The 56999-nt window shown below is 65.6% G+C and carries 46 protein-coding genes, 4 tRNA genes and 3 pseudogenes (1 of these 53 running past the window's edge); 18 read left to right on the top strand and 35 right to left on the bottom strand.

Going from position 1 to position 56999, the window contains the following annotated elements; translation table 11 throughout:
- The 4 genes in view from IT41_RS13515 to IT41_RS13500 are tightly spaced (at most 41 nt apart) and all read left to right on the top strand, a layout consistent with a single transcriptional unit that may run on beyond the window.
- Positions 1-1590: the 3' portion of a feruloyl-CoA synthase gene (locus tag IT41_RS13515; protein ID WP_052081547.1), read on the top strand. 285 nt of this gene lie to the left of the window's left edge; only the last 1590 of its 1875 coding nucleotides appear in the window; the start codon falls outside the window, past its left edge; its stop codon occupies positions 1588-1590.
- 9 nt (positions 1591-1599) lie between these two features.
- Entirely contained in the window at positions 1600-2481 is an 882-nt protein-coding gene (locus IT41_RS13510) for an amidohydrolase family protein (protein ID WP_036742266.1), read from the top strand.
- A gap of 41 nt (positions 2482-2522) precedes the next feature.
- Positions 2523-3494, top strand: coding sequence for an MBL fold metallo-hydrolase (locus tag IT41_RS13505; RefSeq protein WP_036742320.1), 972 nt, complete (start codon positions 2523-2525; stop codon positions 3492-3494).
- Positions 3495-3501: 7 nt separating this feature from the next.
- Positions 3502-4995, top strand: a complete 1494-nt coding sequence (locus tag IT41_RS13500; protein WP_052081543.1) for an acyl-CoA dehydrogenase family protein — start codon at positions 3502-3504, stop codon at positions 4993-4995.
- A gap of 74 nt (positions 4996-5069) precedes the next feature.
- On the opposite strand, the pseudogene IT41_RS20040 reads toward IT41_RS13500, so the two are convergent.
- From IT41_RS20040 to IT41_RS13485, 3 genes and pseudogenes are all read right to left on the bottom strand, one after another.
- Positions 5070-5479, bottom strand: a pseudogene (locus IT41_RS20040) (transposase); the annotation flags it as partial.
- Positions 5416-5715 (bottom strand): FAD-linked oxidase C-terminal domain-containing protein, encoded by a 300-nt coding sequence (locus IT41_RS20775; protein ID WP_175496423.1) that lies wholly within the window; start codon positions 5713-5715, stop codon positions 5416-5418. The pseudogene IT41_RS20040 and the gene IT41_RS20775, both read right to left, overlap by 64 nt.
- A gap of 393 nt (positions 5716-6108) precedes the next feature.
- A complete protein-coding gene (locus tag IT41_RS13485) occupies positions 6109-6765 on the bottom strand; it encodes an SDR family NAD(P)-dependent oxidoreductase (protein ID WP_036742315.1) in 657 nt (218 codons plus the stop codon).
- A 136-nt stretch (positions 6766-6901) separates the two neighbouring features.
- On the opposite strand from IT41_RS13485, the gene IT41_RS13480 reads away from it, so the two are divergent.
- Entirely contained in the window at positions 6902-7459 is a 558-nt protein-coding gene (locus tag IT41_RS13480) for a biotin transporter BioY (protein WP_036742263.1), read from the top strand.
- Between the two features lie 63 nt (positions 7460-7522).
- On the opposite strand, the gene IT41_RS13475 is transcribed toward IT41_RS13480, so the two are convergent.
- The 3 genes from IT41_RS13475 to gltX all read right to left on the bottom strand — a co-directional run bounded on the left by IT41_RS13475 (position 7523) and on the right by gltX (position 10728).
- The gene (locus IT41_RS13475) at positions 7523-7903 is read right to left on the bottom strand and encodes a DUF1284 domain-containing protein (protein WP_036742262.1); all 381 of its coding nucleotides are present in this window, start codon (positions 7901-7903) and stop codon (positions 7523-7525) included.
- A gap of 71 nt (positions 7904-7974) precedes the next feature.
- Positions 7975-9267: a citrate synthase gene (gltA, locus tag IT41_RS13470; RefSeq protein ID WP_036742259.1), complete on the bottom strand. Its 1293-nt coding sequence runs from the start codon at positions 9265-9267 to the stop codon at positions 7975-7977.
- Positions 9268-9321: 54 nt separating this feature from the next.
- The gene (gene gltX, locus IT41_RS13465; protein WP_036742256.1) at positions 9322-10728 is read right to left on the bottom strand and encodes a glutamate--tRNA ligase; all 1407 of its coding nucleotides are present in this window, start codon (positions 10726-10728) and stop codon (positions 9322-9324) included.
- A 122-nt stretch (positions 10729-10850) separates the two neighbouring features.
- On the opposite strand from gltX, the gene IT41_RS13460 reads away from it, so the two are divergent.
- From IT41_RS13460 to IT41_RS13435, 5 genes and pseudogenes are all read left to right on the top strand, one after another.
- Positions 10851-13073 carry a ComEC/Rec2 family competence protein gene (locus tag IT41_RS13460; RefSeq protein ID WP_074948135.1) on the top strand — a complete coding sequence of 741 codons (2223 nt, stop codon included), beginning with the start codon at positions 10851-10853 and terminating at the stop codon, positions 13071-13073.
- A 1-nt stretch (position 13074) separates the two neighbouring features.
- Positions 13075-13653 carry a heme NO-binding domain-containing protein gene (locus IT41_RS13455; protein ID WP_036742255.1) on the top strand — a complete coding sequence of 193 codons (579 nt, stop codon included), beginning with the start codon at positions 13075-13077 and terminating at the stop codon, positions 13651-13653.
- A 107-nt stretch (positions 13654-13760) separates the two neighbouring features.
- Positions 13761-14630, top strand: a complete 870-nt coding sequence (locus IT41_RS13450) for a GGDEF domain-containing protein (protein ID WP_175496422.1) — start codon at positions 13761-13763, stop codon at positions 14628-14630.
- Between the two features lie 260 nt (positions 14631-14890).
- Complete coding sequence (locus IT41_RS13440) at positions 14891-15772, top strand: glycosyltransferase (protein ID WP_052081539.1); 882 nt, start codon at positions 14891-14893, stop codon at positions 15770-15772.
- Positions 15773-15822: 50 nt separating this feature from the next.
- Positions 15823-16537, top strand: a pseudogene (locus tag IT41_RS13435) (IS5 family transposase); the annotation flags it as partial.
- Between the two features lie 155 nt (positions 16538-16692).
- Here the strand turns inward: IT41_RS13435 and istB are convergent.
- The 13 genes and pseudogenes from istB to IT41_RS13370 form a co-directional block, all read right to left on the bottom strand.
- Positions 16693-17447 (bottom strand): annotated as a pseudogene (gene istB, locus IT41_RS13430) (IS21-like element helper ATPase IstB).
- A gap of 184 nt (positions 17448-17631) precedes the next feature.
- A tRNA-Phe gene (locus tag IT41_RS13425) sits at positions 17632-17707 on the bottom strand.
- A 76-nt stretch (positions 17708-17783) separates the two neighbouring features.
- Positions 17784-17933, bottom strand: a complete 150-nt coding sequence (locus IT41_RS13420; RefSeq protein WP_036742250.1) for a DNA gyrase inhibitor YacG — start codon at positions 17931-17933, stop codon at positions 17784-17786.
- Positions 17930-18991 (bottom strand): ribonuclease E/G, encoded by a 1062-nt coding sequence (locus tag IT41_RS13415; RefSeq protein WP_036742247.1) that lies wholly within the window; start codon positions 18989-18991, stop codon positions 17930-17932. The genes IT41_RS13420 and IT41_RS13415 overlap by 4 nt, the downstream gene beginning before the upstream one ends.
- Positions 18988-19500 (bottom strand): Maf family protein, encoded by a 513-nt coding sequence (locus IT41_RS13410; protein ID WP_414811553.1) that lies wholly within the window; start codon positions 19498-19500, stop codon positions 18988-18990. Before IT41_RS13410 ends, IT41_RS13415 begins: the two co-directional genes overlap by 4 nt.
- A 151-nt stretch (positions 19501-19651) precedes the next feature.
- Positions 19652-19870 carry a translation initiation factor IF-1 gene (infA, locus tag IT41_RS13405; protein WP_010397442.1) on the bottom strand — a complete coding sequence of 73 codons (219 nt, stop codon included), beginning with the start codon at positions 19868-19870 and terminating at the stop codon, positions 19652-19654.
- Between the two features lie 170 nt (positions 19871-20040).
- Positions 20041-21273 (bottom strand): FliM/FliN family flagellar motor switch protein, encoded by a 1233-nt coding sequence (locus IT41_RS19505; RefSeq protein WP_052081537.1) that lies wholly within the window; start codon positions 21271-21273, stop codon positions 20041-20043.
- 70 nt (positions 21274-21343) lie between these two features.
- A complete protein-coding gene (locus IT41_RS13395) occupies positions 21344-23992 on the bottom strand; it encodes a sensor histidine kinase (RefSeq protein ID WP_036742245.1) in 2649 nt (882 codons plus the stop codon).
- On the bottom strand, positions 23982-24236 hold the full coding sequence (locus IT41_RS13390; RefSeq protein WP_036742243.1) for a hypothetical protein: 255 nt from the start codon (positions 24234-24236) through the stop codon (positions 23982-23984). The genes IT41_RS13395 and IT41_RS13390 overlap by 11 nt, the downstream gene beginning before the upstream one ends.
- A complete protein-coding gene (locus IT41_RS13385; RefSeq protein ID WP_036742240.1) occupies positions 24233-24595 on the bottom strand; it encodes a response regulator transcription factor in 363 nt (120 codons plus the stop codon). The genes IT41_RS13390 and IT41_RS13385 overlap by 4 nt, the downstream gene beginning before the upstream one ends.
- A 59-nt stretch (positions 24596-24654) precedes the next feature.
- Complete coding sequence (locus tag IT41_RS13380; RefSeq protein WP_052081535.1) at positions 24655-25944, bottom strand: helix-turn-helix transcriptional regulator; 1290 nt, start codon at positions 25942-25944, stop codon at positions 24655-24657.
- Between the two features lie 216 nt (positions 25945-26160).
- A complete protein-coding gene (locus IT41_RS13375; protein ID WP_036742237.1) occupies positions 26161-29292 on the bottom strand; it encodes an efflux RND transporter permease subunit in 3132 nt (1043 codons plus the stop codon).
- A gap of 33 nt (positions 29293-29325) precedes the next feature.
- A complete protein-coding gene (locus tag IT41_RS13370) occupies positions 29326-30555 on the bottom strand; it encodes an efflux RND transporter periplasmic adaptor subunit (RefSeq protein ID WP_036742236.1) in 1230 nt (409 codons plus the stop codon).
- A 203-nt stretch (positions 30556-30758) separates the two neighbouring features.
- Between IT41_RS13370 and IT41_RS13365 the strand changes: the two genes are divergently transcribed.
- On the top strand, positions 30759-32390 hold the full coding sequence (locus tag IT41_RS13365; RefSeq protein WP_036742235.1) for an acyl-CoA synthetase: 1632 nt from the start codon (positions 30759-30761) through the stop codon (positions 32388-32390).
- A gap of 114 nt (positions 32391-32504) precedes the next feature.
- Positions 32505-32578, top strand: a tRNA-Gly gene (locus IT41_RS13360).
- 5 nt (positions 32579-32583) lie between these two features.
- On the opposite strand, the gene IT41_RS13355 is transcribed toward IT41_RS13360, so the two are convergent.
- The gene (locus IT41_RS13355) at positions 32584-34365 is read right to left on the bottom strand and encodes a glycosyl transferase family 90 (protein WP_036742234.1); all 1782 of its coding nucleotides are present in this window, start codon (positions 34363-34365) and stop codon (positions 32584-32586) included.
- A 29-nt stretch (positions 34366-34394) separates the two neighbouring features.
- The gene (locus IT41_RS13350; protein ID WP_036742233.1) at positions 34395-34817 is read right to left on the bottom strand and encodes a DUF1489 family protein; all 423 of its coding nucleotides are present in this window, start codon (positions 34815-34817) and stop codon (positions 34395-34397) included.
- Between the two features lie 115 nt (positions 34818-34932).
- Between IT41_RS13350 and IT41_RS13345 the strand changes: the two genes are divergently transcribed.
- The gene (locus tag IT41_RS13345) at positions 34933-36147 is read left to right on the top strand and encodes a multidrug effflux MFS transporter (protein ID WP_036742232.1); all 1215 of its coding nucleotides are present in this window, start codon (positions 34933-34935) and stop codon (positions 36145-36147) included.
- 19 nt (positions 36148-36166) lie between these two features.
- Here the strand turns inward: IT41_RS13345 and IT41_RS13340 are convergent, their stop codons facing one another.
- A complete protein-coding gene (locus tag IT41_RS13340) occupies positions 36167-37042 on the bottom strand; it encodes a hypothetical protein (protein WP_036742231.1) in 876 nt (291 codons plus the stop codon).
- A 314-nt stretch (positions 37043-37356) separates the two neighbouring features.
- On the opposite strand from IT41_RS13340, the gene IT41_RS13335 reads away from it, so the two are divergent.
- Positions 37357-38265, top strand: coding sequence for a helix-turn-helix transcriptional regulator (locus IT41_RS13335; protein WP_052081533.1), 909 nt, complete (start codon positions 37357-37359; stop codon positions 38263-38265).
- 105 nt (positions 38266-38370) lie between these two features.
- On the opposite strand, the gene tsf is transcribed toward IT41_RS13335, so the two are convergent.
- Both tsf and rpsB read right to left on the bottom strand, forming a co-directional pair.
- Positions 38371-39261, bottom strand: coding sequence for a translation elongation factor Ts (tsf, locus tag IT41_RS13330; RefSeq protein WP_036742229.1), 891 nt, complete (start codon positions 39259-39261; stop codon positions 38371-38373).
- A gap of 104 nt (positions 39262-39365) precedes the next feature.
- On the bottom strand, positions 39366-40154 hold the full coding sequence (gene rpsB / locus IT41_RS13325; protein WP_074948133.1) for a 30S ribosomal protein S2: 789 nt from the start codon (positions 40152-40154) through the stop codon (positions 39366-39368).
- Between the two features lie 277 nt (positions 40155-40431).
- Between rpsB and IT41_RS13320 the strand changes: the two genes are divergently transcribed.
- Positions 40432-40504, top strand: a tRNA-Thr gene (locus tag IT41_RS13320).
- A 10-nt stretch (positions 40505-40514) separates the two neighbouring features.
- Here the strand turns inward: IT41_RS13320 and IT41_RS13315 are convergent.
- The 4 genes from IT41_RS13315 to ssb form a co-directional block, all read right to left on the bottom strand.
- The gene (locus tag IT41_RS13315; RefSeq protein ID WP_036742294.1) at positions 40515-41882 is read right to left on the bottom strand and encodes a cytochrome P450; all 1368 of its coding nucleotides are present in this window, start codon (positions 41880-41882) and stop codon (positions 40515-40517) included.
- Positions 41879-43078: a hypothetical protein gene (locus IT41_RS13310; protein ID WP_036742228.1), complete on the bottom strand. Its 1200-nt coding sequence runs from the start codon at positions 43076-43078 to the stop codon at positions 41879-41881. Before IT41_RS13310 ends, IT41_RS13315 begins: the two co-directional genes overlap by 4 nt.
- A gap of 72 nt (positions 43079-43150) precedes the next feature.
- Complete coding sequence (locus IT41_RS13305) at positions 43151-43834, bottom strand: M48 family metallopeptidase (RefSeq protein ID WP_036742291.1); 684 nt, start codon at positions 43832-43834, stop codon at positions 43151-43153.
- A 123-nt stretch (positions 43835-43957) separates the two neighbouring features.
- Positions 43958-44440, bottom strand: a complete 483-nt coding sequence (gene ssb / locus IT41_RS13300; protein WP_036742227.1) for a single-stranded DNA-binding protein — start codon at positions 44438-44440, stop codon at positions 43958-43960.
- 203 nt (positions 44441-44643) lie between these two features.
- Between ssb and IT41_RS13295 the strand changes: the two genes are divergently transcribed.
- Positions 44644-45291, top strand: a complete 648-nt coding sequence (locus tag IT41_RS13295; RefSeq protein WP_036742226.1) for a lytic transglycosylase domain-containing protein — start codon at positions 44644-44646, stop codon at positions 45289-45291.
- Between the two features lie 70 nt (positions 45292-45361).
- Here IT41_RS13295 and IT41_RS13290 read toward each other — a convergent pair whose 3' ends face one another.
- Together IT41_RS13290 and hemB are read right to left on the bottom strand one after the other, a co-directional pair.
- Entirely contained in the window at positions 45362-45934 is a 573-nt protein-coding gene (locus IT41_RS13290; RefSeq protein ID WP_036742290.1) for a lipid-binding SYLF domain-containing protein, read from the bottom strand.
- A gap of 70 nt (positions 45935-46004) precedes the next feature.
- The gene (hemB, locus tag IT41_RS13285) at positions 46005-47003 is read right to left on the bottom strand and encodes a porphobilinogen synthase (protein ID WP_036742225.1); all 999 of its coding nucleotides are present in this window, start codon (positions 47001-47003) and stop codon (positions 46005-46007) included.
- 169 nt (positions 47004-47172) lie between these two features.
- Between hemB and IT41_RS13280 the strand changes: the two genes are divergently transcribed.
- Together IT41_RS13280 and mfd are read left to right on the top strand one after the other, a co-directional pair.
- Positions 47173-47736 carry a hypothetical protein gene (locus tag IT41_RS13280; RefSeq protein ID WP_036742224.1) on the top strand — a complete coding sequence of 188 codons (564 nt, stop codon included), beginning with the start codon at positions 47173-47175 and terminating at the stop codon, positions 47734-47736.
- A gap of 47 nt (positions 47737-47783) precedes the next feature.
- Positions 47784-51245: a transcription-repair coupling factor gene (mfd, locus tag IT41_RS13275; protein WP_036742223.1), complete on the top strand. Its 3462-nt coding sequence runs from the start codon at positions 47784-47786 to the stop codon at positions 51243-51245.
- A gap of 385 nt (positions 51246-51630) precedes the next feature.
- Here the strand turns inward: mfd and IT41_RS13270 are convergent.
- The 5 genes from IT41_RS13270 to IT41_RS20030 form a co-directional block, all read right to left on the bottom strand.
- Positions 51631-51705 (bottom strand) — tRNA-Val (locus IT41_RS13270).
- 70 nt (positions 51706-51775) lie between these two features.
- Positions 51776-52066 (bottom strand): HU family DNA-binding protein, encoded by a 291-nt coding sequence (locus tag IT41_RS13265; protein WP_036742222.1) that lies wholly within the window; start codon positions 52064-52066, stop codon positions 51776-51778.
- Between the two features lie 77 nt (positions 52067-52143).
- Positions 52144-54561 carry an endopeptidase La gene (gene lon / locus IT41_RS13260; RefSeq protein ID WP_036742221.1) on the bottom strand — a complete coding sequence of 806 codons (2418 nt, stop codon included), beginning with the start codon at positions 54559-54561 and terminating at the stop codon, positions 52144-52146.
- A gap of 391 nt (positions 54562-54952) precedes the next feature.
- A complete protein-coding gene (locus tag IT41_RS13255; protein WP_036742220.1) occupies positions 54953-55618 on the bottom strand; it encodes a flagellar hook capping FlgD N-terminal domain-containing protein in 666 nt (221 codons plus the stop codon).
- A gap of 11 nt (positions 55619-55629) precedes the next feature.
- Positions 55630-56775, bottom strand: coding sequence for a flagellar hook-length control protein FliK (locus IT41_RS20030; RefSeq protein WP_074948132.1), 1146 nt, complete (start codon positions 56773-56775; stop codon positions 55630-55632).
- Positions 56776-56999 lie beyond the last annotated feature (224 nt).

The raw sequence follows: 56999 nt of genomic DNA, 5'->3' as shown, positions 1-56999 counted from the left end.
GTGCGGCGGACGGCCTCGGCCCTGCTGGCGCGGGGGATGGGGGCGGACGATTGCATCGTGATCATGTCCGGCAACGGGGTCGATCATCTGATCCTGTCGCTGGCCGCGCAATATGTCGGCGTGCCCGTGGTGCCGCTGGCCGAGCAATATTCCCTGATCCCCGAGGCCCATGCCCGGCTGACCTATGTGCTGGACAAGGTGCGCCCGCGCATGGCCTTTGTCGATGACGCCGCGCGCTATGCCAAGGCGCTGGTCCTGCCGGAACTGCAAGGGGTCGAGATGGTCGCGGGCAGGGTGGCCAAGGTCGGCCGCGACCTGACGCCCATGGCCGATTTCCTGTCCCACGACCTGCATCCGGGGCTTGAGGCCGCGCATGCCGCCGTCGGGCCGGATACGCTGGCCAAGATCATGTTCACCTCGGGCTCAAGTTCGGATCCCAAGGGGGTTCTGACGACGCATCGCATGCTTTGCGTCAATCAGGCGCAGATGTCGGCGGTCATGCCCTATCTGTCGGATGCGCCGCCGCGCATCACCGACTGGCTGCCCTGGAACCATGTCTTTGGCGGCAGCCATAACGTCAACATGATGCTGGCCCATGGCGGCACGCTGCATGTGGACAGCGGCAAGCCGACCGGCCGCGGCTTTGCCGAGACGCTGGCCAATCGCGACGCCTATCCGGGCACGCTGGCCTTCAACGTGCCTGTCGGCTACGCGATGATCGCCGACAGGCTGCAACAGGATCGCGCGCTGCGTCACCGGCTGCTCAAGGATCTGGACCTGATCTTCTATGCCGGCGCATCGCTGCCGCAGGATGTCTGGGACCGGATCGAGCGGGCGATGATCGAGGTGCGGGGCGGCCTGCCGATGATGGCCTCAAGCTGGGGGCTGACGGAAACCGCGCCGGCCTGCGTCATGGTCTATGAGCCCATCGGCCGTTCCGGCGTGATCGGCGTGCCGCTGCCCGGGGTCGAGCTGAAGCTGATCCCGGACGACGACATGCGCTGCGAAATCCGCGTGCGCGGCCCCAATGTGATGCCCGGCTATTACCAGGACCCCGAACGCACGGCCAAGGCCTTTGACGAGGAAGGGTTCTTCATCACCGGCGATGCGGTGCGCTTCGTCGATCCGCTGGACATGAACCGGGGCCTGATCTTCGACGGCCGCGTGTCCGAGGATTTCAAGCTTGAGACCGGCACCTGGGTGCAGGCCGGCAACCTGCGCATGAACGTGCTGAAATCGCTGGCCGGGCTGGTTCAGGACGTGGTGATCTGCGGCCATGACCGGGGCGAGGTGGGGCTGTTCGTCTTTCCTCCGCCGGGCACCGCGACCGAGGATAACACCACCCGCGGCGCGGTCACCGATGACGGGCTGAAAGCCCGGATCGAGGAGCGGCTGCGCCAGCTGAATGCCGGCGTCACCGGATCGGCCAAGCGCATCACCCGCGCCATCATCCTGGCCGAGCCGCCCAGCGTCGAGGGGCATGAGATCACCGACAAGGGCTCGCTCAACATCAACAAGATCCTGACCCGCCGCGCCGATCTTCTGGAACGGCTTTACGACAACGAAGACCCGGCCCTGATCCGGGTCTGAGGAGGGAACATGAACAAGATCGATTTCGACAAGATCCGCGCCATCGACTTTCACACCCATGCCGAGGAATCCTGCGGCTGCCATGCCGATGACGGCTATGACGAGTTGCAATCGACCATGGCGAAATATTTCGGCGCACCGTGGAGCCACCCGCCCACCATCGATGAAACCGCCGCCCATTACCGCGAAAAGAATATTGCCGCGGTGATCTTTCCCGTCGATTCCGAACGCGAGACCGGCTATCGCCGCTATGACAATTACGAGGTGGCCGAGGCCTGTGCGCGGCATTCCGACATCCTGATCCCCTTTGCCTCGATCGATCCGGCCAAGGGCAGGCTGGGCGCGCGCGAGGCCCGCGACCTGGTGGAAAACCACGGCGTTCAGGGCTTCAAGTTCCATCCGACCATGCAGGGCTTTTATCCCAATGACCGGGCGGCCTATGTGCTTTACGAAGCCATTGCCGAAACCGGAAAACCGGCGCTGTTTCATACCGGCCAGACCGGTGTGGGTTCCGGCATGCGGGGCGGCAACGGCATGCGGCTGAAATATTCCAACCCGATGTATATGGACGATCTGGCGGTCGATTTCCCCGACATGCCGATCATTCTGGCCCATCCCTCGTTTCCCTGGCAGGAAGAGGCGCTCTCTGTCGCTCAGCACAAGCCCAATGTCTATATCGACCTGTCGGGCTGGTCGCCGAAGTATTTCCCGAAAATCCTGATCCAATACGCCAATACGATGCTGAAGAAAAAGATGCTGTTCGGCAGCGACTGGCCGATGATCGCGCCGGAAAAATGGCTGGACGCCTTTGACAAGGCCGATTTCCGCGACGAGGTGCGACCCCTGATCCTGAAAGAAAACGCCATGCGCCTTTTGGGCGTGAAAAGCTAGGCGCGTTCCGCGCGCACATCCTTTCGACGGAGGAAACCATGATGACCCCGACCCCCTTGCGGCGCCTCGCGGCGGCCGCAGCCATCGCCCTGATGCCTGCGGCCCCTCTGGCCGCGCAGGAAACCCAGCCCGCTGTCGCGGACGATCTGGTGGTGACGCTGCTGGGCACCGGCACGCCCACGCCCCGGACCCGCGCCTTCAGTTCCGCCAATCTGGTGCAGGCGGGCGGGCTGAACCTGCTCTTCGATGCCGGGCGCGGGGCCAGCATGCGGGTCGCCCAGGCCGGGCTGGTGACCGGTCAGATCGACGCGACCTTCCTGACCAATTTCCATTCGGATCATGTGAACGGCCTGGCCGACATGTTCCTGACCAGCTATATTACCGTGCCCTATGTCGGCGGCCGCAAGACCCCGTTTCAGCTTTATGGCCCCTTTGGCACGCAAAAGCTGGCTGACGGCATCCTGATGGCGCATCAATGGGATATCGACACCCGCATCGTCGACGAAAAGACCCCGGAAGAGGCGGTGAAGATCGAGGTTCATGAGGCTGAGGAGGGCGTCGTTTTCGATGAAAACGGCGTCAAGGTCACGGTCTTTCCGGTCCATCATGGCGAGAATATCACCAATGCCGTCGGCTATCGCATCGACTACAAGGGCAAGTCGGTGCTGATCAGCGGCGACACCACCTTCGACCGGAACGTGATGAAATTCGGCAAGGATACCGACCTGCTGATCCACGAGGTCGGCATGGCGACCGAGGAAATGGCACAGAACCCCGCCACGCCGCGCGTGCTGGCCCATCACACCAGCCCCGAGGATGTCGGCCGCGTCTTTACCGAGGCCGATCCCGATTTCGCCGTCTATTCCCACATGGTCCTGATGGGAAATCCGCCCATCGAGGAACTGATGGCCCGTACGCGGACGACCTATGACGGCCCTTTGGTGATCGGCCGCGACCTGATGCGCTTTGTCGTGTCGGACCGGGGCACTTCGATGCTGGTTCTGGACGAATGAGGTTGCCATGATCCCCTTTCAGGCCCCCGTTGACGATATCTTCCGCAGCCTGCAGCTGTTTGCCGGCGACCTGCCGGACTGGGACGCGGATCTTTCGCGTGAGGTCGTGCAGCATTTCGCCAGCTTTGCCGAGGGCGTGCTGGCGCCGCTGAACGGCCCGGGCGACCGGCAGGGCTGCCGGCTGGAAAACGGCCGGGTGCGCATGCCCGACGGTTTCGGCGATGCTTACGGGCAACTTGCGGGCGATGGCTGGCAGGGCCTGACCGCCCCCGAGGCATTCGGCGGGCAGGCCATGGATCATCTGACTGCGGCAGCCGTCTCGGAAATCTTTTCCGGCGCGAACCATGCCTTGCAGATGGTCACGAACCTTGTGCCCGGCGCGATTGCGACCCTGATGGCGCATGGCACGCCCGATCAGCAGGCAGAGTTCATCCCGCGCCTGACCTCGGGGCGGTGGCTTTCGACCATGTGCCTGACCGAGGCAGGCGCGGGGTCCGACCTGTCGCGCATCCGCACCCGCGCCAGCCGCGACGGCGATGGCTGGCGGATCGACGGGCAGAAGATCTTCATCTCGGGCGGCGATCAGGACATGTCCCAGGGCATCCTGCATCTGGTCCTTGCCCGCACCGGCACGCCCGAGGACGGCACCCGGGGCCTGTCGCTGTTCCTGTGCCCCTCGGAGCATGACGGCGCGCGCAACAGCGTGACCGTCACCCGGATCGAGGAAAAGCTGGGCCTGCATGCCTCGCCCACCTGCCAGATGGAGTTCGATGGCGCAAATGCCCAGCTGATCGGGGCCGAGGGCAGGGGGCTGGCGGCCATGTTCACCATGATGAACCATGCCCGGCTGGATGTGGCCCTGCAGGGCGTGGCCCATGCCAGCCGCGCCCATGACATTTCCCTGGCCTATGCGTCAGAGCGCCAGCAAGGCCACAAACCCGATCGCAGCCCGGCCTTGCTGACCGATCACCCGGGGGTTCGGCGGATGCTGGACGAACAGCGCGATCTGGTCATTGCGGCGCGGGGCATGTGCCATATCGCCCTGGCCGAGATCGAGCGCGGCGAACGACCGGCGCTGGTCGAGCTTCTGACCCCGCTTTGCAAGATCGCGGGCAGCGAAGCCGGCATCCGTGCCGCCGATCTGGGCATCCAGATCCTGGGTGGTTATGGCTATCTTGAGGAATACGGCCTGTCGCAGATCTGGCGGGACGCCCGGATCACCTCGATTTACGAGGGGGCGAACGGTATCCACGCTCTGGCGCTGGCCGGACGCTGCCTGAAGATCCAGGACGGTGCCGCGATCGGCGATTTCGCCACGCTCCTGCGGCAGCTTGCCCCTGAAGATGATGAATTCCGCGAGATGATTGAGGACTGGCGCGCGCGGGCCGACACGCTGCGGCTTGCAACAGATGTCCGGGCCGAGGCGGAGAGTTTCGCCAGACTGACCGCCCGGCTGCTGAGCCGTGCTGTCACCCAACGGTTTGCGGGCTCTGCAAGCTGATCCGGCGATGTTCGGTTCGAGGGGCGGTTTCGCAAATCACGTGCTGGCCAGAGTTCCTCTTGTCCTGGATACACTTATTCTGCGGGCACAGCAAACGGGATGCCGAGGGCGGTGAAGCGGTTCATGACTGCCGCCCGGATCTGAACCTGGGCCGCCTGTCGGTCGAATTCGCGTGACATCAGTCGCGGCCCAAGCCGCTTCATGCAGTTCATTTTCGTCTCGTCTTCGGCGACGATACCCGCTTCAGCGCCGCGAGATCGTTCGGCCGAGTCGAGGTCCGCAGGATCTCGTTGCGCGCCCGGGCTGCGGCTGTGTCCGGCTTCCACGGCCTGGCGTTTCGGCGGGGCGGAATGATCGCAGCCGCACCGCGGGCGGCGAGGGCGTCATGGCACGCACGGGTGTCGGAAGCGCCGTCGGCCGTCACCGTAGCGATTTCTTCGTCCGGCGCGATCCGTTCGAGCAGTTCCGGGAGCATCGAGGCGTCTGATCGTAGACCAGTTTCGCTATGTCGGCTGAGTTTTCGGCCTGAACGGACAGATGCAGATCGCCGTCGCCCAAATGCCCGATAACATGCTGGCGAACGTTCTCTAACTCGGAAAGACTGGCTTGGAGTTCCTCAACGAACTGGGAAACCTTACCGAGGGGAAGTGAGATGTCGAACTGTTGCCAGCGTCCCTCCTTGATCAGTGATTCGAGGACGTGCTCGCGCAATGACACCATGCTTTCTTCGACGCGCCCTGCCAGTCTCGGCGGCCCGTCCTCTCCGGCAGAGGCGTCATAGGGGGCGGGCTGGAAACCTCGAGCAGGATGCCGCATACGGGAATTTCGCTGAGCGGGCAGGTAAGATCGGGAGAATGCGTCATGACCATTTGGGTGGCATGGGCATAGTCAAGGCATTCGCACAGCGATTGCGCGAGGCTGGAAAACCGCACAAGGTCATCGTCACTGCTGCCGCACGCAGGCTCGTCACCATCGCTGACGCTCCAGGCAGAACCCGCAAAGTATGGGACCCTCAAGGCGCGTGACCGATACAGTTGCTGGCCTTGTCCCGGGAAAGCCCCGGGTTCCCCGCTCTGTCGCGTGGCCCCTCCTGCTGAGGGCGCGCGCCGCGCCTCAGTCCAGCAATTCGGCCAGAATCCGTTCGGCCTCGTCCCGGCACGGGGCCAGTTTCGCGCGATCCTCGCCGGGAAAGAAGCGGGCGCGGGTCGCGGTTGGCATAGGCGCGGGTTCGGCGATCACGACGCGCGGGCCGATCTGCGCGTTCTCGGCCTGCCAGCTGCGGGCCAGCGCGATCTGGCCCGCCTTGGTCGCGCCATAGCTGCCAAAGAACTTCTGCCCGGCGCGCGGGTCGTCAAGGAACAGCGCGGTGCCCTGGCGGGCGCGCAGCAGCGGCTCGAACAGGTTGATCAGCCCGCGCGTGGTGAGGATGTTCAGATCGACGGATTTCTGGAAATCCCCGGCGTCGATATGGCCGGCCGGCGACAGCGGCGCGGCATGGATGGCGCAATGCGCCCAGAGGTCGATGCCCCGCCAGCGCTCCATCACCGCCTGCGCCAGCTGGCCCATCGCCTCGGGCGTGCCGACATCCATCGGTGCCAGCGTGGCCGAGCCGCCGGCCCGGCGAATGCGGTCATCCAGTTCCTCAAGCGCGCCGGTGGTGCGGGCGACGGCGACGATATGCCAGCCGCGCGCGGCGAGGGCTTCGGCCAGGGCGGCGCCAAGGCCGCGCGAAGCGCCGGTCACCAGCGCGATTTTCTGATCTTCGGTCATGGTGCCGATTTGGCACCGGCCGGCGTTCTGCGCAAGCCCCAAGCGCGCGGCCGGCCGCGGCTGCGTCACATTGACTTTTCGGGTGGAAGGCGCATGATGCCGCCCTGATGATTTCGCGAAGAAAAGGGGCCCCCTGATGACCTTGACCCAAGCCGCATTTCCTGGCCGTTCCGCGCTGAGGAATATCGCGCTGATCCTGGCCGGTTCGGCGCTGCTGGCGCTGTCGGCGCAGGCCAGCGTGCCGATGTTCCCGGTGCCGATGACGCTGCAGACGCTGGCCGTGTCGCTGATCGGTCTGGCCTATGGCTCGCGTCTGGCGGCGGTGACCGTGCTGGCCTATCTGGCCGAGGGCGCGATGGGCCTGCCGGTATTCTCGAACGCCTCGGGCGGGATCGCGCCGCTGATCGGTCCGACCGCGGGCTTCCTGTGGGGCTTTGTCGGCATGGCCTGGCTGACCGGCTGGCTGGTCGAGCGCGGCTTGGATCGCGGCGTCGGCCGGCTGTTCGTCGCGGCGCTGCTGCCGGGGCTGCTGCTGTTCGTGCCGGGCGCGGGCGCGCTGGCGCTGGTGCTGGGCAAGACCGCGGCCGAGGCCGTGGCGCTGGCGGTGACGCCGTTCCTGCTGGGCGCGGTGGTCAAGGCGGTCATCGCGGCCATGGCGATCGCCGGCGGCTGGAACCTGCTGGGCCGGCGCTGAGCCCGCCACCTGCGCAGGCCTTGCTGCCCGGATGAACGCGCCGCCCTTTCGGGGCGGCGTTTTTCATTGCCCGCCCTGTAGCTTTGCCAGCGCGGCTTGGCACATGCCAAGCGCCAGCCACTGGCAGCCCCGGCAGATCCGTTCCAGATCCTGGGGCCGCAGGCGTTCGGTCGCGCGGGCCTGCGCCTCGGCCCAGCTCATGCGCTGGCCGGGGCCGATGCCAAGCGCGCTGGCGTGACGCCGGTCCAGCGCCGCGATCCGCGTCGCCGAGACGCAGCCTGTGCCGCGCCGCGACGGGCAGGGGCCGCAGATCGAATCGGCCTCCATGGTAAAGACCACCTCGGTCGCGGGATCGGCGCGCAGCCGGCCCAGCACGATTGCGTTCATGTTTTCGGTGAAATCCGGCGAATAGCCGCGACCCTGCCAGCCGATCGCGCAAAGCACATGATGCGGGCGCAGCGAAACGGCCCCGGATTCGCTCCGGGGCCGTTGCCTGTCGATGCCGTCCGGCGCGCTCAGCGCTGATCCAGCGGCTTGTAGTCGCGCCGGGACGCGCCGACGTAAAGCTGGCGCGGGCGGCCGATCTTGTTCTGCGGATCGGCGATCATTTCCTTCCATTGCGAGATCCAGCCGACCGTCCGCGACAGCGCGAAGATCGGCGTGAACATCGAGGTCGGGAAGCCCATCGCCTCAAGGATGATGCCGGAATAGAAATCGACGTTGGGATAGAGTTTCTTCTCGACGAAATACTCGTCCTCGAGCGCGATCTTTTCCAGTTCCTTGGCGACCCTGAGCGTCTCGTTATTCTCGATGCCCATCAGGTCCAGCACCTCGTCGGCCGATGCCTTCATCACCTTGGCGCGCGGGTCGAAATTCTTGTAGACCCGGTGACCAAAGCCCATCAGGCGGAACGGGTCGTCCTTGTCCTTGGCGCGATTGATGAATTCGGGGATGCGCTCCACCGTGCCGATCTCGCGCAGCATTTCCAGGCAGGCCTGGTTGGCGCCGCCATGGGCCGGCCCCCAGAGGCAGGCGATGCCGGCCGCGATACAGGCGAAGGGGTTCGCGCCCGACGACCCCGCCAGACGCACGGTCGAGGTCGAGGCGTTCTGTTCGTGATCGGCATGCAGCGTGAAGATAAGGTCCATGGCGCGCGCCAGCGCCGGATCGACGACATATCGCGCGGCCGGGACCGAAAAGCACATGTTGAGGAAGTTCGAGGCGTAATCGAGATCGTTCTGCGGATAGACGAAGGGCTGGCCGATCGAATATTTATAGGCCATCGCCGCGATGGTCGGCAGTTTCGCGATCAGCCGGATCGAGGCGACCTCGCGCTGCCACGGATCGTTGATATCGGTCGAATCGTGGTAGAATGCCGACATCGCGCCGACCACGGCCACCATGGTCGCCATCGGATGGGCGTCCCGGCGGAAACCGCGGAAGAAGTTGTGCATCTGTTCATGCACCATGGTGTGATTGGTGACGCGGCTCTCGAAATCGACCAGTTGCTCGTTCGAGGGCAGTTCGCCGTAAAGCAGCAGGTAGCAGACTTCCAGGTAATGCGATTTTTCGGCCAGTTGCTCGATCGGGTAGCCGCGATACCACAGCTCGCCCTTGTCGCCATCGATGAAGGTGATGGTCGAATCGCAGGATGCGGTCGAGGTGAAGCCGGGGTCATAGGTGAACACATCCGCCTGACCGTAAAGTTTCCGGATATCGACGACATCCGGGCCTGCGGTGGGCGTCAGGATCGGAAGCTCAAGCTCCTTTCCTTCGATCAGCAGTTTTGCGGATTTGCTTTCAGCCATTCCCTGTTCCTTTCACCTGTCTCCGGCCGCCGGCCGGGTGATGGGCGCGGGCCGTCAGCCCGCCTGATCCTGAAGCCGGGCCAGCGTTTCGTCGCGGCCGAGTGCCAACATCATGTCGAACACACTGGGCGTTGAACTGCGCCCCGCCAGTGCGGCCCTGAGCGGCGCGGCCACCTTTCCCAACCCCAGACCATGAGATTCGCCGATCTGCTTGGCGGCGGCCTCAAGTTCGTTGCGGTCCCAGCTAGCATGCTGCACCGCGGCAGTCAATTCGCCCAGTATACCACGGGATACGGAATCCAGCGCCGCCGCCGCCTTGTCTTCGATCTCGACCGGGCGCTGCACCAGTGCGAAGCGGCCCTGTTCGAGCAGCGCTGGCAGGGTTTTCGCCTTGGATTTTATCGCCGGCAGGGCGGGACGCAGCCAGTCGGTCTGGCGCGCGGTCAAGGGTTCAGTGCCGGTTGCCTCAAGATAGGCGGCCAGTTCCCCGATCAGCAGATCGTCGGGCATCTGCGCGATGTGGTGACCGCTGACATGTTCGAGCTTCTTGAAATCCAGCCGGGCGGGCGCCTTGCCGATCCCCCCGAGGTCGAACCATTCCCGCGCCTGGGCATCGTCGAACAGTTCGTCATCGCCATGGCTCCAGCCCAGCCGCGCCAGATAGTTGCGCATGGCAGCCGCCGGATAGCCCATGGCGGCATATTCGTGCAGGCCGACCGCGCCGTGGCGCTTGGACAGCTTCTTGCCGTCGGGGCCGTGGATCAGCGGGATATGGGCGAATACCGGGACCTGCCAGCCCATGGCCTGATAGATCTGGATCTGGCGCGCGGCATTGGTCAGGTGATCGTCGCCGCGAATGACATGCGTGACCCCCATGTCGTGATCGTCGACCACCACCGCATGCATATAGGTCGGCGTGCCGTCCGAGCGCAGCAAGACCATGTCGTCGAGCTGCGCATTCTGAAACGTCACATCCCCCTGAACCGCGTCATGCACGACCGTTTCACCGTCGCGCGGGGCCTTCAGCCGGATCGCATGGGGCGCGTCGGGCAGGCTGGCGGGATCGGCGTCGCGCCAGGGCGACAGAAACAGCGTCGAGCGCCCCTCGGCCCGCGCCTCTTCGCGGAATGCCTCGATTTCCTCGGGGGATGAAAAGCATTTATAGGCGGCGCCGCGGGCCAGCATCTCGCGCGCGACCTCGGCATGGCGTTCGCGCCGCGCGAACTGGCTGACGGGGTCGCCGTCCCAGTCCAGCCCCAGCCAGCGCAGCCCCTGCAGGATCGCCTCGGTCGCCTCGGCGGTCGAGCGGGCGCGGTCGGTATCCTCGATTCGCAGCAGGAACTTGCCCTTGCGTCCACGCGCGTAAAGCCAGTTGAACAGCGCGGTTCGCGCGCCGCCGATATGCAGATAGCCGGTGGGCGAGGGGGCAAAGCGGGTCACGACGGGGCGGGAATCAGTCATAGGCCTCAGATCAGTCCAGAAAATGGCGGTTTGGCGGCTGCCGTTAATCCTTTCGTAAGAGGCGGCATGCCAATCTTGTCGCAAGAAATACGCAAGCTGTGTGACAAGGACAAGTTTCGGATATGCATTCGGTGAGCGCATCGCCCGCGGGGCTGCCCGCCCGGCGCATGTCGGCGACTGTGCCGCGCGCGCGCCACGCCGCCCTTTCGCGGCGGGCCGGATTGCTGCCATGGGTGCCGTTCTGGCTGTCGCTGGGGATCGGCGGCTGGTTCTGGCTGCCCGACGAGCCGGGGCGGAGTTTCTACGCCTTGCTTGCCCTGCTGGGTCTGGCCGCCATTCTTGCGGGATGGCGCGCGTTGCGGCTTGCCGAAGCGGGGCGGATCGGCTGGGCCACGGGTGAGCGGCTTCAACTGGCATCGCTGGCGCTTGTGCTGGTGGTCGCGGGCACCGGTCTGGCAGGGCTGCGCAGCCAGATGGTCGCGGCGCCGGTGCTGGGTTTTCGCTATTACGGCCCGGTCGAAGGGCGGGTGATCGCGATCGACCGATCCGCGCGCGATCGCATGCGCATCACGCTGGACCGGGTGCGCCTGCACGATGTCGCGCCCTGGAAGCAACCCGAACGCGTCCGCATCTCGCTGCTGTCGTCCGAGGCGTTGCCTGAGCCGGGCGCGACCTTGATGCTGACCGCGCATCTTGGCCCTCCGGCGGGTCCGTCCGAGCCGGGCGGTTTCGATTTTCGCCGGCTGGCATGGTTTTCGCGTCTGGGCGCGGTGGGCTATTCCCGGACGCCGGTCCTGACCGTGGCGCCGCCCCGCGCCGGAGGGATCGAGACCCTGCACAGGCTGCGCATGTCGCTGTCCGGGGCGATCGCCGGGCAGATCGGCGGTCAGGCCGGCGCCGTCTCGGCGGCGCTGATGACGGGCGACCGATCCGGAATCGAAGAATCGACGAACGAGCTCATGCGCGCCGCGAACCTCTATCATATCGTCTCGATCTCGGGGCTGCATATGAGCATGCTCGCCGGCTTTGCCTATGCGGCGCTGCGCCTGGCCGGGGCAGCGGCGCAGGGGTTTGGCGCCGCGCCAGGATGGCCGCTGCACAAGGCCGCCGCCGTCGGGGCGCTGATCGCCTCAGCCGCCTATCTGTGGCTGTCGGGCGGAGGCGTGGCGACCGAGCGCGCCTTTATCATGGTCGCCGTCATGCTGCTGGCGATCATCGTGGATCGGCGTGCCATTTCCCTGCGCACGGTCGCGGTGGCGGCCGTCATCATCCTGATCGCGACGCCCGAGGCGCTGACCTCTCCCGGTTTCCAGATGAGCTTTGCCGCCACTGTCGCGCTGATCCTCGTGCAGGGGCCCTGGCTGGCGATCGCGCCGCGATTGCCGTGGTGGCTGCGGCCGCTCGCCATGCTGTTTCTGTCCTCGCTGGTGGCGGGCCTGGCGACTTCGCCCATCGCCGCCGTTCATTTCGGGCGAATTGCGCAATACGGTTTGGTCGCGAACCTGCTGGTCGTGCCGGTCGTGGGAACGCTGGTCATGCCGGGGGGTGTTCTCGCCGCCGTGCTGGCGCCCTTCGGGCTGGCGGGGCCGGCGCTCTGGGTCATGGGGCAGGGCGTGAAATGGATGCTGCTGGTGGCCGAATGGATCGGCGGCTTGGATGGTGCGGTCACACTGGTGCCCGCCGCGCCGCCAATGGTGTTGCCGCTGATGGGCGCCGGCGCGATGTTGATGGTGACGCCGGCGCTGCAATCCGGCGAGATGCCGTGGCTCGGGCAAATGCGCCGCGCTGTCGGGGCGCTCATGCTGATCCTCTCGGGCGGGCTTTGGCTTGCGGCCGAACGTCCTCTGATGCTGATCTCGGCCGAAGGCGATGCCGTGGCGATCATGACCGATGCCGGGCGCGTGCCCTCGAAACCCGGGGGCGGGGCTTTTGCCGTCACGAACTGGTTGGCGGCGGATGGCGATCCGGTGTCCCGAACACAGGCCGCCGCGCGCAGCGGCTGGCATGGGGCTATGTCCGCCCGCAGCGCTGACATCGGCTCGCCGCGCCCGATGCTGACCGTCCACCATTTGACAGGCAAAAGCGGCCCGGCCAATGTTGCTGCCTTTTGCCACGAGGGAGCGTTGATCGTGGTGAATGCCTCCGCCGGGCGCCCCGAGGGCCAGGAGTGCATCGTGCTGGACCGGGAAACGCTGCAGCAGTCCGGCGCCATCGCCCTGGTTGCAAGTGGGGGCGGCTTCCGGCTGGCATCGACGGATGATAGCCGCTTCGGCCGTGCCTGGACTGGCGACCACGACGCGGCGGCCGCCACCGCTCTGCCTGATTTTTCCTTTTCAAGGAAATGACATGCATGGATTGATCAATCGCTCTTTCGAGCTGTTCATACGGGACAGCTATGGCGATCGGGTCTGGGAAAACCTGGCTCGCCGCGCCAGGGTGGATCCCCGCGGTTTTTTCCTTCTGCAGAATTCCTCCGGCTCGGTGACCGATATGCTGGTTGCCGAAGGCTCGAACATCCTGGGCAAGACTGCGGATGAACTGACCGAGGATCTCGGCGCCTGGCTGACTCAACGCGAAGCGATACGCCGTCTCTTGCGCTTCAGCGGTCGGAATTTTCCGGAATTTGTCGAATCGTTGAGCGAGTTTCCCGACCGGGCGCTGATGGTGGTGGAGTGTCTTGAGATTCCCAGAATTTCGGTCAGTAGATGCTCAGAAGCGGCCTACGAGGTCGAGATCGAAGGTGATACCGGGCTCTGGACGATGCTGCTGGCCGGCGTGCTGCGGGGAATGGCGGATGATTATGGCGCACTGGCCGTCATCGCCGCAGCAGCGCCGGGGGTGCGGGTCGATATCGCAATGAGCCAATACGGCGCCGAACGTCCCTTTGCGCTGGTCGCGGGCAATATGCACGGAGCCCGGCTTTGAAACCGATCTATAGTATAGATGCGGCTGGGGCGGATCAGATGATGCCGATGCATCTTGTCATCGACCTGCAGGGCAGGATCATGGGGGCGGGCCCATTGATCCGCAGATTGCTGGGCGATGCACAGAGTTTTCAGGATGTGTTCGCCCTGGATATGCCTTCTCTGAAAAATGGATCCGAGGGCGATATCATCTCGGCCTTAGAAAGCGGTCGCCGGGTTCTGGTGCGAGTGCGCGGATATGACAAGCTTATGCTGCGCGGGCATGGCGTTCGCATCGGCGATGAAACCCTGCTTCTGAACTTTGGCTTCGGAATGACATTGCCGCATGCCATCATCAGCTTCGCACTGAACGAGGCGGATTTTTCGCCCTCGGATCATGTCATCGAGTTGTTGTTTCTTTACCAAGCCAGCCAAGCCATCATGGGCGAGATATCGCGCGCCAATATCGCGCTTGAGCACGAGCGCCGCGAGGCCGAGCGCATATCGGTGACGGACACGCTGACGGGGCTACTGAACCGCCGCGGTTTCCTTGTCGAATGTGGCAAGCTGGCGGCGGCAGGGAACAACCCGCAATACGCGATCGCGGCACTGGATCTGGACCTGTTCAAGGAGGTCAATGACCGTCTGGGGCATGCCGCGGGGGACGAGGTGCTGGTGGCGGTGGCCGAAGCGATCCGGCTGGGCGTGCGGCGCGGCGACGTTGTCGGGCGGGTCGGTGGCGACGAGTTCCTGATTCTGTTTGGCGGGCTTGCTTCGCAGCCCGGGCTGCTTGGCATCCTGCAACGGATCATTGAAAGGATCGAGGTGCCGATTCTGCTGGGATCCGGTACCGCGCGGCTTTCCGCGAGTGTCGGCGTGGCAAGGTTCGCGATGTCGTTTGACTGCGATCTCGGGCGAGAAATCGCGCGAGCGGATGCGGCCCTGTATCGTGCCAAGGCGATGGGAGGAGGCAGGGTTATCCTGGCGGATCGCGGATGAACCGGGCCAAGCCTTCGGTCACGCACATGGTCGCCACAGGAATGGCGCGCCCCAGCTTGTTGCATCTTTCCTTCGGCGCAGATACCGGCAATGCCCAGATGACAGCGCCCGAAAGGGCGGGACGCAGCGCATTCTCGCCGGCGGTGAAATTGCCTCGGGCCCCGCCCGCTTGGTGCGACCGCAGGTTGTCAAGGCCGGCGGGATAGGTAAAACCCAAGCTGCAAGGGTGTTTGCGGACGCGCGGCGGCACGGGGAGAGCCATGTCTGAGCATATCGTCGGATTTTGCCGCTTTTCGTTCTGGGGGCGGGGCGATTGGGGGGCTTACGCGCGGACCAAACCGGGCTCGGAGGCCGAAACCGAGGCGATGCGGCGAACTCATGCGGCGCTTTATGACGAGGCGCGGCTGGAATTTCGCTTTCGCAGCTTCGAGATGCTGACACTGGCGTCGCTGGCGGCGCAGACGAATCGGGACTTCAGCTTTGTCGTGCTGAGTTCGGCCGCGATGCCGGCCCCGTGGCGCGATCGGCTGACGGCGCTTTGTGCCGAACAGCCGAGCATCCGGTTGATCTTTTCCGAGGCGCGCGATGTCGGCAGCGCCCTGGCCCCGGTCCTGAACGAATTGTCTATGGGTTGCCGCGTGCCACTGATCCAGTTCCGGCTGGACGACGACGATTGCGTCTCGACCGATTACATTGCCCATCTGGCCGCCGCGGCGCGGGCGATGCAGGACTATCCGGCATTCGCGTTTTCGCTGCCGCGCGGGCTGGTGATGACACGTTATCAGGGCGCAGATCCGCAGTGCTACGAGTTCCGGCGCCCCTTTCACGGCGGCGGCGCAGCACTGCGCCTGCCAAAGGCGGATCGCAGTCTTTTTGCCTATGGCCATTATGCGCTGATGCAGCGTTTCCCCTCACTGGCCGATCCGCGCCCCCATGGCTCGTTGCAACTGAAATTCGAAGGGCACGATTCGCGTCGGGTCGTGCCCGGGTCGAACAGCGGGATCTCTCCGATCACGAGCGGAGATTTCGACCAAATTCTGGCGAAGAATTTTCCCTTTTTGAACCAGTCGGATCTGTGGAGCCTGACCAGTGTGCACGCACCGCGGCCTCACTCAGAAGGTGATTTGAAAGTAATTGAGTGAGTTCAGCAGGTTGTGATTCTGTTCGGTTGCGAAGCCGAACGAAAATCACGATGGCCTGTGCCAAACTCACCGGCCGTCAGCATGACCGAGCAGGCGACAGATACGCAAGCGATTTGACCGACACAGAATGGGCGGTGATTGCCCCTTTACTGCCCGCCCGCAAGTCAACCGGCCGGCCTCGCACGACTTACTTGCGTGATGTCGTCGACGCCATCCTATACGTTGCCACGACCGGTTATTGCCAATGGCGCATGTTGCCCAAGGACTTCCCGCCGGTGTCCACGGCGCGGGGCTATTTCTATGTTTGGCGCAATCACGGTCTTCGGGATGATTTGAATCGCAGGCTGGTCCAGGTCACGCGCCTTGCCGAGGGCCGTGAAGTCCAGCCCAGGGATCATCGACAACCAGAGCGTGAAAACAACTGAAAGCGGCGGGGTTTGCGGGTATGATGCAGGGAAGCGGATCAAAGGGCGCAAACGTCATATCGTGACCGATACGGTGGGATTGTTGGTGGGGCTCGAGATCCACAGCGCCGCAATTCAGGATCGCGACGGCGCGCCGAATGTGTTGAAGACCGTCGCCAAGCGCTACCCCATGCCGCGCCACATTTTCGCCGACGGCGGCCATGCCGGATCCAAGCTCAGGGATGCGCTCAAGCAGATCGCGCACTGGACGCTCCAGATCGTCAAGCGATCCGACACCGCCGAAGGTTTAGAAATTCTGCCCCGCCGCTGGGTCGTAGAACGCACCTTTGCTTGGCTCGGTGTCAGTCCCGGGGCAAAATTGGTCAGCGTTGCGGTGGAATAGCCCCCGGTAGCGGTGATCTGGTATGCGCCATGGCGCGTGTGCCCACCAGAAGGCTGACGCGCGTCAAGGCGCACTGGCCGAAGGTCAGTTTCCCTTTGGCGGTGATTGCGGGATCAGGCTTTGGCCGTGCGGCTCTGGCGCAGGCGGAAGCTCTCGCCGTTCATCTCGAGGATATGGGCTTGGTGGGTCAGGAGGTCGAGGATTGCACCCGTATGTCTTTCGAATCCGAAGACCTCGGTTCATTCGTCGCAGGGCAGGTTCGAGGTGATGATGATCGAGCCACGCTCGTGGCGCTGCGAGATGATTTCGTACAGCAGTTCGGCACCGGTCTTGATAAGCGGCACGAACCCGAGTTCATCGATGATCAGCAGATCCTGGATTGCGAGGGATTTTTGCAGGCGCTGCAGGCGGCGTTCGTCGATGGCCTCGACAAGTTCGCAAGACCAGGGCGGAAGCGGCAGTGAAGCGCACCTGCAGGCCTTTCTGGCAGGCGGCGAGGCCAAGGCCCAGGCTGACATATGTCTTGTCGGTGCCGCTTGACTCAAGGGCGATGACGCTCTCCCGCCGGTCGATGAATTTGCAGCGTGCCAGTTCCATCGTCAATGCCGTGTTGAGTGAACGGATCGCCTTTAAGTCGAAATTGTCCAGGCTTTTGGTGGCCGGGAACCTTGCAGCCTTGATGCGGCGTTCGATCATTCGACGCTCGCGCTCTACCAACTCCCGTTCGCGCAGGCGTAGCAGAAACTGGACATGATCTTGGGCTTCCGATGCGCATTGGCGGGCATGTTTGGCGTACTCGTTCTTGGAAGGTCGGCAGCTTGAGCTTCTTGAGATGATGCCGGAGCAGGATCTGGGGCGTGTCGTTCATGCGGATGCTCCGGACATCAGGTTCATTTAGCTGGCTGGTTTCGTGGTCTGGACGCGCGCCCGGGGCAGGTAGGGGTAGCTGTCCAGATCGAGCCGCGCTGGTCAGCGCTCGATGCGGCAGAGCACCAGGCGCTTACGCCTTAGAGCAGATCGCCAAGGAAGAAACTAAGTGTCAAGAGATTAAATGGTGCCCGGAGGCGGATTTGAACCACCGACACGCGGATTTTCAATCCGCTGCTCTACCAACTGAGCTATCCGGGCGCCGTTGCCATTCGATTTCGGCAGGCGCGTTGTTATGGCAGCTTGCCGCTGCTGTCCAGTGCGAAAAGAAAGAAAATCACTCGTCGGATTCGGCTTCGCTGACCGTCTCAGCCGGAATGCGGTAGTCACCGCGCAGCCAATGCGCCAGATCGATATCGGCGCAGCGGCGCGAACAGAAGGGGTGATCGCTTTCGGTGGCGGGCTTGCCGCAGATCGGGCATTTCATCCGGCGACATCCCCCTGTGCAAGCCGGGCCAACGCGATCCGGTCACGTTTCCGGCTGATCTCGTATAGTCCCATCGCGGTCCAGCCGACCAGCACCGTTTCGGCCGATTCGGCCTTGAAAGCCGCGCGCAGGCTTTGCTCAAGCGTGCCGCGGTCGCGTTTCGGCATGGGGGCGAAATCGACCACGATCTGCCCGCCCAAGCCGCGCAGACGCAACTGGCGGGGCAGGTCGCGGACAAGGGCGATATTCGCCTTCAAGCCGGCTGCCGGAGAGTGATCGCTGCCGGTATTCACATCGATGGCGACGAGCGCGCGCAGCGCCTCGATCTCGGCCCAGGCGCCTCCCGGCAGGTCGACGCGTGGCTTCAGAAATGCCTCCAGCGCCTCCAGCATACCGGTTTCGGCGAATGCATTCGGATGATCGACGATGCTGTCCGGTTGCGGATCGGACCAGTCCTGCCAGGCGGTTTCGGCTGGGTCGGGCGCGTCCAGCAACAGCTCGGGCGTACCTTCGCGGTCCTGAGCGATCGCCTGCGCCAGATCCAGAAGCTGCGCGAGCTCCTGCGATATCTCGGTCGGCTCTGCCCGGGCTGCGAGGCTGCGAAACACGATCCCCGGCGGGTCGGCCAGATCGGCAAGAGCGCTGTTTCCCAGCTGCGTCAATGTGTCGCGAACTTCCGCGTCGCGTATCCGGCGTGAGACATTTGTCCCCGGCGCACCGGGGGTGACGATGGCCAGGCGACCACGGAAGTTCAGCCGCGCCGATACGGGCAGGGCCTTGCCCTCCTCGGCGCTGCCGTTGATCTGAACGATCAGAGACTGCCCCTCGCGCAGGCCGCTGCGATCGCGCAGAAAACCACGCGCACCGGCGGGCAGGCGCAGGAAGACGCCGCCCTGACCCTTGACCAGCCTGTCCACCTTGGCGCGGCAGATGGCACCGGGCGCGAGGGGAACGACCCCGGCCGGATCGATGATGACATCCTCGAGCCGGCCGTCCTGCACCAATGCGGCGGCGTCGCGGCCAAAGACCTGCCCGATCACGATCTGACGGCCCCTCATCGGCGCTGTTCCCTTATTCCTATGCTGGCGAGCAGGGTCGCTGTTTCGGCGAGCGGCAGGCCGACGACGCCGCTATAAGAGCCGCGCATCCATGCCACGAATGCCGCCGCGCGGCCCTGTATCCCATAGCCGCCGGCCTTGCCCCGCCATTCGTCCGAGGCGACATAAGCCGCGATATCATCGGCGGTCAGGGGACGGAAGCGGATGGAAGTTTCGACCAGCCGTTCGCGCAGCTTACCCCGATAAACAAGCGCGATCGCGGTCAGCACCTGATGGCGTCTGCCCGACATGAGGCGCAGAAACGCCGCCGCCTCCTGCCCGTCGGCGGGTTTGCCCAGGATGCGTCGTCCTGCGACCACGGTTGTGTCGGCGCAAAGTATCGCGGTTTCCTGTCCATCGGCCAATGCCAGCGCCTTTTCGCGGGCCATGCGCAGGACGTATTTTCGTGGCGGCTCGTTGCGACGCGGTGCCTCGTCAATCTCGGTGGCGATGATCTGTTCCGGCACGATCCCGATCTGGGCAAGCAGCTCACGGCGCCGGGGACTGGCCGAGCCCAGTATCAGTCTCGGCGCACGGGGCTTTCGGGCTGACGAGTGATCGGTGCCTTTCCTCTCGACGCTGTCAGTCACGGGCGCTGGCGCATCCGAAGGGGTCCCGTTCCTACTTGAAGCGGTAATTGATCCGCCCCTTGGTCAGGTCATAGGTGTTCATTTCCACCTGAACCTTGTCGCCGGCGAGGACGCGGATACGGTTCTTGCGCATCTTTCCTGCCATATGTGCGATAATCTCATGGCCGTTTTCAAGCTCGACCCGGAATGTCGCATTCGGCAGGAGTTCCTTCACGACGCCGGGAAATTCGAGCATTTCTTCCTTGGCCATGTTCTCTCCTGTAAGGGGCTGCCCGCCGTTGTCGCGGGCGTCTGCTACATGCGTCCAGACGGCCGGGTTTTCAAGGGCAAACTGGGTTTTCGGGCGGCAGGTGTTGCGCCGCCGCCGGGGGGAGGCCGGGAATGCGCCCTGATCGCCGCTTCTGCGGGTTTCGCCCTTCGTCAGCCGGGCAGGGCGTTGCCTTCGGGAATCTGGCCGACAGAATTGCCGGGGCCGTCCATGTCGGCGGTCGCCGCCTGGCGGAATGCGTCCGGCTGGTTCAGGTCGGCGATGGGCGGTGCAGGATCCTTTGCGCCGAAAGCCGGAAGCGGCTGATTGCCGAATTGCACGGGAGCGGGCGCGGCGGCGCTGTCGGGGGGCTGCGCGCCGGTTCCGGCCTGTGCCCTGCTCTGCTCTGCAGGAGAGGCATGTCTCAGCCGGATCGCGTGAAAGCCATCCGCCTCGCCCAGTCGGCCGCGCGCCAGAAACTGCCCCTGTTCGGTTTCAACCCTGGCATCGTCCAGGACATTCTGAGGCAACGGGATCAGCGATCCGGGCGCCAGGGCCCGCAATGCCTGCAGGCTGAGCTTGCGCCGGCAGAGGATGCCGACAACCCGGACCGGGACCTGTCGGGCGGCCGCAGCCAGCGTGCCGGGAACGACCGGGCTGTCCGGTGACGCGTTGGCCGGAGGCAGGGCGCTGATTTTATCGACGGGTCCGGGCTGCGGGCGGATCGGCAACCCTCCCTCGGCCGGCAGGGCGATCAGGATCGAGGCATCGCGCTGGCCGCCGGACCCCACGCGAAAGCGCAGGCTCAGGCGCAGCATGTCGCCGTCTTCCAGCATCAGCGCAAGGGGCCGGGGATCGTCGATATAGGTGGCGTAGCGATAGGCGCCGAAGGCCGGATGCCCGGCGCCCGATCGCATCTCTTGCCCCAGCTCGGCAAGCAGCGCGTTGACGAAATCGGCCGATATGGTGGCATCGGTACGCGTCGGCTTGCGGCTTTGCGCGGGGCGCGAGGTGACACGCCCGATCGCCTGCATTTCGATCATCGCGGCAAGCAAATCGGGGCAAAGCGCCATGACACCCAGCTTGTCCCCCGGTCCTTCCAGCACCGCGAGCAGTGCCCGTTCCGGCAGCAATTCCGCCAGTTCGGGAACAGTCATGGCGGCAAGTTCCACCCCCTCGACAAAGACCGGCAGGCGATGCTGCTTTTCCGCCGCGCGCCCCAGGGCATTGGCGGCCGCGCGTTCCAGATCGAAGGCGAGCGGCATCGCGGCGGGCGCCGAAGCTGCGGGATTGCTGCCACGGGCGGCAATCATCCGGCGCAGGACCGATCCCGGAGCGCCAACCGCAGGGTTTTCACCTGAGACGCCATTCGCGCCTGCCGCCTGTTCCTGTGTCTGGCTTTCCATTTCCGGGCCGAATCATGACGCTTTCCGAGGCAGAGTGGCAGGGATTGATTGCCAAAAGGTTTAGCCGCCGCTAATTCGCATCATTCGCTTGCGAGACGGGCGGCCGCGCGGGCAGGGTGATGCGAAAACACGCACCGCCACGGCCCGGCAGATAGGCGATCCGACCGCCCAGGAACTCCATGATTTCCTTGCAGATCGCCAATCCGAGCCCGGCGCCGCCGGCGCGTGCGGGATCGTTCAGCCGGGCGAATTTCTCAAAGATCAGCGCGCGGCTTTCCGGCGCGATTCCCGAACCGTTGTCGCTGATGTCGATCTCGGTGCCGCCGGCAGCTGCGCGGCGGGTATCGATTCGGATGACCGGAAACTCGGCATCGCAATACTTGCGGGCATTCGCGATCACATTGATCAAGACCTGCAGCAGGCGGTCGGGGTCGGTGATGACCGACATATGCTCGGCCGGGCGATTGCGCTGAATGGTGAATGTGCGCTGCGGGGCGGTCGCGCCCGAGGCCGCGAGGGCCCGCTCGATCAGGTCATGCAGGTTGATCACCGCGGGCTTCAGCCGCGCGCTTCCCACTTCGAGCACGGCAAGGTCGATCAGGTCCTGCAGCAGCCGGGTCAGGCGGCTGGCCTCGTCATGGATGATCCCGGCAAAGCGGGACCGGTCCTCGTCAGACAGGCCGGGCTCTTTGAGGATTTCCGAAAACGCCTGAATCGAGGTCATGGGGGTGCGCAGCTCATGGCTGATCTGGCCCAGAAAGGCATCTTTATGCGCCGACAGTGCGGTAAGTTTATCGTTCGTTTCCCGTAGCATGGCAGCTGTTCTTGCGAGCTCGGATGAGGTCAGCTCAAGGCGTCTGTTCGCTTCGCGTGCCTGGCTGGCCTCGCCGGCGACCTCCATCAGATCGGCGACGGTCACGCCGCCCCGGCCGACCACGCGCGTCATCAGCGCCGCGGCGGTCGCGGCGCCGACCGTTCCCGCAAGGCGGCGTTCGAAATCGACCAGAAAGCGCGGCGTCAGATCCGGCAAATATCCCGATTTGCCTTGCTGCTCTGCCATGCCGCGAAAGAATTCCAGGGCGTTTTCGCTGCCCCATATCCGCCCGGCAAGGGTCAGAAGCTCTTCTGATTTGGTGGATGGCGCGGCCTCGTTCGGGGTGCTGTCCGGGGCAATGGCGTGAACGAAGGACAGCGCCTGCATGCGCTCGACGGGGTCGGGAAAGTCGATCAGGGAAACCAGAATGAGCAGCGTCAGGTTGACCGACAGGGCCAGCAGGACCGCCCCGGCAAAAGGATCGATTCCGGCGGGCATGACCGGCGGCGCGATCAGCCCGAGCGAGGGCAGGAACACCATTTGCGCCCAGATCAGGGCGCCGGCCAGAACGCCGGCCGTGGCGCCGCGCCGGGTGGCGCCGCGCCAGGACAGGCCGACGACCATCGCCGGCAGGACCTGCGCCATGCCTGAAAACGCCACGATTCCCATCGCCGCCAGCGCAGCGGTCCCGCCCGAGGCCTGATGATAGACCCAGCCCGCGCCGATCACCGCGACGATGGCCAGCCGTCTTGCGTTCAGCATCAGCGCGCCCAGATCCTCTTGCGCGCCGGCCGGCGCGGACAGCGTGGCCTGCCGCAGCCACAGCCACAGCGGCACCAGCCAGTGATTGGCCATCATCGTCGACAGCGCGATCGCGCTGACCACCACCATCGACATGGCCGAGGAGAACCCGCCCAGAAAGACCAGCGCCGCCAGCGTATCGAGCCCCTGCGACAGGGGCAGCGTCAGCACATAAAGATCGGGATTGGCGTCCGCCGGCAGAAAATCGCGCCCGATCACCGCAATCGGCAGGACCAGAAAGGACATGGCCGCCAGATAGGCGGGAAAGGCCCAGCCGGCATGGCGCAGCCGGTCCTCGTCATTGGCCTCGACCACGAGGACGTGGAACATGCGCGGCAGGACGACGACCGCGGCGCCGGACAGGGCGATCAGCGTGAACCAGCGGTCGGGGCGGATCAGCCAGCCCTGTCCTTCGGGCGATTCCGCCAGACGGTCGATGCGCGCCAGCACGTCGGCCGGGCCGTCGGCCAGCCCCCAGAGCACATAGGTGCCCACCGCGATAAAGGCGGCCAGCTTGACCACCGCCTCGACCGCGATCGCCATGACGACGCCGTGGTGACGCTCATCCGCGGCCAGGTTGCGGGTGCCGAACAGGATGGTAAAGGCGGCAAGCCCGATCCCAACCCAGAGCGAGATATTCCCCGGCAAGGGGTCCCCGGGTTCGGCAAAAACCGAGATAGCCATGGTAAACGACTGCAATTGCAGGGCAATATACGGCGTTGCCGCCAGCATGGAGATCAGCGTGACCAGCGCGGCCAGTGCCGCGGATTTGCCGAAACGGCTGGAGATCAGGTCCGCGATCGAGGTCACGCGATGCATGCGCGCCACGCGCAGCAGGCGCCGCAGGCCCCACCATGCACCGGCGAAAACGATGCCGGGCCCCAGATAGATGGTCAGGAATTCCAGCCCCGAGCGGCTCGCATAGCCGACCGCGCCGAAAAAGGTCCAGGCCGAGCAATAGACCGACAGCGACAGCGTATAGACGACCGGCCGGTCCATCCAGCGCCAGCGTCCGCGCGCCGCAGCCCGGTCGGCAGCATGGGCCAGCAGGAACATCAGCGCGATATAGGCGATTGCGGCGGCGCCCAGCGTTTCAGGCGTCATCCTCGTCCTCCGCCGGGGGCTGGGTCAGGATGCGGTGCAGCGCCGCGGTGGCGAGGATGGTCAGGCTCCAGGTCGCCGCCAGCCAGACGGTGCCCAGGGCATAGCTGAAATATTGCGGCAGCCAGATCGGCGGCAGCAGCGCCGCCAGCGCAAAGGCCGCCATGACGACACGGGTCGCGTCGGCTGCGCGGCGCCGGCGATAGCCCTCGCGGCCCAGAAACAGGCGGCGCGTCCTGGGCTTCATGCCCGGTCCAGAAATTCGTGCACGACCAGGCGCAGATCGGCATTGGCAAAGGGCTTGGCCAGCACGCGGTCGGCGCCCTCGGGCAGGGCGTCGGTGCCGCGCGCGGTCAGAAGCAGCACGGGCTGCCGGGCCAGCACGGAATCGGCGCGCAGATCGGCCAGCAATTCGCCGCCGCTGCGGCCCGGCAGCATCAGGTCCAGAATCACCAGCCGCGGCTTCAGCCGGCGGATCTGCCCGATGGCTTCGCTGCCATTCGCGCAATGCCGGCAGTTCCAGCCCTCGCGCGTCAGCACGAAACGGACGGCTTCGGCGATGCTGGGCTCATCCTCGATCAGCAGGACATCGATGGCCGAGGTCACGGGCGGGTTCCTTTCGGGATTTTTCCGATCATGGCGGGCGGGAACGGCGTTGTCAAAACTCAGGCGGGGCCGAGGATCGAGGGCTCGTGCCGCGCCATGCAGGAGGCGCGCGGACAGATGCGGCAGGCGGGGCCGATGCCCAGAACCGGGCGGCTGTCCTGTGCCGCCGCCGGCCGAAGAAGCATCTGCGCACGGCAGAGCGGCGGCCCGTCGAAGCCCATCGGCAACAGGCGTTCGGCCACCGCCCAGGCGGCAAAGCGCGACCCGCCCGTGGTCTCGATCAGCCGGGCGACCGGAAGCTGCGGCTGGGCCAGTGCCTCGAAGACCGGCCAGAGCGGGCAGCCTTCGCCGGGGCGGGGCAGGGGAAAGCCCGCCGCGGCAAGGCGCAGGAGCGAGGCGCCCGAGCCGTCGCAGACGATCAGCCCGGCCTGCGCCCAGGGACCGGGGCGCAAAGTGCCAAGCCGCCGCAGCACCAGATCGAGCGGCCGCCCCAGCCGCGCCGCGATCAGCGCCGGGTCGTCGGCCAGACCGGGCTCGGATATGGCCGCCGAAAGCGCGGCATCGGGCAACAGCGCGCGGTCATGGGCCAGCAGTTCGGCCAGCCCGCGCGCCAATGCCCGCCCGGCATCCGAGACCAGCTCGGCCGCCTCGGCGGGGTCGGGTTGGCCGGCGGCAAGCCAGGCCTCGACCTCTTCCTGCGGCGAACTGGGAACCGCGTCATCCTCGAAACTGTCCAGATAGGCGACCAGCGATTGCGCGGTGCGCGACAGGCGCTGGCTGTCGCTGTCCAGATTGGCATGGAAACGATCGCGCCATTCCGGCTCGATCTCGGGGGTTTCGGCCAGGATCGAGGCGGTCGAGCGCAGCGCCGTGACCGCAGACTGCACCTCGTGCAGGGTGGTCAGCAGATAGGGGTCGCGTGTCATGCGGTCCGACAACGCGACCAGCCGCCGTTCAAGCGCGTCGGCGCGCCGGATGGCGCCGGCAAGCGCGCTGGCCCAACCGGGAAAGCGGGCGGCGAATTCGGCGATCTGGTCAAGCTCGACCCCGGTGCCGGATTGCTCGGCCGCGCGGGCGGCGGCTTCGCGCAGGGTGCCGATCAGGATCTCTTCGCGATCCGAAGCCAGTTCGGCGGCGTCGATTTCCAGCGCCTCGGCCAGTCGCGACAGCAGCCTTTCGCCGACCGGGCGGCGGTTATGTTCGATCAGGTTCAGATAGGCGGCCGAGATTTCCGCCCGCTGCGCGATATCGGTCTGGCGCCGGCCCAGCGACAGGCGCCTTTCGCGGATGCGGGTGCCGATCAGCGGACGCGCGGGCGGGCGGGCGGTGGCCGGAAGCGGGCGCGGCATGGATCACCCCCTGCTGGCGGCAATGGTCGCCGGCGCGCGCCGCCGCCGTCCCTGCAGGGGCGCCCCTATGCTGATCTGGCTGCCGGTCATCATCCCCTTGCCCGTGGCGGCGGCTTTCGCTGCCCCGAGATTAGGCCCGGGGCGGCAACGGAGCAAGCGGGATGCGCGCGAACCGACCCCTGTCCGGTGCCGGTTCGGGCGGTTTGACGTTTTCGATCAGGCCTTTGCGCCCGCTGTCGCCGGCGGCACCATCGTGTCGGGCCGGCCCAGCATGCGCCGGACCAGCACGAAGAACAGCGGCACGAACAGCACGCCCAGCACCGTCGCCGAGATGGTGCCGCCCAGCACCGTCGCGCCGATCGTATTGCGCCCGTTGGCGCCCGCCCCGGTCGAGATGACCAGCGGCAGCACGCCCAGCGAAAAGGCGACCGAGGTCATGATGATCGGCCGGAAACGCTGGCGCGCGGCCTCGGTCACGGCATCATAGAGCGGCTTGCCGGCCTGGGCCTGTTCGCGGGCGAATTCGACGATCAGGATGGCGTTCTTGCCGGTCAGGCCGATCACCGTCAGCAGCCCGACCTGGAAGAACACGCCATTGTCGAAACTTCCCAGCCATGCCCCGACCAGCGCGCCCAGCACGCCGATCGGCATGGCCAGCATGACCGCAAAGGGAATCGCCCAGCTTTCGTACAGCGCCGCAAGGCAGAGGAACACCACCGCCAGCGACAGGGCGTAGAGCAGCGTCGTCTGGCTGCCCGCCTGCTGTTCCTCAAGCGACAGGCCGGTCCATGCGATGTCGAATCCCTCGGGCAGGCGCGCGGCCAGTTCCCCGATCGCGCTCATCCCTTCGCCGGTCGAGACGCCGGCGGCGGGCGAGCCCTGGATCTGCATCGCGGGCACGCCGTTATAGCGGGTCAGCCCCTGCGGGCCGAAACTCCAGCGGCCTTCGGCGAAATTCGAGAAGGGCACCAGCCCGCCGGCATTGTTGCGCACCCGCCATTTGTCGATATCGGTCGGCACCGCGCGCGACGACGCCTCGCCCTGCACATAGACGCGCTTGATCCGGCCGCGATCGATGAAATCGTTGACGTAATTCCCGGCCCAGGCCACCGAGAGCAGGCTGCCGACATCGGTGGCGCTGACCCCCATCGCGCCGGCCTTGCGCCAGTCGATATCCAGATTGTATTGCGCGGCATCCTCAAGCCCGTTCGGACGGGCGGATTCGATGCGCGCGTCCTGGGCGGCCATGCCCAAAAGCTGGTTGCGCGCCTCGAGCAGCTGCTCATGCGGCTGGCCGGCGCGGGCCTGCAGATAGAGGTCGAACCCCGAGACGTTGCCCAGCTCGATGACCGAGGGCGGCACGATCGGAAACACCATGGCATCGCGGATCTGCATGAAGGCAGGGAATGCGCGCCCGGCGATGGCCTGCACCGACTGATCGGGGCGCGGTCGCTCTGCCCAGTCCTTCAGCCGCAGGAAGACGATGCCCATGTTCTGGCCCTGACCGGCGAAACTGAAGCCCGAGACGCCGAAGGAGGAATCGACATTCGCCGCTTCGTTTTCGTTGAAATAGCCCTGGATCTGCCGGATCACGGCCTCGGTGCGTTCGGCCGTGGCGCCGGTCGGGCCCTGGATCAGGACGAACATGATCCCCTGATCCTCGTCGGGCAGGAAGCCGGTGGGGGTGCGCGCGAACATGTAGACCATCGCCGCGCCGATGCACAGATAGACCACCATCACGCGCAGCGGCCGGCGGATGATCCAGCCGACTGAGCTGCCGTAGCCGCCCATGATCCAGTCGAATCCGCGGTTGAACATGCCGAAGAAGCCGCGCGTCTTGTGGCCGTGCTCGTTGCGCAGCAGCGTGGCGCAAAGCGCCGGCGTCAGGGTCAGCGCGACCACCACCGAAAGCCCCATGGCCGAGGCGATGGTGATCGCGAACTGCTTGTAGATGACCCCGGTCGAGCCGCCGAAAAAGGCCATCGGCACGAAAACCGCCGACAGGACCAGCGCGATGCCGATCAGCGCGCCGGTGATCTGGCCCATGGATTTGCGCGTCGCGTCGCGCGGTGACAGCCCTTCCTCCTCCATGATCCGCTCGACGTTCTCGACCACCACGATGGCATCGTCCACCAGCAGGCCGATGGCCAGCACCATGGCCAGCATGGTCAGCGTGTTGATGGTGAATCCGAATGCCGCGAGAATCCCGAAGGTGCCCAGCAGCACGACCGGCACCGCCAGGGTCGGGATCAGCGTCGCTCGCCAGTTCTGCAGGAACAGCAGCATGACGAAGAACACCAGCACGATCGCCTCGATCAGCGTCTTGACCACTTCCTCGATCGAGATCAGCACGAAGGGCGTCGTGTCGAAGGGGATGACATATTCCATGTCCTCGGGGAAGAAGCGGGCGAACTCTTCCATCCGCGCCTTGACGCGTTCGGCCGTGTCGAGCGCGTTCGCGCCCGAGGCCAGGCTGATCGCCATGCCCGAGGCCGGCTGGCCGTTATACTGGGCGCTGGTCATGTAATCCTCGGCGCCGATCTCGACCCGGGCCACGTCCTTGAGCAGGATCAGCCCGCCATCGGCTTCGGCGCGCAGGACGATCTGCTCGAAATCCGAGGGCGTGGACAGAAGCGACTGCGCCGTGATCGTGGCATTGAGCATCTGCCCCTCGGGGGCGGGGCGCGAGCCGAAGGCGCCGGCCGAAATCTGCGCGTTCTCGGCCGACACGGCCGCGATCACATCGCCTGGCGTCATCTCAAAGGCGGCCAGTTTCGACGGGTCGAGCCAGATCCGCATCGCGTATTGCGCGCCGAAAACCTGCACCGAGCCGACGCCCTCGATCCGGCTGAGATCGTTGACGATGTTGGAATTCAGGTAATCGGCCAGATCGACCTGTTCGTAATCGGGATTGCTGGAGGTCAGCCCGACCACCATCAGAAAGCCCGAGGCGGATTTCTCGACCGTGATGCCCTGGCGCTGCACGGGTTCGGGCAGCAGCGGCGTGGCCTGCGAAAGCTTGTTCTGGACCTGCACCTGCGCGATGTCGGGATCGGTGCCGGTCTCGAAGGTAAGGTCGGTGCTGGAGGTCCCGGCCGAGGTCGAGGACGAGCTGAAATAGCGCAGCCCGTCGAGCCCGGTCATCTGCTGTTCGATGATCTGGGTGACGGTATTGGCCACGGTTTCGGCCGAGGCGCCGGGATAATTGGCGCGGATCGTCACCGTCGGCGGCGCGATCTGCGGATATTGCGCGACCGGCAGCGACAGGATCGACAGGATCCCCAGCCCCATGATCAGGATCGAGATCACCCAGGCGAAAACCGGACGGTCGATGAAGAAACGGGCCATATGTGGTTCCTGTCCTTTTTCCGCGACGAAAGATCAGTTCGTCGTTTCTCCGTCCTGAGCTGCGGCCTCTGCCGAGGCCTCTTCTGCCGCGGTCTCCTCCTGCGGCGCGGCCGCGGTCCCGGCTTCCTGTGCGTCGCCGCCGGCGGTGGCGGGCGGCTGGCGTTCCTCGGGCGCCACGGTCATGCCGGGGCCGATCTTTTGCAGCCCCTCGACGACGATCCGGTCGCCATCGCCCAGCCCTTCGCTCACCACCCAGTCATTGCCGCTGTCCTGCAGGATGGTCAGTTGCCGCTGCTCGACGATATTCTCGTCATTGACCACCAGCGCGATGGGCTGGCCGCGACGGTCGCGGGTGACGCCCTCCTGGGGCGCCAGCACCACGCCGCGCGCGATGGCGCGCTGCACCACCGCCTGGACATACATGCCGGGCAGCAGGATCCGGTCGGGATTGTCAAAGGCCAGGCGCAGGGTCACCACGCCGGTGGTTTCGTTCACATAGGGCTCGGCCGCGGCAACCCGGCCTTCATGTGCGAAATCCGAGCCATCCGCCAGGCGCAGCGTCACCTTCTGGTCGCTGCGGATCTTCCAGTCGGTTTCGGCCATCTGCCGGCGGAACAGGATCACCTCGGCCGCCGACTGGGTCACGTCGACATAGACCGGGTCGATCTTGCGGATCACCGCCAGCGGGTTGACCTGGCTGGCCGTGACCAGCGCGCCCTGGCTGGTCTGGGCCAGGCCGATCTCGCCGTCCAGCTGGGCGCGGATGGTGGTGCGATCCAGCTCGATCCGGGCGGTCTGCAACTGCGCCTCGGCGACCTTGACCGCCGCTTCGGCGGCGTCGCGCGCGGCAATGGCGCTGTCGGTCGAGCTTTCGCTGGCGACCCGGCGGTCGCGCAGCGCGCCGACGCGCTCGGCCTCGCGCCGGGCATTCTCGGCCTGGGCGACGGCCTGCGCCACGGCGGCCTCGGCCTGCGCCACGGCGGCCTCATAGGTGGTGGGGTCGATCCGGAAGAGCGGCGCGCCCGGCTTGACGTGGCGGCCCTCCTGGAACAATCGCTCGGTGACGATGCCGTTCACCTGGGGCCGCACCTCGGCCTCGGCCGAGGCGGCCACGCGGCCGGGCAGGGTCGAGGTCAGCGGCACGTCCTGGGCGCGCAGCGTGACGACGGTTACCGCCGGGGGCGGCGCCTCGCCTGGCTGCTGCGCCAGCGCGAGAATGGGAAACAATCCCGCGGCCAGCGGCAGTATCAGGCGCCTGGCCATTCGACGTGACATATCGGACATGGTCTTGCTCCGCAGGGGCTGGGACTTCGGGCACATAACGATCAGCAACCACCGCGACATTCAATCCCCAAAACCGACATCGTGATCAGTTTCTATCCGCGCCGGCCGTGCCGGGCTTGCCGTTCCACCCGGCCCTGCGCATTGTGGCATCTCGCAACGCGGTCGGCAAATGGGAGAGTGCCATGCCTCATTACAACATCTACGAGCAGGGGCTGGATGCATGCGCGGCCAATTACGAGCAGCTTTCGCCTTTGCGCTATATCGAGCGGACGGCCGAGATCCATCCCGAGGCGCTGGCGGTGGTGCATGAGGGCCAGCGCCGGAACTGGGCCGAGACCTATGCGCGCTGCCGCCGGGTTGCCGGCGCGCTGCAGGCGCGCGGCCTGCGGCCGGGCGATACGGTCGCGATCATCGCCGCCAATATCCCCGAACTGTTCGAGTGCCATTTCAGCGTGCCGATGGCCGGCGGGGTTCTGAACGCGATCAATACGCGGCTGGATGCCGAGGCGGTGGCCTTTATCCTGAACCATGGCGAGGCGCGGGTATTGCTGGTCGATCCCGAATTTTCCGAACTGGCCGAGCGGGCGGTGCGGATCGCAGGCCGCGACGATATCATGGTGGTCGATATCATCGACCCCTCCTATGACGGCGGGCGGCGGATCGGTCAGGTCAGCTATGACGATCTGCTGGCCGAGGGCGATCCGGAATTCGACTGGCGGCTGCCTGGCAGCGAATGGGACGCGATCGCGCTGAACTATACGTCGGGCACGACGGGCGATCCCAAGGGCGTGGTCTATCACCATCGCGGCGCGGCGCTGAACGCCATGGCCAATATCGTCTCATGGGGGATGCCGCAGCATGCGCGCTACCTGTGGACGCTGCCGATGTTTCACTGCAACGGCTGGTGCTTTCCCTGGACCATCGCCGCCAATGCCGGGGTCTGCATCTGCCTGCGCGCGGTCCGGGCGGAGCCGATCTGGCGCCTGATCCGCGAGGAAAAGGTCAGCCATTTCTGCGGCGCGCCGATCGTGCTGAACATGCTGGTCAACGCGCCGGACGAGCTGAAGGTTTTCGACCATGAGATCAAGGTCATGACGGCGGGCGCAGCACCGCCGGCGGCGGTGATCGCGGCGATGGAGGCGATGGGCATATCGGTTACCCATGTCTATGGCCTGACCGAGACCTATGGCCCTTCGGTCGTCTGCGCCTGGAAGGGGGCGTGGGACGCGCGCCCGGCCGAAGAGCGCGCAAAGCTGAAATCCCGGCAGGGGGTGCGCAATCCGGCGCTTGGCGGGCTGATGGTCGCCGATCCCGAAACCATGCGGCCGGTGCCGCGCGACGGCGCCACCATGGGCGAGATCTTCATGCGCGGCAACAATGTGATGAAGGGCTATCTGAAAAACCCCTCGGCCACCGAGCGCAGCTTTCGCGGCGGCTGGTTCGCCTCGGGCGATCTGGGGGTGATTCATCCCGACGGCTATATCGAGCTGAAGGACCGCTCGAAGGATATCATCATCTCCGGCGGCGAGAATATTTCCTCGATCGAGGTCGAGGACGTGCTTTACAAGCATCCCGACGTGATGGAGGCCGCCGTGGTCGCGCGCCCGGATCAGAAATGGGGCGAGACACCCTGTGCATTCGTGGCGCTGAAGCCGGGGCGGGCGCTGTCCGAGGGCGATCTGATCGCCTTTTGCCGGCAGAACATGGCCCATTTCAAGGCGCCCAAGACGGTGGTTTTCGGCGATCTGCCCAAGACCTCGACCGGGAAGATCCAGAAGTTCATGCTGCGTGACCGGGCCCGCGCGATGGGATAGGCCGGCGCGGCGGCACCGGAGGCATGGATATTTGGATGAAGAAGAAGGCGAGGCGCCTGTTCTGCGCTTTGCGCTTGCGGTGGGGCGGCGCGGGATGCTATCTGCTTGCCCTGCGCGGGTATGGTGAAATGGTATCACACGAGCTTCCCAAGCTCTTGGCGCGGGTTCGATTCCCGCTACCCGCTCCAATCCATCACGGCCGTTCGGGCTCGGGGCGCGCTTTCGGGGCGTGTTCGCGGCAGCTTTCCTGATAGGCGGCGACGGTCAGTTCCAGATATCGGTTGCGGATATTCCGGTCGGCTAGCTTCAGGCATTGCCGGCGGGCATCTTGTGACATGGCCTGGCATTTTTCCGGGTTGCGGCGCGCCCAGTCCAGCTTGTCGAGGATATCGCCGGCGCCCGGGGCCAGCGGGATGTAATGCTGCCAGGGCCTGAACAGGAAGGAATAGAACAACTCCCACCCGTCCTCTTCCTTGAGCACGACCGAATTGCTGTTCGCGCCCAGCAGGAAATTCGAGCCGGTGTCGTTGCCGCGCAACGAGATCATGTAGCGATAGCGATGGAAAAAGGCCGGGCGGCGGAAGCTATCCGTCAGATGGGTCTTGCCGATCCGTTCCAGCGCCGCGCGGGTTTGCTCGTCCGGGGTCAGGGCGGCGTCGATATCGGCCGCGCCGGCATGGGTTTCGACAAAGGCGAAGCGGATGTTGCGCGACAGCAGGTCCTGCGCGGCGCGGCTTTCGGGGGAATCGGGCGGCGTGCCGGCGATGACGGAGATCGGCCCTTCGACCGCGTCGTGGAAATGGCCCGCGACGACATCGCTGCAATTGCCGGACAAGGCGCCGCGCCAGACCGCCCTGTCCACCTTGTCCGCGAAAGCGAGGCTGTCGCTGACCCGCTGGCCGGGGAAATTGCTGGCGCCGATGGTGTGATAGCCGGGCAGCGGCCAGAGAAACACGTTCTCGGCCCCCTGGCGCCGGCAATAGGCGATGACCGGATGGCCGACGCGCTTGCCCGGGGTGCCGACGCGGCGGGCATCCTGCATGTCGATGACGAATTTGCCGTCCCGGCTGTGCCGCGCGATCTGGCTGATGGTGGTTGCCGTGCGCTGGAACTTGTCCGCGCGTCTGTCGGTCAGGTAAACGCCGTTTTCATCCTGCGCCAGCGGCAGCCTGTTCCCCGCCCGGTCAAGGCCGGTTTTCGTCGCGGCATCGAAATGCGCCACCATCAGCGAGGCGGCGCGATAGCCTTCGGGTCCGTTATGCAGACGGGCCGGCCGGGCGAATTCGGCCATCTGTCTGGCCGTCTGCTCGATCTCGTCGGCAGAGAACGAGTGTTCGGAATCGTCGGCCCAGAGCATCTTTTGCAGGCCGGGCAGATAGGCGGCACGGCTGTCGATGACCTTTTCGTCCGGCAGGTCCGGGCAATGTTTCAGGTCGAACCACTGGCCGAAGATGTCGCGGTAATCCTCGGGCCGGGCGGTGTCGATGTCGATATCGACGAATTCCGGCCGGCCCTTGAAATAGGCCCGGCATCCGGCCAGATGGCGTTCCCAGTCGGCATACCAGATCTCGGCCAGGTCGGGCAGGGAAACGCCCACATGCGTGGCATGGAAATGCGCGTATTCGCCGCCCTGATGCATGTAGCGGCTGTTGATCCAGTCATAGACGTTGCGCGTGTTCAGCACGAAGATCGCGCCGGGACAGGCGCGGTCGAGAAATTCGTATTCCTTGAACCCTTCCAGCATCGGCGCGCCGTAGCGATGGACCGATTCCATGTCGGTGAACAGCACGGTCTGGTCGATCCATGGCTGCAGCGGCGGGCGGCCAACGGCCTTGGAATAGGCGATATCCTCGGCCAGCCTGCCGCCCAGCCAGTGCAGGCCGGGCAGGCCATTCATCTGGAACAGCTCGGTCAGGAACTTGGTGCCGCATTTGTTGAAACCGATCTGGAAGACTTTTCTGTGAACGGGCGCCATGGATCACTTTCGGGCGGGGCAGGGCATGTTCAGCGCAGGCCCATATCGGCAAGCGCGCGGGCGATGTCGGCCGGCAGGGCCGGTTCGGTCTCGCGGCCGTGGGGCAGGTCCGGCGGGGCATCGCCGGCAGGCAGGTAGCGCCAGCCCTGAAAGGGACGGCGCGGGACCGCGGCGACACGGATCAGTTCGGGCCCGAGGATCAGCGCGCAGCGGCGGATGCCGTCCTCTCCCAGGACCTCCTGCAGCTCGAGGATGCGCTGGCGGGCCTGCATCACCCCCTTGAACACCCAGTAGATCGAGCCGCCATCCAGAAGCTCGGCCTCGCGACGGGGCCACATGCGCGTGACATGGCGGGCGGGGCCGCCCTGGTAGCGCTGCCTTTGCCATGCGGCCAGTTCGGCCGGGTCGTCGCAGCCGACGCAGAGTTTCATCAGGTTCAGGGTTCCGCTCATGCACCAGATATAGCCCCGGGGCAGGCGCGCGCAAGCGCCCCGGGCGCGCGGCCTGCGGGCTTGCTTTGGCCGGCGGTGGCGGGTAGGTCCGGCGGGTCGCATAGTGGAAAGCCTCATGTCCGATCTGATCCCGCAGCCTGTCCGCCGGCAACCGATGCCGGCCTTTGTCGCGATGCTGGCGCTGATCTTTGCGGTCATCGCCTATTCGATCGATTCGATGCTGCCGGCGCTGCCCGAGATCGCCAGCGAACTGTCGCCCGGCAATCCCAATAACGCGCAGCTCGTGCTGACCTCTTTCGTGGCGGGCATGGGGCTGGGCCTGCTGGCGGCGGGGCCGTTTTCCGATGCCTTCGGGCGCAAGCCGGTGATCATCATCGGCTTTGCCGTCTACGCGCTGGCCGCCGTCGCGGCGGTGTTCGCCAATTCGCTGGAACTGCTGCTGGCGTCGCGCTTTATCCAGGGGCTGGGGGCGGCGGCGCCGCGCATCGTGTCGCTGGCCCTGGTGCGCGACATGTATCAGGGCCGCGAGATGGCCCGGATCACCAGCTTTGCCATGATGATCTTTATCCTGATCCCGGCCGTCGCACCGTCGATCGGCGCGGTCATCATTCATTTCGTCGGCTGGCGCGGCGTGTTCGGATCCTTTGTGGTGATGGCGCTGGCGGGCAGCCTGTGGCTGGGCCTGCTGCAGCCCGAGACGCTGCCGGCCGCCGCGCGCCGCAAGCTGAACATGGGCAATCTGATCGTCTCGGCGCGCGAGGTCATGGTCAACCGGCAGGTGCAGCTGATCACCCTGGTCATGACGCTGGGCTTCGGACAGATGTTCGCCCTGCTGAGTTCCGCCCAGCAGCTTTTCGTCGAGACCTACGGCACCGGAGACAATTTTCCGCTCTGGTTCGCTGGCATGGCGCTGCTGTCCGGCACCGGGACGGTGCTGAATGCACGCTATGTGATGCGGCTTGGCATGCGGCGGATCGTGACGGCAGCCTATGCGATGCAGGTGCTGGTCTCGGGGGTGATGACGGTGCTGGTCTTGGGCGATCTGCTGCCGGAGGCGCTGAAATTCCCGGCCTTCTTCCTGTGGTCGGTCAGCGTGTTCTTCATGGCCGGCGTGACCTTCGGCAACCTCAACGCCATGGCGCTGCAGCGCATGGGCCATATCGCGGGAATGGCGGCTTCGGTCATCGCGGCGGTCTCGACGACCGGGGCGGTGGTGATCGCCGCGCCGGTCGGGCTGCTTTACGACGGCACCGCGCGGCCGATCATCCTGGCGACGGTGATCTGCTCGGCGCTGGCGCTGTGGCTGATGCGCCGCGTCGACGAGATCTGAGGCCGCGCCCGCCTCGCGGTCAGGGGGCGATGAACTCGATCCCGGGCAGCGCCGCGATCTCGGCCACGTCGCGGTCATAGGCCGCGGTGATCCGGTCCACGAGTTCCTGCGTCCAGCCCGGCAGGTTCACCTCGATATCGATCTCCTCGGGCAGGGCGTGTTTCTCGAGCGCCTCGGAAAAGATCCGGCGGCGGCTGGCGGTGGTCAGCCGCTCTTCCCGCGCCAGGGCTTCGCGGATCATGTGGATGCCCTCGGGACGCATGATGTCGCCCAGGATCTGCAATCCGGCCTTCAGCGGCACATCGCTGGGCATGGTCGCGATCCTGCGCACCACCTCGGGCCAGATCAGCGCCGTGTCCTCGTTGCACCAGACGATGATGCGGTGACCGGGCAGGTGTGACAGGATGCTGCGGATCGTGGGCGCCCAACGCATGGCCTCGGGATCGACGCCGGCCATGACCTCGCGATAGGTGCCGGTGTTCTTGTGCGAGACGACATGGGGAATCAGCGTGGCGGGGTTCTTCAACGCCAGAAAGAACTCCACCTCGCAATCGGGAAAGAGATTGGCCAGCGCCGCCATTTTTTCGCCGGCGGTGACATAGAGCCCCTCGGGCGAGATCGCGCGCCGCTCCGTGCCCAGGAAATTGGGGGTGCTGCAGATCATGCGCTTGGGATCGTCCACCTCGAGCAGGCTGTCCAGCATCACCTGCTGCATGTCCGGCGTCGCCGGCGCGCCCTGCAGCGCATTGGTGGCGCTCAGGAAAACCTCGCGGTGGCTGCTGGGAGTCAGCGGCTCGATTCCGTTGCGCAGGAGCCAGTCGCGGTTCTGCAGCAATGTCTTGACCATCCGGTAAATGTCCGTGCCATGGACACCGCAGTGAAAGGCGACCTGCATTCGTGAAGCTCCCGCTTTGTTTGGCGGCACATTAGCGGGCATCAAAGGGCAGGAAAACCTCTCTGCCGCGCCCGGTCGGGGGGCGCGGTGCGACGCCTCGTCCGGAGGTCCGGGCGATGCAACCAGCAATTGTCAGCATCGCCTTGATAGAATTGTATTTTACATTTCCCATCCGCACAATGTACAGCGATGTCGAATAGGTTTATTGCGTTGTCATTGAACACGCCTGGTTTTGGGGTAATAATATTTCGATCAATGCTGAACTATTGCAATTTTTGTGGCAGGCGTGAAATGCCCCGGCGGGATGTGGCGGAATGCTGGACGCCGTAGAGAGGATCCTTTCTGGGCGCTCGGCCGAGAGTGTCTGGCAGTCCTATGTGGAGTCGATGACCCGATGGGGCTTTCCGCATGTCTCCTATCAGGCGGTGCGGCTGCTCCGCACCTTCAATGCAAGGGTGATTGATGACAGCATCCTGCTGTCCAGCCACGCGCCGCGCCTGCTGCACGAACTGCTGGCGCAGAACCTGGTGACCAACACCCCGATGTATCGCTGGATCGAGCGCAATATCGGAAGCGAAAGCTGGGACTGGCTGAACGCGCGGCGCATTGCCGGCCGGCTCAGCGACGAAGAGCTGCGCGTGCTCGAACTGTTCCGGTCCTATGGCTATGTGGCCGGCTATGCGATCAGCCTTGGCGACACGATCCAGCGGGTGCGGGCCGGCGTCATCCTGAATGGCGCGGTGGGCCAGCAACAGGACAAGCTGGATGGCTACTGGACGAAATATCGCCGCGAAATCGAGGCGCTGACCGGCATCGTTCACCTGCGTCTGACGAACCTGCCCTATAACCAGCCCGACGAGGTGCTGACATTGCGGCAGCGCGAGGTGCTTGAAAGCATCTCGATCGGGCGCACCACGCAGGAGATCGCCGAGCTTCTGGACCTGACCCCGGCAACCGTCGAGAAGCATCTGCGTCTGGCGCGCAAGGCCCTGGGGGCGCGAACGACCGCCCAGGCGATCCTGCTGGCATCGAGCCGCCGGCAGATCTTTCTCGATCCCGGTGAGCCATGCACCGTGCAGAGCGGGGGGAGCCAGCGCGGGACGAGCCAGAGCGGGACGAGCAAGCCTGCCGCCGCGGTCTCGGCCTCGACCGATGCCTGGCGCTTTACGAGCTTTGCGCCCTTTTCCTCTGTCAGTCGCGAACCCGGGAAGGAAGACCAGTAGCGGCGCGGGGCGCGCAGCGGCCGGGAAAACGGCGATTCCGGATCGCCGGAGCCGGGTGCGGCGCGGGCCCCCGCCCGGAACCGGGCGGGGGCGTCGCTTTGCGGATCAGTTGCCGCCCAGGGTCTTGGCGACCTCGGCTGCGAAATCCTCTTCCTTCTTCTCGATGCCTTCGCCGACCGCGACGCGGGCATAGCCGGTCACTTCGACGCCGGCCTCTTTTGCGGCCTGGGCCACGGTGACATCCGGGTTGATGACGAATTTCTGGCCCAGCAGGGTGACTTCCTCGAAGAATTTCGCCATCCGGCCAAGGATCATCTTTTCGATGACCGCCTCGGGCTTGCCGGATTCACGCGCCTGTTCGGTCAGCACGGATTTCTCGCGCTCGACCAGCGCCGGGTCCAGATCGGCCTCGGACAGCGAGGCGGGGCTGGTCGCGGCGATATGCATCGCGATCTGCTTGCCGATCTCCTGCGCCTTGTCCTTGGGGCCGTTCAGCGCGACCAGCACGCCGATCTTGCCCATGCCCTCGGCCGCGGCGTTGTGGACATAGGAAACGATGGTCTCGCCTTCCAGCACATGCATGCGGCGCAGGGTCATGTTCTCGCCGATGCGGGCGATGGCGTCGGTCAGGACCTCCTCGACCTTCTTGCCGTTCAGCTCGGTCGCTTTCAGGATCTCGACATTCTCGCCGGTCTGCAGGGCGATATCGGTGATGTCACGCACCAGCTTCTGGAAATCCGCGTTCTTGGCGACGAAATCGGTTTCCGAGTTCAACTCGACCGCGACCCCGCGACCGTCGCCGACGGCGACCCCGATCAGACCCTCGGCGGCGATGCGGTCCGATTTCTTGGCGGCCTTGGCCAGACCCTTGGTGCGCAGCCAGTCGACGGCGGCTTCCATGTCGCCATTGGTTTCGGTCAGCGCCTTCTTGGCGTCCATCATGCCCGCGCCGGTCGATTCGCGCAGCTCTTTCACCATCGCAGCGGTGATAGCCATCGGGTTGTCTCCTTGCTTTTCAATGCGTCAGGCGGGGCTTATCCCCGCCTGATGAACGTTATGTGAAACCTGGCATCTGCGGCCATCCGGGCCGCCGGCCGGGATCAGGCCTCGGCGGCGGCTTCTTCGGCGGCTTCGCCTTCCAGGTCCTCGGCCGGGGTCGCCTCGAGCGCGCCCAGGTCGACACCGGCGGCGCCCATCTGGGCGGTCATGCCGTCCAGCGCGGCGCGGCTGGCCAGATCGCAATACAGCGCGATGGCGCGGGCGGCGTCGTCATTGCCCGGGATGATGTAATCCACACCCTTGGGCGAGCAGTTGGTATCGACCACGGCGACGACCGGGATACCCAGCTTTTTCGCCTCGGCGATGGCCAGGTCTTCCTTGTTCACGTCGATCACGAACAGCAGGTCGGGCAGGCCGCCCATTTCGCGGATGCCGCCCAGCGACGCCTGCAGCTTGGCCTGCTCGCGCTCCATGCCCAGACGCTCTTTCTTGGTCAGGCCCTCGGCGCCCGAGGACAGCGTCTCGTCAAGCGCCTTGAGGCGCTGGATCGACTGCGACACGGTTTTCCAGTTGGTCAGCGTGCCGCCCAGCCAGCGGTGGTTCATGTAATATTGCGCCGATTTCTCGGCGGCATCGGCGACCGGCTTCTGCGCCTGGCGCTTGGTGCCGACGAACAGCACGCGGCCGCCCTTGGCGACGGTGTCGCGCACGACCTGCAGCGCCGCGTCGAGCATCGGCACGGTCTGGGTCAGGTCGAAGATGTGAATGCCGTTGCGTTCACCATAGATGAACTCGGCCATGCGGGGGTTCCAGCGTTGCGTCTGGTGGCCGTAATGAACGCCAGCTTCAAGCAGCTGACGCATGGAGAAATCGGGAAGCGCCATGTCCATTTCCTTTCCGGTTTGCGCCTTGGCGGGGCTTTCAGGGCAGTGCCCCAACCGGTGGACCGTCGAAGGATGTCTCCCTCCGGGGCCCGACCCCGCCTGTGAAGTGCGCGCGGAATAGTCCGACCGCGCGCGGATTGCAAGCCCCGATGCGCATTTTCGGTCGCCCCGCGGGGGTAGGGCGCCCGTGTCGCCGCATTTCACGGGGCGCGAAATCGGATACCGGCCGCGCCGGCAGATGCTTGCCCAGATGCGGAGGGGCTGCTAAATGACAATCCGCGTGGCCCCTATAGCTCAGCTGGTAGAGCAGCGGTTTTGTAAACCGAAGGTCGGCGGTTCGATCCCGTCTGGGGGCACGCTGGGCAATCATTCCCCCATGGTCATGGCCGCGCGCGGGCTCAGGCGCAGTCTGATGCCCGCCTTGCCCCGCAGCGTCAGCCGCATGACCGGCACCGGCCGCGTGTCGCCGGGGGCGATATGATAAGCCTTTGCCAGGGCGGACAGGATCAGCGGCCCCTCGATCATCGCGAAGCCGGCGCCGGGGCAGGCGCGCGCGCCGGCCGAAAAGGGGATATAGGCCTCGCGCATGCAGGTCCGGCCGTTTTCGGTCTGCCAGCGGCCGGGATCAAAGGCATCTGGCGCCTCCCAGAGCCGCTGGTGACGATGCAGATGCCAGGGCGACAGGACCAGTTGCGCCCCCCGGGGGGCGCGGCGGCCGCGCAGGGTTTCGGCATGGCGGCACTGGCGCACGGTCATGGCGACCGGCGGGTAAAGGCGCAGCGCCTCGCGAAACACCGCGCGGGCGGTGGCAAGTTCCTTGACCGCGCCGAATTCGGGGGCCAGCTTGGCCTCGGCCTCCTCGGCCAGCTTTTGCTGCCATTCGGGGCTTTCCGACAGCAGGAACAGCGCCCATGCCAAAGCCGAGGCCCCGGTCTCGTGCCCGGCCAGAAAGAAGGTCGCGACCTCGTCGATCATCTCGCGATCGGTCAGGCAGGCGCCGGTCTGCGGGTCGGGCGTGGTCATGATCTTGGTCGCCAGATCGGGCGGGGCGGTTCCCTGCGCGATCCCGGCGGCGCGGTCGGTCACCAGCTGCCGGATCAGCCCGCGAATGCGGCGCGCGCTGGCGCGCACCCGGCGCGAATGCGGGCGCGCCCAGCGGGGCAGGGCGATCAGCCCGCCCAGATTCACCATCGGCTGCGCGTCCTGATGGTCGCGAAACGCCTCGAACACCTGCGCGGCGATCCGGTTCTCGATCGGGATCGAGAACAGGGTGCGAAAGATGACATCCGCCGCGATATGGCTGGTCTGCGGCTCGATATCGATCTCGCGCCGGTCGGCCAGGGGCGCCAGACGCGCGACGCCGGCCTGCGCCGCCTGCCACATGGCGGGGAACGCCTCGCGCAGCCGGCCGCCCTCGAATGCGGGGTCGATGATCCGGCGCTGGCGGAGCCAGGTGTCGCCGTTCGAGATGAAGCTGGAATTGCCCAGAAGCGGCTGCAACCCGGCGGCCATGCGGGGCGATTTCGGGAAATCCATCGGCCGCTGCCGCAGGATCAGGTCGATCAGCTTCGGATCGTTGCAGGTAAAGCTGTGGATGAACGGGCCGCGGAACTCGGCCATCCAGGCGCGATAGAGCCGGTCGGATTGGGCCGACAGGATGTCGCGGCGGAAATCGCGGATAAAGCGCCAGACCGAGCCCTTGCCCTGGCGCGAGGGGGGCTTGGGCGGGATCATGTCGCGGTCCATCTGTTGACCGGGCGTGCGATGCGGCCCGGCGAATGCTGCCGCCCGGCAAAGCGGTCGCGCAGGCTGCGCGGCCCGGCGGTGATGGCAAAGTAATCATAGCTGCCGGGCCGGTCAAAGGCGCAAAGATACTGGAAATGCAGCCGGAACCAGCGCCCGCGCAGGCTGCGCCGCTTCCCGGCCGATAGGGATTGCGAGAAGGCCGCCGAGAGGACCAGCGGCTGCCTGCGGCCCTCGGGCTCGATGCCCGAGACCGCGACCGGATCGCACAGGCCAAAAGAGCAAGCATCGCCCGGCGCGGTCACGTCGATCCAGTCCAGATCGCCCCGCATCGACAGGTCGCGCAGGTCCGCCCGCAGCCGCTTCGCCCGCGGCAGGAACGAGGCCATGGGCACGACATGGCCCAGCGTCAAAAAGCCCAGGCGCGGCCCGCCCGCCGGTACGCGCCCCGAACGGGCCAGATCCGCCAGCACGGACACCCCCAGATAGGCGCCGGAACTGTGCCCGACCACCAGAACCTCGTCCCAGTCGCCGGTCAGGACCTCGGCGATGCGGTCGGTGAAACGCGCCAGCCGCGCCTCGAGCGCGGGCGGGTAGGCGCCGCCATGCTGCGCGGTAAAGGCGTAATCATGCATCAGGTAATAGGCAAAGATCCGGCCGTCGAGCCGCCGCCAGAGCCGCAGCCCGGCCCATGCCACCGCCAGCGTCACCGGCAGCCCCAGCCATGCGCCAAGCCCCGTCAAACGGCCCAGAACCCAGCCGATCGCTGCCCCGGCCGCCAGCGCCAGCGCCAGCTGCGCCAGCAGCACAACCACCGGATAAAGCGCCGCGATCACCGGCCCGCGCCTGAGCCGCATCAGCCGCCAAAGCGCCCCCGAGCCGATATAGGCCCATGCCGTGCGCAACAGCTGACCATAGGTTGCCGGGATCGACTGACCCATTGATTCCTGCACGATATCGGCCCAGACCAGCACCTCGAACTCGGCCTCGGTCTGCTGCCCGCCGAAAACGCCGCTGACCGCCCAGCCAAAGCCCTTGCGGTCGCGGCGCGGGCCGAAGGCAAGCCGGTAGCCGGAAATCCGCGCCTGCTCGGTGCCCTCGCGCCGATAAAGCTCGCGGTAGCGGCGCGGCGGGATCGGGTCGAAACCGGGGATATACAGGATGCGGCGGCGAAAGGGGCGGGTCATTGGCGCTCAATAACTTTGCGCCGCAGCATAGGCCAATCGCCGCGCCGGGCAAGGCGGCCGATACCGGCCCGGTCAGGCAACGCGCCAGCGCGCCTCGAGCTTTTCGATGGCGGCGATCCGGGCCGGGGTTTTGGGATGCGACATCAGCCATGCCGGCGCGGTGCCGCGATGGCCGGCCAGGGTTTCCAGCTTGCGAAACAGGCTTTTCTGCGGGCCGGTGCCAAGGCCCGCCTTGATCATCAGGGCGCTGGCGAACGCGTCCGCCTCGAACTCGTCCTGGCGCGACAGGCGTGCGGCCACCGTCGCCGCCACCAGATTGGCGATCCAGGCGCCGATCCCCGGAAGAAACCGCCCGAGCACGCCGGCCAGCACCACGCGGATGACGTTCTGGCCGGCGAAATCGACCATCCGGCGGCGCGTGTGGCCATGGGCGACATGGCCCAGCTCATGCGCGATAACCGAGGCCAGTTCCTCGGCGGTGACCTCGTTCCGGTCCAGCCGGTCCAGAAAGCCGCGGGTCAGAAAGACGCGGCCATCGGGCGCGGCCAGCCCGTTCACCGGCGCGATTTCATAGACATGGGCGCGAATCGGCGGCAGATCCATGGCGCGGCCCAGCCGCTCCAGCATCGGCACCAGCCGGGGATGGGTGAGCGGCGTCGAGTTCGCGTTCAGCTCGGCCTTCAGGCGCCACAGCGAAAAGAACCACATCGCGGCGGCATAGAGCAGGATCAGGATGATCGGCGTGAGCTTCAGCATGAGGCCAATATGGGCATGACCCGCGATCCCGCCAAGCATCGACCGTCAGTCGCGACATCCGGCCGCGCGGTCCTGTTGTTCGGGCCGGCCGCAGCAGCGGCCAGGCACCGATCCTTGCGGTCGTCAGAACGGGATGTCGTCGTCGAAATCGGGACGGCCACCGCCCGACTGGCTGCCGCCACCGCCCGAGGAATAGCCGCCGCCCGACGGGGCGCCGTAGCCGCCGTCGCGGTCGCCGCCGCCGCCGCCCGCGCCACGGCCGTCAAGCATGTGCAATTCGCTGCGGAAGGGGCGCAGCGCGATCTCGGTCGAATAGCGGTCATTGCCGTTCTGGTCCTGCCACTTGCGGGTTTCCAGCTGCCCCTCGACATAGACCTTGGAGCCCTTCTTCAGATATTGCTCGGCCACCCGGACCAGCGGCTCGGAATAGATCGCGACGGTATGCCATTCGGTCCGCTCGCGCCGTTCGCCGCTGTTGCGGTCCTTCCAGGTCTCGCTGGTCGCGATCCGCAGATTGGCGACCTTGCCGCCGTTCTGGAAGCTGCGCACCTCCGGGTCCTGACCCAGATTGCCGACCAGGATCACCTTGTTCACGCTGCCTGCCATTTCGCCCGTCCTCGCGTTGAATTTCGTTCCCGGGGTTTAGCGTGCCGGCGCGGGGAACGACAAGGGGGATCCGGGATCGGCGAAATTCCGCCCATCTTGAGGATCGGCGGCCGGGGGCGAAATTGCCTTGCGGTCGGGGGGCGGCTTTGCGTTATAGTGCGGCGCAAAAAGACCAAGACCTTGGTAGGCATGAGGGATCAGTGATGCTTTCACGCAATCGGGCGATGATGCGCCGGCTGGCGCGGGCGGCGGTCGTAATGACGCTGAGCGTCGGCCTTGCGGTTCCCGCCGCGGCCGAGGGGCTGCGGCTGCAGGGCAAGAGCAACAAGTCGCGGCTGGCGCAGTTCGAGCGGCAGACCCGGCTGATGGATTCGCGGCTGGCCGGCCAATATGAGCGCTCGGTCCGGTTGCGCCCGGGCGGCACCTCATCCAAGAGCGTGATCGACCTTGATATCGCGACCAATATCCCGGCCTATCGCGGCAATCGCCGCAGCCAGTATCTGCCCCATGCCCGCGCCATGGCGCGAAAACATGGCATACCCGAGGATCTGTTCCTGCGGCTGGTGCAGCAGGAATCGGGCTGGAACCCGTCGGCGCGGTCGAACAAGGGCGCGCGAGGGCTGGCGCAGCTGATGCCGGGAACGGCGGCAAAGCTTGGCGTCGATCCCAACGACCCGATCCAGAATCTGGAGGGCGGGGCGCGCTATCTGCGCATGATGTACAACACCTTCGGCAACTGGCGTCTGGCGCTGGCGGCGTATAATGCCGGGCCCGGCGCGGTCCAGAAATATAACGGCGTCCCGCCCTATCGCGAAACCAAGAACTACGTTCGCATCATCTACGGAAGCTGATTGCTCCGCAGCGCGGGGCAAGGGGAAAGGCCGGGCGTAATGTCCGGCCCGTGTGATTCGGGCCCTGGGCTCAGAAGGTCGAGGGGATGACCCGGGTGTATTTCGTCCCGGCGATCGAGGCCCCGGCCATCAGCCCGGACTGGCCGAAGATCATCGCGACGACCGGCTGCTGCATGGTGATCGTGTCGGTTCCGACCGACTGGCCGCGGCTGGGCAGGGCGTAATAGGCGCCGGCCTCGGCCACCCAGCCGGGGGCGCGCCGGAAATCGGCGAGCGCGGCATCGGTCTGGAAGATCAGCACATGGGCATATTGCTGCGCGCCGATCTGGAAGCCGAAACTGGCCTGCGTGGCGGAATAATAGTCCACCGTGACATCGTTGATGCGCAGCGCGCCCTGGCCATAGGCGCCGCCGACGCCAAAGCCCGCCTCGGTCATCAGCGGCATGTAAAGCACGCCCTTGGCGCCCTGGATCATCTGCGTGACGCCGGGATAGGTGCTCAGCAGATAGCTGCGCGTCGCATCGACGCGGGCATCCAGCCGCGACGAGGCGTCCTGACCGACCGCGTTCGAGCAGCCCGCCAATCCGAGCGCGGCCCCGCCGAGCAGCAGGAACCTGCGGCTCATTTCATTGGATTTCTTCATCTGTCGCCTCATTCCCTGGTTGGCGGTTGGCCCGCCCTTATGTCGCGGAATGATAGGCGAACTTGCCCGATCACGCCAGTCTTTCAGCCACTTGTGGCGCGTAATAGGTCAAAATCCCGTCGCAGCCGGCGCGACGAAAGGCCAGCAGGCTTTCCAGAACCACATCGCGCGACAGCCAGCCATTGCGCACCGCCCCCTCGATCATCGCATATTCGCCGCTGACCTGATAGGCATAGGTCGGCGCCGCGAACTGGTCGCGGACCATGCGGCAGATGTCCAGATAGGGCATGCCCGGCTTGACCATGACCATATCGGCCCCCTCGGCCAGATCGCGGGCGACGCAGCGCATTGCCTCGTCGCGGTTCGCGGGGTTGATCTGATAGGTCTTCTTGTCCCCCACCAGCCGCCCCGAGGCGCCCACCGCATCCCGGAACGGCCCGTAAAAGCCGCTGGCATATTTCGCCGCGTAGGACAGGATCGCGACATCCTTGTGGCCGGCGCCTTCCAGCGCGCCGCGCAGCGCGCCGATGCGCCCGTCCATCATGTCCGAAGGGCCCAGGATATCGGCGCCCGCCTCGGCCTGGACCAGCGCCATGCGCACCAGCGCCTCGACGGTTTCATCGTTCAGGATGACGCCGTCGCGCACCAGCCCGTCATGGCCGTTGGCGTTATAGGGGTCCAGCGCGATATCGGTCATCACCGCCAGATCCGGCGCGACCTGCTTGATCGCGCGGATGGCGCGGTTGCCGATATTGTCGGGGTCCCAGGCGCGTTCGCAGCCATCTGTCTTCAGATCCGGATCGGAATGGGGAAAGACGCAGATGGCGGGGATATTCAGCCGCATCGCGGTTTCGGCCGCGCGTTTCGCGCCCTCGAGCGTCAGCCGCTCGATCCCGGGCATCGAGGGGATCTCGCCCGCGCCGCCCGCGATTTCGGTGACGAAGATCGGCCAGATCAGGTTGGCGGCGGTCAGGTTCACCTCGGTGGTAAGCGCGCGCATCGCGGGGCTGCGGCGCAGCCGGCGCAGCCGGCTGGCGGGGAAGGGGGCGACGATCGGGGTCGGGGACATGGCGGGCCTGTGTTCTGCGGGGCCGGAGCGCGGCGCTTCAATCGGGCTGAAACTGCACCCTTGCCCGGCGGCGCGCAACCCCTGCCGGCCGCGACACCGAAATACCAGGTTTTTCTTTGCCCGCGCCAAGGATAGGTTATCCCCTGCATCTAATCGGCCCGGAGAGAGCGTGCTTAACATCGAGGCAATTCTGGCCCTGCTGGACAGCCGTTCCTTCGGCTCGATCTGGTTCTGGGTCGTGCTGATCCTTGCCTGGACCCTTGCCGGTCGCCATGTGCTGGGCGTGCCGACCGAGGTGGTCATGGCGGCGCACCGCGCGGCCCCGGATCCGGACGACGACCCCGCGGCGCTGCTGCTGCTGGACTGGCTTTCACTGACCCTGCCGCGCCGGGAGCTGTCGCGGGGCGCGGGTGTGGCGCTGATCGGGATGGGGGCCTTTGCGCTGACCACGCTGGCGGTGCTGGGCTTTGTCTATGGGCTGGAAATGGCGCAGGCGCTGGTCCTGCTGACACTTCCCTTTGCGCTGATCCGCCTGATCGAGATGCGGCTTGCGCGCCATCTGTCGGCCATCCTGCGGCGCGCGGAAACGGGGCTTTCGGTCAGTGAACCCGCCGCCGAGGCCGCGCGGATGATGCGCCGTCACCGGCTGGTGGTGACGCTGGTCTCGATCCTGGCGGTGGCGCTCACGACCTTCTACGGCGTCGGCTGGATGCTGGCACATCCGTTCGGATAGGGTGGCTTGGGCTTGACTTCGCCGGTGCCGGCTTTACCTGACGGCTCATGTCAGCGCATCCCGAACATCTGATCCTTTCCGGCGCGCCCGAGGGCATGGACGCCGCCCTGATCGCGCGCGAACTGGCGCGCGGCCAGCCGGTCATCCATATCGCGCGCGACGACCGCCGCATGGCCGCGATGCGGGCCGCGCTGGCCTTTTTTGCGCCGCAGGCGGTGGTGCTGGAGTTCCCGGCCTGGGATACGACGCCCTATGACCGCGTATCGCCCGCGCCGGCGGTGATGGCGGCGCGCATGGCGGTGCTGACGGCGCTGGCCCATGGCGCGATCCGGGGGCCGTTCATCCTGCTGACCACGCTGAACGCCGCCATGCAACGTGTCCCCCCGCGCGAGGCCCTGCGCGAGGCCAGCTTTTCCGCCGCCGTCGGCGACCGCATGGACGAGGCTGCGCTGCGCGCATTCCTGGCCCGCATGGGTTTCGCGCAATCGCCCACGGTGACCGAGCCGGGCGATTTCGCCATGCGCGGCGGCATCATCGACATCTATCCGCCCGGAGAGACCGGCCCGATCCGGCTGGACATGTTCGGCGATGTGCTGGAGGGCGCGCGCCGTTTCGACCCCGAAACCCAGCGTTCGACCGACAGGCTGGACCGGGTCGAACTGGCCCCCATGTCCGAGGTCATTCTGGACGAGCAGGCGATCACCCGCTTTCGCCAGAGCTACCGCGCCGAATACGGGGGCGGCGCCAATGATCCGCTTTACGAAGGCATCAGCGCCGGCCGCAAGATGGCCGGGATGGAGCATTGGCTGCCCTGGTTCCATGCCCGGCTGGAAAGCCTGTTCGACTATCTGCCCGGGGCCTCGCTGGTGGCGGACGATCACCTTGACCAGGTGCGCGATGCGCGCTGGCAGATGATCTCGGAACAGTTCGATGCCCGGCTTGAGGCGCTCGGGCGCAAGGGCGGCGCGGATACGGTTTACCGCCCGGTGCCGCCGCCGCAGATCTTTCCCGACGAGGCAGAATGGCGGCGCTGGCTGGCCGCGCATCGGCTGCTGCGCCTGTCGGTCCTGCCGCAGCCGCCCGGCCCGGGCGTGCTGGACGCGGGCGGCCGCGTCGGGCGCAATTTCGCGCCCGAGCGTCAGGCCGAAAAAGGAAACCTGTTCAAGACGCTCGCGGAGCATATTCAGGCGCTTTCGCGTGCGCATCGCGTGGTCATCGCCAGCTTTTCCGAAGGCGCGCGGGAACGCCTGTCGGGCCTGATCGCGGATGAAGGGGTCACCGGCGCGAAACCGATCTCCGATCTGCGCGATCTGCCCGACCGGCCCGGCGCGCTTGGGCTGGCGGTCTGGCCGCTGGAAGAGGGGTTCGTCTCGGACGGGCAGGCGACGGGGCCGCTTGCGGTCATCTCGGAACAGGATGTGCTGGGCGACCGGCTGATCCGGGGCGCGAAAAAGCGCCGCCGGGCCGAGAATTTCCTGCGCGACACCACCACGCTGTCCCCCGGCGATCTGGTGGTGCATGTCGAACACGGCATCGGCCGCTATACCGGGCTGGAAACCGTCAAGGCGCTTGGCGTGCCCCATGATTGCGTGGCGCTGGAATATGCCGGCGGCGACCGGCTTTACCTGCCGGTCGAGAATATCGAACTGCTGACCCGTTACGGCCATGAAGAGGGGCTGCTGGACAAGCTGGGCGGCGGCGCATGGCAGGCCCGCAAGGCGCGGCTCAAGGAACGCATCAGGCTGATCGCAGACCGGCTGATGCGCGTCGCGGCCGAGCGCCTGCTGCGCCCCGCCCCGGTTCTGCAGCCCGAGCATCACGAGACCGAGGAATTCGCCGCCCGCTTCCCCTATGACGAGACCGAGGATCAGGCCGCGGCCATCGCCGATGTGGCCGAGGATCTGGCCGCCGGCCGGCCGATGGATCGCCTCGTCGTGGGCGATGTCGGCTTCGGCAAGACCGAGGTCGCCATGCGCGCGGCCTTCATCGCCGCAAGCCAGGGGTTGCAGGTCGCGGTGGTCGCGCCGACGACCTTGCTGGCGCGCCAGCATTTCCGCACCTTTGCCGAGCGGTTTCGCGGCACCGCGATCGATGTCCGGCCCCTGTCGCGCTTTGTCAGCGCCCGTGACGCGGCCCAGACGCGCGCCGGGCTGGCCGAGGGCACGGTCGATATCGTCGTGGGCACTCATGCGGTGCTGGCCAAGCAGGTGCGGTTCAAGAACCTTGGCCTGCTGATCGTGGACGAGGAACAGCATTTCGGCGTCGCCCATAAGGAGCGGCTGAAGGAATTGCGCAGCGATATCCATGTGCTGACGCTGACCGCGACGCCGATCCCGCGCACGCTGCAACTGTCGCTGACCGGGGTGCGCGACCTGTCGATCATCGGCACGCCGCCCGTGGACCGGCTGGCGATCCGCACCTATGTCAGCGAATTCGACGGTGTGACCATCCGCGAGGCGCTGCTGCGCGAGAAGTATCGCGGCGGGCAGAGCTTCTTTGTCGTCCCGCGCCTCTCGGACCTGCCCGAGATCGAGGATTGGCTGCGCGAACACGTCCCCGAGATCAGCTATATCGTCGCCCATGGCCAGCTTGCCGCCGGCGATCTGGATCAGCGCATGAACGCGTTCTATGACGGCAGCCACGATGTGCTGCTGGCGACCAGCATCGTTGAATCGGGGCTGGATATCCCGACCGCGAACACGATGGTGGTCTGGCGCGCCGACATGTTCGGCCTGGCGCAGCTTTACCAGATCAGGGGGCGGGTCGGGCGCTCCAAGACGCGGGCCTATTGCTATCTGACGACGAAACCGCGCGTGCCGCTGACCCCGCAGGCGATGCGGCGGCTGAAATTCCTGGGCGCCATCGACAGCCTTGGGGCGGGGTTCAACCTGGCCTCGCAGGATCTGGACCTGCGCGGGGCCGGCAACCTGTTGGGCGAGGAGCAATCCGGCCATATCAAGGAGGTCGGGTTCGAGCTTTACCAGCAGATGCTGGAGGAAACCATCGCCAAGCTGAAATCCGGCGAAATCGAAGGCACGCCCGAGGATGAATGGGCGCCGCAGCTGAACCTTGGCGTGCCGGTGACGATCCCGGAAAGCTATATCCCCGATCTGGATGTGCGGCTGGGCCTGTACCGGCGTCTGGCGGAACTGACCACCAAGGTCGAACTCGAGGGTTTCGCGGCCGAGTTGATCGACCGTTTCGGCCCGCTCCCGCGCGAGGTAAACACGCTTCTGCTGGTCATCCGCATCAAGGCCATGGCCAAGCGCGCCAATATTTCCCGGCTGGATGCGGGTCCCAAGGGCGTGACGATCCAGTTCCATGGCGACAAGTTCCCCAACCCGGCCGGGCTGGTCGAATTCATTCACGATCAGCGCGGACAGGCGAAGGTGACCGATAACAGGATCGTCGTCCTGCGCGATTGGCCGGGCGATGCCGACCGGATCAAGGGCAGTTTCGCCATCGCGCGGGATCTGGCCGCGAAGATCCGCGAGGGGAAAACACGTTGACCGAGTAGCCGTCCCCGACGATCCGTGGCGAACGCGGGGGTGCAACCCTCCATATCCGGAGGCGGCTAGGCCGGAAATCGCCATGATCGCGCCGGATCTGGTGAGGAATGCGTTTCTGGTTCACGCGGCAGACGCTGGTGGACCGACGCCCGCCCGTCTCAACTCGCGCCAGACAGGCGTGAAGGGCCTTGTCATGTGGAATTGGCCATGACTCTTCTGGCACGCCCTTGGCGTATCCATGGGAATGGTGGAACCACGCTCGCCGGAGCTGTGCCCCAACTGGCCGTTACAGAGGTTTCGGGATATCGCGGGAACAAGGGTGCAATCCTTGAAACCGCTTTTTCCCTCGGGGTTTCGGCGGATTTTCGGTCCCTGAGCAGTGGTATGGTGGGCGATAACGGATTTGAACCGCTGACATCTTCGATGTGAACGAAGCGCTCTACCGCTGAGCTAATCGCCCGGTCCGCGCTAGATAGCCGCAGTCGGGGCCTGCTGCAAGAGGTCAGTGGCGAATTTTCTTGCGCGCGCCCCTAAGTGCTTTCCCCGGCCTTGCGGCGCAGGCGCAGGGTGATGATTTCGGCGCCCGACCGGTCAATGCTGCGGCTGACCCGCGCGCGCCCAAGAGGCGGCAGGGCCAGCGTCATGCCGCCGGCGATGGCATCGCCAAGCTCGGCCAACGTTGCCTCGACCACGGGTTTTATATCGGCGCTGCGCAGCCCTGTGCGCCGCGCCACATGCGCCAGCAACTGCCGTTTCTGCAGCACCCTTGCCGTCTGCGGATCGTGCGGAACCCGGCCGCCGCCTCGCTCTGGCATAGTCATGGACGACTCCCCCTTGTTGATGGAGCACGGACCAGGACAAGAAAGCCGCGCGGAATTCCTTCCGCGCGGCTTCGTGTTCAGTGGGCGACTGCCGCCCCGCTACTGCCTTGGTCGCGTGCCGCCGCCAGCCGGGTGGCTTCCGCCGCTTCTTCGGCGGCCTGGTCCCACTCGACCGGCTCAGGCTTGCGCACCAGCGCATGGCTCAGCACCTCGCGGACATGGCTGACCGGAATGATCCTGAGACCTTCCTTCACATTGGCCGGAATCTCGGCCAGGTCCTTTTCGTTATCGGCCGGGATCAGCACCGTCTTGATGCCGCCGCGCAGGGCCGCCAGCAGCTTTTCCTTCAGCCCGCCGATGGCCAGCACATTGCCGCGCAGCGTGACCTCGCCGGTCATGGCGACATCCTTGCGCACCGGGATCTGGGTCAGCACCGACACGATCGAGGTGACCATGGCGGTGCCCGCCGAAGGCCCGTCCTTGGGCGTCGCGCCTTCGGGGACGTGGACATGGATATCCACGGCCTCGAATGTTGGCGGCTTCACGCCCAGTTCCGGGCTGATCGAGCGGACAAAGGACGATGCGGCATCGATCGATTCCTTCATCACATCGCCCAGCTTGCCGGTGGTCTTCATGCGGCCCTTGCCGGGCAGTTTAAGCGCCTCGATCTGCAGAAGATCGCCGCCGACCTGGGTCCATGCCAGACCCGTCACCACGCCGACCTGATCGTCCTTTTCGGCCAGGCCGTAGCGGTGGCGGCGCACGCCCAGATATTCCTCGGCCTTCTGGGTATCGATCTCGACCGATTTCACCTTGCCCTTGAGGATTTCGGTCACCGCCTTGCGGGCCAGCTTGGCGATTTCACGCTCCAGCGACCGCACACCGGCCTCGCGGGTGTAATAGCGGATCACATGGGTCAGCGCATCGTCACTGACGCTGAACTCACCCTTGCGCAGCCCGTTCGCCTTGATCTGCTTGGGCAGCAGGTGCTGGCGCGCGATCTCGCGCTTTTCATCCTCGGTATAGCCGGCGAGCGGGATGATCTCCATCCGGTCGAGCAGCGGCCCGGGCATGTTGTAGCTGTTGGCGGTGGTCACGAACATGACGTTGGACAGGTCGTATTCCACCTCAAGATAGTGGTCGACGAAGGTCGCGTTCTGTTCGGGATCCAGCACCTCCAGCATGGCACTGGCCGGATCGCCCCGGAAATCCTGGCCCATCTTGTCGATTTCATCGAGCAGGATCAGCGGGTTGGTGGTCTTGGCCTTTTTCAGCGCCTGGATGATCTTGCCCGGCATCGAGCCGATATAGGTCCGGCGGTGGCCGCGGATTTCGCTTTCATCGCGCACACCGCCCAGGCTGATGCGGATGAATTCGCGCCCCGTCGCCCGCGCGACCGAACGCCCCAGGCTGGTCTTGCCGACGCCCGGAGGGCCGACAAGGCACAGGATCGGGCCCTTCAGCTTGGTCGAGCGGTTCTGCACCGCCAGATATTCGACGATGCGTTCCTTGACCTTTTCCAGCCCGTAATGATCGGCATCCAGGACCTGTTCGGCCTTGCCGAGATCCTTGCGGACACGCGACTTGATGCCCCAGGGCAGCGCCAGCAGCCAGTCCAGATAGTTGCGGCTGACCGTGGCCTCGGCGGACATCGGCGACATCGATTTCAGCTTCTTCAGCTCGGCCTCGGCCTTTTCGCGGGCCTCCTTGCTGAATTTGGTCGCGGCGATCCTCTCCTCCAGCTCGGTGATCTCGTTGCCGCCATCCTCGCCGTCGCCCAGTTCCTTCTGAATGGCCTTCATCTGCTCATTCAGATAGTATTCCCGCTGGGTCTTCTCCATCTGGGTCTTGACGCGGGACTTGATCTTTTTCTCGACCTGCAGAACCGACATCTCGCCCTGCATCAGGCCATAGACCTTTTCCAGCCGCTCGGCAGTCACCAGCGTCTCGAGCAGTTCCTGTTTCTGGTCCAGGGCGATGCCCAGATGGCCGCTGACCAGATCGGCCAGCCGCGCGGGCTCACGCGCCTCGGCGACGGCCGAGACGACCTCTTCAGGGATGTTCTTGCGCACCTTGACGTAACGCTCGAACTCCTCGGCCACGGCGCGGGTCAGCGCGGTCAGCGTGTCGGCGTCGCCGGCATCCTCGGCCAAAGGCTCGCAGCTGGCTTCGAAATAATTCTCGTTCGGCACGAAGTCCGAGATCTGGACGCGCTCGCGACCCTCGACCAGGACCTTGACCGTGCCATCGGGCAACTTCAGAAGCTGCAGCACATTGGCCAGCACTCCGATGCGGAAAATGCCCTCGGCAGTAGGTTCATCGACAGCCGCATCCTTTTGCGCCGCCAGCAGGATCGGGCGATCCTGTTCCATCACCGCTTCCAGCGCCCGCACGGATCGGTCGCGCCCCACGAACAGGGGCACGATCATATGCGGAAACACCACAATGTCCCGCAAGGGCAGGACCGGATGGGAGGTATAGGCGAATTCGTTCATCGAAACAGTCCTTTCTCGCCAAGAACCGCGACCCCGTGGAAAGGCAGCCCGCGCTTCCTGCTGACGGAGAAGATAGGCAGCACGGGCGGCGGGTTCAATGGCAGATTCGTTCGCCCTTTGTCCACATGTCGACATATAACTGATACATTATAGCAAAAGCCCCCCGGTGAGGAAATGCCGGAGGCCGCCAATGCCGCCGGAAAAATACCAGTTCGGCGGGGCTTGTCCCGAACAGGCCGCCGAAGCAATCGGCCGATGACGCGACTTGAGGACGATGTTTCGGCCTCGTCACGGCAGTGACGGCGCTGCCGTGACGAACTTGTCCCATAATGCTTCCTGCCACTCCAGCGAATGGAGCGCACCATCAAACCGTGGGATCAAACAGTTGCGCTTATTCACGTAGCGCGGTTATCTCGTCGAGGCCCGCCGTGGCGCCTCCGGTCAGGATCAGCCTGGGCCAGCCGTTGACGATTTCCGCGCCGGTCACGCGTGTATAGGCTTCAACCACTGCCATGCCGATAACCTCGCCATCAGCCAGGGATTCGATTCGGAACTGATAGGCTCCAGCAGGGAGAGGCTCGCCATCGGCATCGCGGCCCTGCCAGTCGACTTCGCCCGCGCCGGTGCCGATGCTTTCGCGTGACACCTCATTGCCTTGCGCATCGTGGGCCACGAGTGTCACCTCATCGGCGCCAGCCATGGGGTGGACGTTCAGTGTCAACGGCGACTGGTCGTACCAGACCGGAGCATCGGTACGGACCTCGCGCCCGATCCACCCCGACAGATCACCCAAGCCGCTGGACGAGCCCTGCAATAGCTGACCCAATAGCTGATTGGTCAGTACCTGCTGTTCGACGCCCGAGAATGTCGCGAGCTGAACCGCAAACTCGGTTCCCTCCATGGGATTGAGAGGGTCCTGGTTCTTGATCTGCGTCGTCAGCATTTTCAGAAAGGTTTCAAAATCGCTGCTTGCGAAAGCCGCTCCGGCCGCTGTGCCGCCTGTCGTCTGAACTGCCGCCGCAGTGCCGGCAACGGAAGAGGAAACGCCAACCACCATTCATATGCTCCTTATATCCTGATATCGATCTGACAATCGCCCGCTATCCGCGATACCGCCTGGGCCTTTGGTTCGTCATTTCCGTGCGGACCGCGCGCGGGCTCGGCAACTGGCTGCTTTGTCTCGGCCCTGGCGCCCTGTCGCTTTCCAGCACCGGCATCATCCGCAAAAGAAAGGTCAGCGCCGCCGAATCCCGTATCTTTAAGCTCCTGGGCAAGCAGGTGAGAATGCCGCCGCAGCAGATCCAGAGTGTCGCGATGTTCCGCATAGACACTGATGGACGGGCGCTCACCGCCGGTAACGACAAGTCTGACCTTGCCAAGCTCTTCAGGAGTCAGGGTTATTTCGACCCACTCCGCCTCGCCTTTCGCGGCGCCGGAGGCGATCTGTCTGGCTATATCACTCGCAGCAACAGGGGCTGCACGTGCCGTGGATGGAGCACCAGCGGCAGCGACTGTCCTCGAATCTGTATCGGGATGCAGAGTGACTTCTGCGGCCAGCAAAGCCGGTTCTTTCACCGAAAGATTATCAGGATCGATTGCGGCATTTGTCGGATCCGGCGCAGCTAGGCTTTCGACGCGCCGTGATAATTGTCCGGGTGGCATATTCCCCTCGACCCTCCGGGGTAACGACATGCCGGCGACGGCCCGAAGTTCGCCATCGATTGCCACAGGCGGTTCATTTATTGGACCCGAGAGACCATCAGATGGTTCCTGCGACCTGAGTACTCCGGAACCACTCTCGGCCTGCTGCATGATTTTCGCACCGCCCCAGGCGTTGGGTCGGGGCGTATCCGAAAGCTCCCCGTCCGACGCGATGGGATCCGCCCTCCGACCGTCCGGTAAATCAGCTTGAGTCGTCGGGATCGGTTCCGAATCCACCAAACCGGAGGAAACGTCCAACGACGTTTTCCTGTGCTGCTCGGCAGCCCCGGGAGGACGCACATCTGGCCCCGGCCAATCCTGACCGAAACCCGTTTCCTGCTCCCCGTCCTCATCCGGCTCGTTGGAATCGACCGGTTCCTCATCCGGGATATCCGCGACAGAGCCGTCCGGCGACGCGAGCAGCTTCAGAAATCCAGCTTCGCCCGTGTCGGCCTGCGGGCCGGCCTTGGCAACGGATCCCTTTAATACCGCGTGAGTCGCAAAATTGATCATTTCCGGAGTCATTGATCGGTCCCAAGATTTTTCAGACCTATAGCAGGCCAAGGTTACCAAATATTTATCGTTGAGAAATATCCTTCAGGACATCAACATGTTGTTCGGCGTGGAATAAGGACCCCGCTTCTGGGGTGATCGGCGTCCAAAAGGGACCCCACCGACCGGGGGTTGGGTCCATTGTGTTTCCGATGATTATCGGAGGCCTTGAGCGGGATGTTGAT

Source organism: Paracoccus halophilus, assembly GCF_000763905.1.
Lineage (GTDB): Bacteria > Pseudomonadota > Alphaproteobacteria > Rhodobacterales > Rhodobacteraceae > Paracoccus > Paracoccus halophilus.
Note: the sequence above shows the minus strand (reverse complement) of the source record. Positions and strands in the feature narration are given on the sequence as shown.

What these genes read in the sequence shown, in the direction of transcription:
- IT41_RS13505 (WP_036742320.1), top strand. Translation starts at nt 2,523, where the DNA reads ATGACCCCGACCCCCTTGCGGCGCCTCGCGGCGGCCGCAGCCATCGCC.
- IT41_RS13390 (WP_036742243.1), bottom strand. Translation starts at nt 24,236, where the DNA reads ATGAAGCCCAGGACGCGCCGCCTGTTTCTGGGCCGCGAGGGCTATCGC.
- mfd (WP_036742223.1), top strand. Translation starts at nt 47,784, where the DNA reads ATGTCAGCGCATCCCGAACATCTGATCCTTTCCGGCGCGCCCGAGGGC.
- IT41_RS13295 (WP_036742226.1), top strand. Translation starts at nt 44,644, where the DNA reads ATGCTTTCACGCAATCGGGCGATGATGCGCCGGCTGGCGCGGGCGGCG.
- rpsB (WP_074948133.1), bottom strand. Translation starts at nt 40,154, where the DNA reads ATGGACATGGCGCTTCCCGATTTCTCCATGCGTCAGCTGCTTGAAGCT.
- hemB (WP_036742225.1), bottom strand. Translation starts at nt 47,003, where the DNA reads ATGTCCCCGACCCCGATCGTCGCCCCCTTCCCCGCCAGCCGGCTGCGC.
- IT41_RS13370 (WP_036742236.1), bottom strand. Translation starts at nt 30,555, where the DNA reads ATGGCCAGGCGCCTGATACTGCCGCTGGCCGCGGGATTGTTTCCCATT.
- IT41_RS13415 (WP_036742247.1), bottom strand. Translation starts at nt 18,991, where the DNA reads ATGAGGGGCCGTCAGATCGTGATCGGGCAGGTCTTTGGCCGCGACGCC.
- infA (WP_010397442.1), bottom strand. Translation starts at nt 19,870, where the DNA reads ATGGCCAAGGAAGAAATGCTCGAATTTCCCGGCGTCGTGAAGGAACTC.
- IT41_RS13485 (WP_036742315.1), bottom strand. Translation starts at nt 6,765, where the DNA reads ATGACCGAAGATCAGAAAATCGCGCTGGTGACCGGCGCTTCGCGCGGC.
- lon (WP_036742221.1), bottom strand. Translation starts at nt 54,561, where the DNA reads ATGAACGAATTCGCCTATACCTCCCATCCGGTCCTGCCCTTGCGGGAC.
- IT41_RS13255 (WP_036742220.1), bottom strand. Translation starts at nt 55,618, where the DNA reads ATGGTGGTTGGCGTTTCCTCTTCCGTTGCCGGCACTGCGGCGGCAGTT.
- IT41_RS13455 (WP_036742255.1), top strand. Translation starts at nt 13,075, where the DNA reads ATGCATGGATTGATCAATCGCTCTTTCGAGCTGTTCATACGGGACAGC.
- IT41_RS13265 (WP_036742222.1), bottom strand. Translation starts at nt 52,066, where the DNA reads ATGACTATGCCAGAGCGAGGCGGCGGCCGGGTTCCGCACGATCCGCAG.
- IT41_RS13335 (WP_052081533.1), top strand. Translation starts at nt 37,357, where the DNA reads ATGCTGGACGCCGTAGAGAGGATCCTTTCTGGGCGCTCGGCCGAGAGT.
- tsf (WP_036742229.1), bottom strand. Translation starts at nt 39,261, where the DNA reads ATGGCTATCACCGCTGCGATGGTGAAAGAGCTGCGCGAATCGACCGGC.
- IT41_RS13345 (WP_036742232.1), top strand. Translation starts at nt 34,933, where the DNA reads ATGTCCGATCTGATCCCGCAGCCTGTCCGCCGGCAACCGATGCCGGCC.
- IT41_RS13395 (WP_036742245.1), bottom strand. Translation starts at nt 23,992, where the DNA reads ATGACGCCTGAAACGCTGGGCGCCGCCGCAATCGCCTATATCGCGCTG.
- IT41_RS13365 (WP_036742235.1), top strand. Translation starts at nt 30,759, where the DNA reads ATGCCTCATTACAACATCTACGAGCAGGGGCTGGATGCATGCGCGGCC.
- IT41_RS13340 (WP_036742231.1), bottom strand. Translation starts at nt 37,042, where the DNA reads ATGCAGGTCGCCTTTCACTGCGGTGTCCATGGCACGGACATTTACCGG.
- IT41_RS13480 (WP_036742263.1), top strand. Translation starts at nt 6,902, where the DNA reads ATGACCTTGACCCAAGCCGCATTTCCTGGCCGTTCCGCGCTGAGGAAT.
- IT41_RS13375 (WP_036742237.1), bottom strand. Translation starts at nt 29,292, where the DNA reads ATGGCCCGTTTCTTCATCGACCGTCCGGTTTTCGCCTGGGTGATCTCG.
- IT41_RS13350 (WP_036742233.1), bottom strand. Translation starts at nt 34,817, where the DNA reads ATGAGCGGAACCCTGAACCTGATGAAACTCTGCGTCGGCTGCGACGAC.
- IT41_RS19505 (WP_052081537.1), bottom strand. Translation starts at nt 21,273, where the DNA reads ATGGAAAGCCAGACACAGGAACAGGCGGCAGGCGCGAATGGCGTCTCA.
- gltX (WP_036742256.1), bottom strand. Translation starts at nt 10,728, where the DNA reads ATGACTGATTCCCGCCCCGTCGTGACCCGCTTTGCCCCCTCGCCCACC.
- IT41_RS20030 (WP_074948132.1), bottom strand. Translation starts at nt 56,775, where the DNA reads ATGATCAATTTTGCGACTCACGCGGTATTAAAGGGATCCGTTGCCAAG.
- ssb (WP_036742227.1), bottom strand. Translation starts at nt 44,440, where the DNA reads ATGGCAGGCAGCGTGAACAAGGTGATCCTGGTCGGCAATCTGGGTCAG.
- IT41_RS13310 (WP_036742228.1), bottom strand. Translation starts at nt 43,078, where the DNA reads ATGACCCGCCCCTTTCGCCGCCGCATCCTGTATATCCCCGGTTTCGAC.
- IT41_RS13355 (WP_036742234.1), bottom strand. Translation starts at nt 34,365, where the DNA reads ATGGCGCCCGTTCACAGAAAAGTCTTCCAGATCGGTTTCAACAAATGC.
- IT41_RS13420 (WP_036742250.1), bottom strand. Translation starts at nt 17,933, where the DNA reads ATGAAATGCCCGATCTGCGGCAAGCCCGCCACCGAAAGCGATCACCCC.
- gltA (WP_036742259.1), bottom strand. Translation starts at nt 9,267, where the DNA reads ATGGCTGAAAGCAAATCCGCAAAACTGCTGATCGAAGGAAAGGAGCTT.
- IT41_RS13305 (WP_036742291.1), bottom strand. Translation starts at nt 43,834, where the DNA reads ATGCTGAAGCTCACGCCGATCATCCTGATCCTGCTCTATGCCGCCGCG.
- IT41_RS13315 (WP_036742294.1), bottom strand. Translation starts at nt 41,882, where the DNA reads ATGATCCCGCCCAAGCCCCCCTCGCGCCAGGGCAAGGGCTCGGTCTGG.
- IT41_RS13440 (WP_052081539.1), top strand. Translation starts at nt 14,891, where the DNA reads ATGTCTGAGCATATCGTCGGATTTTGCCGCTTTTCGTTCTGGGGGCGG.
- IT41_RS13460 (WP_074948135.1), top strand. Translation starts at nt 10,851, where the DNA reads ATGCATTCGGTGAGCGCATCGCCCGCGGGGCTGCCCGCCCGGCGCATG.
- IT41_RS13290 (WP_036742290.1), bottom strand. Translation starts at nt 45,934, where the DNA reads ATGAAGAAATCCAATGAAATGAGCCGCAGGTTCCTGCTGCTCGGCGGG.
- IT41_RS20775 (WP_175496423.1), bottom strand. Translation starts at nt 5,715, where the DNA reads ATGGTGTCATTGCGCGAGCACGTCCTCGAATCACTGATCAAGGAGGGA.
- IT41_RS13500 (WP_052081543.1), top strand. Translation starts at nt 3,502, where the DNA reads ATGATCCCCTTTCAGGCCCCCGTTGACGATATCTTCCGCAGCCTGCAG.
- IT41_RS13380 (WP_052081535.1), bottom strand. Translation starts at nt 25,944, where the DNA reads ATGCCGCGCCCGCTTCCGGCCACCGCCCGCCCGCCCGCGCGTCCGCTG.
- IT41_RS13510 (WP_036742266.1), top strand. Translation starts at nt 1,600, where the DNA reads ATGAACAAGATCGATTTCGACAAGATCCGCGCCATCGACTTTCACACC.